Genomic DNA, 55,596 nt, shown 5'->3' with positions numbered 1-55,596 from the left:
ATTTGACGCCGCCGTGGCGGCGGGTGTCGTGGTGGTGCAGGCCAGTAGCGGTTATAGCGGCGGGGTGGTGCGGCGGCATGAACTGTGCCAGCGCGGGATTCTGGCAGCAGGCCACATGCGCCCCCGGCAGGCCCGCATCCTGCTCATATTGGCCCTGATGGCAGGGCTGGACAAGGACGCCATTCAGGCACTGTTCGACATGCCCTGATGCATATGCTCAGAACGTGCTGTTGAACGCCGCCTGTGGCGAGATGACCCGCCCGGTATCATGCCCCGCGAACATGGCCGTGACCCCTACGATGATACCGAAGCGCGGCGACCAGTTATATTCAATCGCGGGGGCGATCACCCAGTCCCCCGATGCTTCGCCCACCGTGTGCTGGTACCTGCCCTGCGCCGTGTAGCCCCGCACCACGGCGCCATTGGCCCAGTCACGCGCCAGGTCCATGGCCATGACCCATTTCTGGCTGATTCCGTATTCCAGCGAGAACCCGCTCTCTCCATACATGCCCGGATGCGCCAGCCCCCTGAACCCGGCGGAGGTGCCATAGCTGCTGGTATCGGCAATACGGGCCTGTGTCAGCGCGCGGCGGAACGTACCCCACATGCGCAGGCGCAGGGCATGGTGGCCGGGCAGGGTGTAGGTGGACTGCTCCGTCAGCGCCACGCGAAAGGTATAGGTGCCGGTGCCTACGCCATCCTCATCGCGGCCCAGCCTGCTGTAATCCCCGGTGGGGAACGCCACGCCCGCAAACAGGCTCAGCGCCGGAATGAAGTGTTCGGGATCAGCGTTGAGGTAGCGCCACATCAGGTCCACGGGCAGGTCGCCCATTTTCAGGCCACTGGTCGTGCCATGCCCCCTGCGCCAGCCATACGAGATGGTGGGTGTAACCTGCAGGCTGATCGAATCCGTGATGGAATATTTGTACAGCGTCAGGTTCGCCACGCTGTGCGCCCTGTTCCCAAGTGGCGCGCTCCGGCCCGCATGGTCCAGATAGCCCACGGGCTGGCTGTAGAAAAAATAGGGTTCCCACGCAAAAACCCCTTTCCGCGTCAACGCGCCAGAGGGGGAGACAAGGGAGCCGGTGTACCACTGTTCGAAATTCTCGTGCGTTCCCTGCGAACCGCCCGCCTTGCCATTACCCGTATTTGCCGCCCGACCGGATGCCATGCACCCGAACAGCACAAGGGCTGACGCGATAAGGAAGGGGAAAGTCCCCCGCACCATCATGCGGGGTAAGTGCCCGGTGGGGCGGGCGCCGGTTTTCCGTGGGGTCAACGGTATGCGTAATGATGCGCGACCCCGGCATGTGGACATGGGGGCGCGCCATAAGGCAGGCATGGCGAAGGGTTATTTCCTGTTGGGCAGGTAGGGTGCGTGACGGGGCAGGATAGCCGTGATGGAAGGGATCAGGGCATCACGGTCCCGCTCCCGGGGTATGCGGCCGTGTCATGGCGCGGAAGGTGGGGCGGGTTCAGCCTGCGGCGGCGCCGTGGGCCGGGTACGGGCCATGTATTTCCAGCCAAGCATAAGCAGCACCGCGACCAGTGGCGTGCTGACCAGCGTGGCCGTGCCGTTGGGGTAATCCAGCCCCATCAGTATGACCACGCACCCCAGGAAACCCAGCGTCAGCCAGGAGGTGAAGGGCGCGCCGGGCATTTCAAACCCGGCGGAGGCGATGCGCCCCGCGCGCACGGCCTGCCGTAGCCTGATCTGGCTGAGCAGGATGAAGGCCCATGTGCTGATAATGCCCAGCGCCGCCATGTTCAGAACGATCTCGAACACCTGCGATGGCACGACATAATTCAGCATGACCCCGACAAGATAGACCACGCCGGTCAGCACGATGCCATTGGCGGGCACCGAACTGGAATTGAGCCGCGCCAGCCCCTGCGGCGCAGCCCCACCCAGCGCCATGGCGCGCAGGACGCGGCCGGTGGAGTACAGCCCCGAATTGAGGCTGGACAGCGCCGCAGTCAGCACCACGATATTCATGATCGTATCGACCCCCGGCACGCCAAGGGCCTGGAAGAACGTGACGAACGGGCTGGTGCCTGCCCGATAGGCCGTCCATGGCAGCAGGCAGACCAGCAGCACGACCGACAGCACGTAAAACAGTCCGATCCGCCAGATGACGCTATTGACGCTGCGGGGCAGCACCGTGCGCACATCGGCACATTCCCCTGCCGCGGTCCCGATCAGTTCTATGCCCGAATAGGCAAAGACCACCCCCTGCACCAGCAGCAGGCAGGGTAACAGCCCGTGGGGGAAAATCCCGCCATTTTCAGCAATCAGGTGCAGCCCCGTCTGGTGTCCCGCCACCGGCATGCGCACGCCCAGTATGACGCTGCCCACGATCAGGAACAGGCACAGCGCCACGATCTTGATGAGGGAGAACCAGAACTCGATCTCCCCGAACCATTTCACCCCCACCAGGTTCAGCGTGGTGACGATGCACATGGCCATGAGGGCGAACACCCATTGCGGCACACCGGCAAACGTGCCCCAGAAATGCATGTACAGCGCCACGGCGGTAATATCGACAATGCCGGTCATGGCCCAGTTCAGGAACGACAGCCACCCAGCCACGAACGCCGCCTTTTCCCCCAGGAACTCACGCGCATAGGACACGAAGCTGCCACAGGTGGGGCGGTACATCACCAGCTCGCCCAGTGCGCGCATGATCAGGAACGAAAAGGCGCCGCACACCAGGTAAACCAGCGCAAGCGATGGCCCCGCCATCTGCAGGCGTGAGCCCGCGCCAAGGAAAAGCCCGGTCCCGATCGCGCCGCCAATGGCGATCATCTGGATCTGGCGGCTGCCCAGCCCCTTGTGGTACCCCTCGTCCTGTTCAGGCAGGAGGTGGGTGCTGTCCTCGGCCACGGGGTCGGGTATGCTCATGCTGGGGTCTCCGTCATGATGGTCACGGACAGGGGCGGGCATGCGGCATGCCGCCGTGGGTGCGGGCGGATATGGGCATTGTCGCGATCGGGGCGGGTGCTGTACAGAGGTCGGGCACCTGTGAGTATGGATGCTGGCGGATATGGCCGGGCGGTGAAAGGATCGGCATCGTACGGTCCCGGATATCAGGCGCGGAAGGGACGGTAGGAAAAATCATGCAGCATCAGGTATCCGTTTTGCCGTGAAGAGTGTCAGACAGCATGGTGGCTGGCAAGCAGATCAGCCTTAAATAGGGCATTCTGCCTGAATATTGGTCGGAAATATCGAGAACCCGCAGTCATTGCCGCCTGTGTAATCATATAAAAGAGCAGCGTCCATATGCCTGACAGACCGTTTTCAAAACCTCGCCTGTGCTGGCCGGTCCTGATGCTGGCCGCCACCGTGCCGACCATCGTTCCCGCCCATGCCGATAACGAACGGTTCGATACCAGCGAACTGGCGCAGGACGCCCCGCAATATTTTGTCCTGCAACCCGCAGATGACCGGACAGCCGCCGGAACGGGTGAGCTGCGCCTGTCGGAAAACGGGATTGACCTGACCAATGGTGAACAGCTTGAGGTCATGCTGGAGCAGGGGGACGGGGACCATCTCGTCTATCGGGTGGATTACGGGCAGAACCCGGTCATGCCCTCCGGCCAGCGCCTGTGCCCGCCGCCCCTCAATCCCCTGTATCTGGATTTCAGCACCCAGCCGGACCAGCCCGACAGTTATCACATGACCCTGTACTGTGGCTCACGTTCCGTGCCGTTCCGCGCCATTTCCCCCACTCGCAGCGCCGCCATATTCCATTACCGCCGCGTTGCCGATGCACTATGGGCGCATAGTGCAACGGAAGGCGGGTACCTGCACGGCGCGATGGCCAGCTACTGTGCCTCGGCGCATGACCCGGCCCGCGTGGCCGCCTGCACCACGCAGGAGGAAGCAGCCTACGCCACCATCATGGCGCGCAGGGTCTCCCCCCCGCTGCTCCGCCAGTGCGCGGCGTATGTAACGGCGCGGCATGACCATGCCGGTTATGTCAGCTTTGCCCACCTGCTTGCCTGCACCCGCCTGCGCGACAGCCATGCGGTGTTCGATTACTGCAGCCAGCGCATTACCGGCCAGAAACAGCCGCAGGAGACGCATTTTTTTGATTCCAGCCCCGCGCAGGCGCAGGGCGTGGCGCTGTGTTTCAACGCACTGGCGGAACAGCAGGCGCGCGACTAACGCCCTACTGGGCGTGTCAGGCCACGTCCGGCACCTCTATGCCGGAGGTGAACCTGAACACATCCTCATGGTGCAGCAGGAAAATATGATGCTTGCGGCCCAGCAGCAGGGCGTCCTGCGTATAGGGGGCGTTGGAAATGATGATGCCGATATTGGCCCGGCTTTCGGTCTTTTCCTTTATGCCTAGCCTGATCACGTCATCGGTCACGGGTTTGCGGTCAATCCAGCAATGGGCCAGCATTTTCAGCCCGTTCCGCCTGCAGTGGATGATCGACCCCAGCCCCGTGGCCAGTGGCGGGTGCGTTTCCCAACCGGCGCTGCCAATCAGTTGTGAGCAGAAAGCCGCGTATTCCGCCTGGTTCATGTCCGGGTGGTAGAGCTCGGGCGGCGTGGTGGCCGCGGCGGGCCCATGGTCGGTGCGCGCGGCCAGCGTGGCGATATGGGCCTGAACATTTTTCTGTATGGCGGGCCACAGCAGGGCCAGCCCGTGCTGGTCCAGCGCGGGCATGAGGGTGGTGCGCACGAAATGCGCCATCTGCATGTCCCACGTGCCGCGGGCCGTCATGCTTTCCGCCCGGGCGTGCCAGCGCGCCAGCATCGGGCGGTGCCGCTCCACCTGCTCCATGCATATCCTTATGGCCCTGCGGCGGCGGAGCAGGAGGCGGCAGGCCCGTACGATCACCACCAGCACCCACGTGCCCGTGCCCACCAGCATCGCGGTCAGGATCAGCGACCCCAGCTTCTGGAACCCCCATGTCTTGAAGAAGATGTCGGTCGAGAGCAGCGTATCCACCGGCTGCACGATAACTGGCGGCGGGCCGGGCCGTTTTTCTTCAGCCTGCGTGGCGGTGTCGGGCGTGGGCGCGGCATCGGCGGGGGTGGGCGCATGTTCCGTGGCGTGCCCGGCGGCGGGTGGCGTCGTGGCGGGTTGTGTTGCGGGCAGGGGGGCGATGTCGCCGGTCATGAAATAGAGCGGCGGCAGCCCCGGTTCGGGGGGCACGCGCCGCATCAGGGGCAGGCCGTTGCGGTTGGCGATCCGTTCCCAGCGGGTATCAGGCGTGACCGCATGGCAGTTGCCCTGGCTGGCCAGCGCGGCGCGGGATGCGGGTGTCTGCGTGGCCGTGGTGGCGGGATCGGACAGGGCGCGCAGGATCACGTCATCCCCGCAGGCCAGCGTGGGATGGGTTGCGCCAAACAGTCCGGCGGCGTTCGCGCTGGCTGGCAGGCACATGAGCAGACAGGCGGCGGCCCATACGCGCATGGTGATCTTTATCCTTCCGGTCTGGAAGTTGGCTGGTGCAGAGCCGGGGTTTTAAAAAACCGAGATGGATGAGGTGCTGCCGCCGATATGCAGAATGCGTCACTTTTTGTAAACACGCTTTATCCGGTCCTGTATGCTCCGTTCCGGTGTGGTGCAACTGGCGGTGCGGCGCAAGGCGGCATGTTCCTGCCGGGTAGCTGCCCCCTTATCCATCTTATGGTGATGTTCATGAACTTCGCGGATGTTCATGGGGTCACGTTGGAAGGCAGGTGCGGATGACTGAGCGTTTTGCAATCGTGCTGGCACGCCATCCCGCCGTTATGGGTGCGGAGGGCCTGTGTTACGGCCACAGTGACGTGCCGCTGGCCGCTGGCTGGGAGCGCATGGCCGACGGGCTGCGCACCGTCATGCAGGGCGTGGGGTGCCGGGTCCTGTTTTCATCTCCCGCGCGGCGTTGCCTGATGGTGGCTGAACGCGTGGCGCGGTTCATGGATCTGGAACTGAAGGTGGATTCACGTCTGCGTGAAATCAGCTTCGGGGAGTGGGAGGGCCGCCCCTGGGCGCATATCCCCCGCGCGGCACTTGATGAATGGGCCGCCGATGTCAGCGGCTTCGCACCACCCGGTGGGGAAAGCGGGCTTGACCTGCGTGCGCGGGTGGGACGGTTCTGGGCGGATATGCAGCAATGCGCCCAGCCCTGCGGCATCATAACCCATGGCGGGCCGCTGCGTCTCATGCAGGGCATGGCCCGTGGCATGCCCGGCAGCCTGCTTGCGCCCTCTCCCCCCATGGGCTCGGTCCGGGTTCTGGAGCAGGGGGAGGATACGTTCAGCACAGGGCGGTCAGAACCGCAGATTCCGTCACGACTGCCGTTGCACCAAGAACATCTCCGGTCTGGCCACCGATCTGCCATCGCGCCAACGCGCACATGACGCTGGTGGCCACGATCGCCACCGCACCGGCCACAAGCATGCGCGGGCCGGGCAGCAGCAGCGCCATCACACTACCGGCCAGGCACAGGCAGGCCATCAGCGCGCGACGGGGCAGGTGGGGCATGGTGCTGGCCAGCCCATCGGCACGTGCGGGCGGCAGGCGCCATAACAGCCCGACCATGCTGGCGCGGGCCAGCGCGCCGGCTGCGGGCAGGACCACCATGGCGGTCATGCCCGGCATGGCCGCCAATGCCGTGATCCGTACCAGCAGGGCCACCACCAGCGCCATTACCCCGTAGCTGCCCACCCGGCTGTCACGCATGATCTCGAGCTTGCGCGCGCGCTCCGTGCCCCCGCCGCATCCATCGGCCATGTCGGCCAGCCCGTCTTCATGCAGGCCGCCACACAGCAGCAGTAGCATGCCCACGCTCCACCCGGCTGCGGGCAGGGGGCGGATGCCCAGCCACAGCAGTCCGGCGTACAGCCCCGCGGCGGCAGTACCCAGCCCCGCGCCCACCAGCGGCCAGCACCAGATGCTGCGCGCCATGGAATAGGGCAGCCCGTTCCGCGCCAGCCAGCCCGTGGGCAGCCGGGTCAGCAGGCCGATGCCACAGACCAGATCGGCGCGCAGGCGGGCCGCCGCGCTCATTCGCCGCCGCCTACCCCGGCCTGGGCGAAGGTCGCCATGCCGCACAGGCAGCCAATGGCCGCACGCACCAGCGGAATGGCCAGCCCCGCGCCCGAGCCTTCGCCCAGCCGCAGGTCCAGATCAAGCAGGGGCCGCATGCCCAGTTCCCGGGCCAGATCCGCATGTCCCCCTTCAGCCGAGCAGTGGGCCAGCCACGTATGGGCCAGCCCCTGCGGGTTCAGCAGGTACAGCGGCGCTACCGCTGCCGTACAGATATAACCATCCACCAGCACCGGAATGCCCAGATGGCGCGCGGCAATGGTGGCCCCCATCATGGCCGCGAGTTCATGGCCGCCCACATGGCGGGCAATGGCCAGCGGGTCGGTCAGGGCAGCTGCGTGCCGCGCCAGGGCGCGGTCAATGACCTGTGCCTTGTGGCGCACGCCATCCTCATCCAGTCCGGTGCCGCGTCCCGCCCATCTGTCGCCGCCACCACCAAACAGGGCCGCGGCCATGGCGGCGGCGGGGGTTGTGTTGCCAATGCCCATCTCGCCCAGGCACAGCAGGTCGGTGCCGGGCCGCACGGCCTGCATGCCTGTTGTTACGGCGTGGAGGAAGCTGGCTTCATCCATGGCCGGGGCCTGTGTGAAATCAGCGGTGGGGCGAAGGTCCATCACCTCGACAACCCGCAGGCGTGCGCTGGCCACGCGGGCGATCTGGTTGATGGCGGCCCCGCCATTGCGAAAATTCATGACCATCTGGCGCGTGACATCGCTCGGCCATGGTGTCACACCCTGCGCGGTCACGCCGTGATTGCCCGCGAAGACGATGATATCCACCCGCTCGGCGCGGGGGCGATCCGTGCGTTGCCACCGGCCTGCCCACCGGGCCAGGGATTCAAGCTGGCCAAGGCTGCCGGGGGGCTTGGTCAACTGGCTGTCATGGCGGGCAATGGCGGCATCGGCCACCATGTCAGGCGGGGGCAGGTCACGGCACAGCGCGTGCAGGGCGCGCATGTCGCATGGAAGGGAAAGACGGGATGGCATACACGGTGTTGTGTGGTCTTATGCGCCACGATGCAAGATGGTGACCGATAAAATGGAAGCGCCCCGCGCGCATGACGCGCAGACCGGCCTTGGCGCATGCACGCTTGTTCTGGGCGGCGCGCGATCAGGCAAGAGCCGCTTTGCCGAGGGGCTGTTCAACCGCTGGCCCGCCCCGTGGTGCTATATCGCCACATGCCAGCCGCATGATGCCGAAATGGCGGGGCGGGTGGCGGCCCACCAGACCCGGCGTGGCGAGGGCTGGCGCACGCTCGAGGCCCCGCTGGACGTGGCCGGGGCGCTGGACGCTGCCGGGCCTGCTCCCGTGCTGGTGGACTGCCTGACCCTGTGGCTGACCAACCTCATGCTGGGTGAGCACGACATCGCGCAGGCGACACATGGCCTGCTTGCCGCGCTGGCGCGCAGGATGGGGCCTACGGTTCTGGTCTCCAACGAGGTGGGACAGGGCATTGTGCCTGACAATGCGCTGGCGCGCCGCTTCCGTGATGAGGCCGGCCTGCTGCATCAGGCTGTTGCGCGTGAGGCCGCGCGTGTTGTTTTTGTGGTGGCTGGCCTGCCAATGGAGCTGAAATGACCCTTACCCCCGAAGAAATCCGCCACCGTGAAAAAATGGCGAAGCGCAAGGAAGTGCAGGACCGTGAGGTCAGTGGCAAATCCATAGAAAAAGGGCTGCTGGCCGTGCATACCGGCGCGGGCAAGGGGAAATCCACCGCAGCCTTTGGCATGGCTTTGCGCACGCTGGCCCATGGCGGCCGCGTGGTGGTGATCCAGTTCATCAAGGGCGCATGGAATACGGGGGAGCGCAAGGCGCTGGAGCGTTTTGGCGACCAGGTGGAATGGCATGCCCTGGGCGAGGGCTTTACATGGAACACGCAGGACCGCGCGCGTGACATCGCCAACTGCCGCACCGCATGGGAGCAGGCGCGCCGCGCCCTTGCGCGGACGGACGTGGCGATGGTGATACTGGACGAACTCAATATCGCCCTGCGTTATGACTACCTGCCCATTGCGGAGGTACTGGCCGACATCGCCGCCCGCCCGCCCATGCAGCACGTGGTGGTGACCGGCCGCAACGCCCGCCCCGCCATGATCGAAGCCGCCGATCTGGTAACCGAAATGACGCAGGTGGCCCATCACTTCCGCAAGGGCGTGAAGGCGCAGGCCGGGATCGAGTTCTGATGGTGGCGAAAGCCCTCATGTTTCAGGGCACCGGCTCCAGCGTGGGCAAGTCCGTGCTGGTGGCGGGGCTTGCCCGTGCATTGACGCGCCGGGGCCTGGGAGTGCGCCCGTTCAAGCCGCAGAACATGTCCAACAATGCTGCCGTGACCGCTGATGGTGGTGAGATCGGGCGCGCGCAGGCCCTGCAGGCGCGGGCCTGCGGGGTGCCGCTGTCGGTGGCCATGAACCCGGTCCTGCTCAAACCACAGGGCATGACGGGATCGCAACTGGTGGTGCGCGGCCAGATGCGCGGGCAGGTGCGTGCGCGTGATTTCCAGAGCTTCAAGCGCGGGCTGATGCCGGAGGTACTGGCCAGCTTCCATGAACTGGCGGCGCAGGCCGATATCGTGCTGGTGGAGGGGGCGGGTTCCGCCTCCGAAATCAATCTGCGCGCGGATGACATTGCCAATATGGGCTTTGCGCAGGCGGCGGATATTGATGTGGTGCTGGTGGGCGATATTGATCGGGGTGGGGTGATCGCGAGCCTCGTGGGCACGGCGAATGTGGTGGCGGCGCAGGATGCCCGGCGCATAAAGGGCTTTATCGTCAACCGCATGCGTGGGGACCCGGAGTTGTTCGCCACCGGCATGACCGAAATCGCCCGCATGACCGGCTGGCGCGCCGTTGGCCTGTTGCCCTTTCTCGACCGCGTGCGTGACCTGCCTGCGGAGGATGCGGCCGACCTTGCCCCCGGCGCGACGGGGAAGGGGGCGGGTCAGGCAAAGCTGCGCATTGCCGTGCCCTGTCTGCCCATGATCGCCAATTTTGATGATCTGGACCCGCTGGCGGCTGAGCCTGATGTATCCCTGACCATGGTGCCGCGCGGGCGTGTGCTGCCGGACTGTGATCTGGTTATCCTGCCCGGCGCCAAGGCCACGATTGCCGATCTGGCGGCGCTGCGGCGCGAGGGGTGGGATATCGACATTCACGCCCATGTGCGCCGTGGCGGGCATGTGATGGGCATATGCGGTGGTTACCAGATGCTGGGCCGCGGCATTGCCGATCCCGCCGGGATCGAGGGGCCGCCCGGCAGGGTGGACGGGCTGGGCCTGCTGGATGTGACAACCGTGCTGGAAGGCAGCAAGCGGCTTGAGGAGGTCAGCGGTCACCTGCTGCCGGAACGCGCCCGTGTGCGCGGTTATGAAATGCATATTGGCCGCACCACCGGCCCCGACCATATCAACCGCCCGCTGATTGACCTGGGTGACAGGTATGATGGCGCGGTCAGTCCATCGGGCCGGGTATGGGGCAGTTATGTCCATGGCCTGCTGGCCGATGGCGCGGCCCGCACGACATTGCTGGCGCGGCTGGGCGCACGTTCCTGCGGGCATGACCATGACAGGACAGTCGATGCCGCGCTGGATGCGCTGGCCGACCATATGGAAGCCCATCTTGATATTGACGGCCTGCTGGAAATGGCGCGCCCGGTGCGGGCGGCATAGGCCCCTGGAGGCTGTTTGAAAGCAACTGGTTGATAAAAAATAAAAGTTTCGGGGCGCTGTCTTTTTTCAAAAGGGCGGCGTTTCCTGAAGCTTTTTGAAAAAAGCTTCACCAAAAACTTCCTTATGATTACAGGACGTTTCGTGGATTGGCTGTTTCAAACAGTTCCTTAAGGCAATGCCAGCCTGTTCCGCATCCGGCAGCCGGATCGGGGCGGCATGGTCGCGAAAAAGGGAAGGATTCAGGCGTTCAGCCGCGCAAGGGGGGCAAATGTTTTCCTTTCCGCCGCTGCACACTGCGCGTGAGCAGCCCCAGCCCGGCAAGGCCCGCCAGGGTCTGGATCAGGCAGGCACGGCGGTATAGCGCCAGCGCACGGTACAGGTCCTGCGGGCGTAGCGTGGCGTTGCCATCCCCGACCCATGGTTCATCGACACTTACGCCATTATAGGCGCGCGGCCCGGACAGGCGTATGCCCAGCGCGCCCGCCATCGCGGCTTCTGGCCAGCCTGCATTGGGGGAACGGTGGGTCGTGGCGTCCCGCCGCAGGATGCGCAGCGCCCCGCCTGCATCCATGCCGCGCATGGTGGCTGCCGCCAGAATGATCCATAGCGCCGAAAGGCGGGAGGCAGGCAGGTTGACCAGATCATCCAGCCGGGCGGCGGCGTAGCCAAAGGCTTCATGCCGGGGGGTGCGGTGGCCGATCATGCTGTCAGCCGTGTTGGTGGCCTTGTAGAACACCGCGCCCGGCAGGCCCCCCGCCGCCATCCAGAACAGGGGAGCGACGATGCCATCGGAAAAATTTTCCGCCAGTGTCTCGGTCGCCGCACGCAGCACGCCCGCCTCATCAAGCTGTTCGGGATCACGGCCCACAATGTGGGAAACAGCCTGACGTGCGGCGGGCAGGCTGTCCTCCGCCGCCCGTGCAACCGCCAGCACATGGTCATGGAGGGATCGCTGTGCGACCAGCGTGCCCGCCATCAGCGCCGTGACCGGAAGCGCCAGCCAGCGGGGTAGCACGCGCCTCAATACCCGTTCCGCCAGCAGGGCCGAGAGTGTCGGCACTGTCACGATCAGTCCCGCCGCGATAAAGCCATTGGCCCTGCGGCGCGCAGGCGGCAGGGCAGGGCGGTTGAGGCCCATATCAAGCCTGTCGATCAGGTGGCCGATCCACATGACCGGATGCCCGATCCGGCTGACCAGCGCCTGTGGATAGCCGATCAGCGCATCGGTGACGGATGCGATGCAGGCAGTGGCGACGTTGCGGCATGTAAAAAGGGAAAGATGCATGCGTGCGTGGATATTGCGGGGAATGTGCCGGGTCAAGGAGAGGGGAATGAATATCGGATGGGAAATCTGCTACATGTTTATTGTATAATTCCATGTATTAATAAAACGTCCGTAATATAATATCCTGTATTTCTGGTGTTCCCTGTTTTTGAGGACGCCCATCCGGCCAATGCCTGGCGCATCATGCCAGATGGACCCGTACAGGAGTGTTTGCGAAAGCCTGATGACAAAAACATCGTGTAAATTATCAGGAAATTTTCCGGGGAGGCTTTTGCCCAAAAAGCGTCAGGAAACACCGCCTTTCTGAAAGTGGAATAACCTTTCCGTTAGATGTGCGCTGGATTATGCCGCGCGTCCCCACACATCATATTTTCTTGCTATTAATAAAATTATCGGAAGAATCGACCACACATCAATCCGTTGCCTACGGATAAACGGAAACGGTTCAGCACATAGACGCAGGTATGGCGGGAAGGCATTTTTTGGGTATTGGCAGTTTACGGCTCATGCCATCACGGCGGCGTTTCATGCAGGGGCTTGCGGGGGTGGCGGCATGTGGCACGGTTCCCGCTTTCGGCGCATCGGCCGCTACACGGCCTCCCTATGCGCCACGTTTTTTCAATGCCCCGCAATGGGATTTCCTGATCGCGGCCTGTGCCCGCCTGATCCCGGCTGATATCCATGGCCCCGGCGCGCTGGCGCTGGACGTACCCCGTTTTATCGACATGCAGATGCAGACCCCCTACGGCCACGGGGCAGGCTGGTACCTCGCCGGTCCCTTCATGCAGGGGGCGGACAATCTTGGTTACCAGTTACCCTATACCCCGCGCGACCTGTACCAGCGCGGGATAACCGGCATGAACGCCCACGCCACCACCCGCCATGGCAGGCCCTTCGCCGCCCTTGCGCCTGCGGTGCAGGATGACCTGCTGCGGGCGGCCGAGCAGGGTAGCCTTGTGTTTGATGAAGTTCCCTCGGCGGTGTTTTTTGAACAGTTGCTGGCCAATGTGATGGAGGGCGCTTTCAGTGACCCCATACATGGCGGCAATACCGGCCTTGGCGGCTGGACAATGCTGGGCTTTCCCGGCGCGCGGGCGGATTTCATGGACTGGGTGGACCGCTATGGCGCCCATTACCCGCTGGGCAGTGTCTCGATTTCAGGGGAACGGGCATGAGTGGTGATGCACGCAGGCTCAGCCCGGTTGACGTGGTGATTGTGGGCGGCGGCTGGGCCGGGTCCATCATGGCCAAGGAAATGACGGAGGCCGGGCGTTCGGTTGTCATGCTGGAGCGCGGGCCGGACCGTAGCACGGCGGCAGACGGGGCCTATCCCGCCTCGATTGATGAGCTGGAGGGCAATTTCCGCTACCGGCTGTTTCAGGACCTGTCCAAGAACACGGTCACGATCCGCAATAACAGCCAGCAGACGGCGCTGCCTTACCGGCGCATGGCGGCCTTCCTGCCCGGTGAGGGGGTGGGCGGCGCGGGTCTGCACTGGTCGGGCGTGCATTTCCGCATCGCGCCTGATGACCTGCGCCTGCGTTCGCGCGTGATCGAGAAATATGGCCGCGCCTTCATTCCCGAAGGGATGAACCTGCAGGATTACGGCGTGACCTACGAGGAACTCGAACCCTTTTTCGACAAGGCGGAAAAGGTGTTCGGCACCTCGGGTGAGGCCTACAGGGTCAACGGTCAGGTCGTGGGGCGGGGGAATGTCTTTGCCCCCTCGCGCTCGGACCATTTTCCGCTGCCCGCGCTGAAGGATGTCTATACCGCCCACATCTTCCGCAAGGCGGCGGAGGAGGCGGGTTTCCACCCCTATTCCCTGCCCGCGGCCAATGCCTCGCAGCAGTATGTCAATCCGTATGGCGTGCAGATGGGGCCGTGCAACTTCTGCGGTTATTGCAGCGGCTATGCCTGTTACATGTATTCCAAGGCCTCGCCCAACGTGAACATCCTGCCGGTGCTGCGGCGTCACCCGCTGTTCGAACTGCGCAGCAGCAGCCATGTGCTGAAGGTGGAACTTGATGCCGATGGCAGGCGCGCGACCGGCGTGACCTATCTCGATGCCGATGGTCAGGAATGCATGCAGCCGGCGGAAATCGTCATCCTTGCCGCATTCCAGTTCCATAACGTGCGGCTCATGCTGCTGTCCGGCATCGGCAGGCCGTACGATCCCGCCCGGAACGAAGGGGTGGTGGGGCGTAATTTCGTTTATCAGAACGTGACGACCAGCACGGTCTGGCTCGATCGCGGCGTTGAGACCAACCAGTTTATCGGCGCGGGCGGCGGCGGCGTGGCGTTTGATGATTTCAATAGCGAGAACTTCGACCACGGGCCGCTGGGTTTTGTGGGGGGCTCGCCGGTATGGGTCAACCAGGCGGGGGTCAAGCCGATAGGTGCCGCGCATGTTGGCGGCCCGCCCGGCACCCCGCGCTGGGGCAGCGCGTGGAAGGCGGGGACGATCGACACCTACCGCCATTCCCTGCGCATTGATGCCCATGGGGCGAACATGGCCTATCGGGATGTGTATCTCGATCTCGACCCGACATGGAAAGATACCTGCGGCCAGCCCCTGCTGCGCATGACATTCGACTGGAAAGACAACGATATCCGCATGAACCGCTATGTCGTGGACCGGATCGGGGATGTGGCGAAGGCCATGGATGCGCGTCAGGTCCACCTTGTCCGGCGGGAGTTCGGCAGCCCGTTCGATACGCGGCAGTACCAGACAACCCATCTGGGTGGCGGCGCAGTCATGGGCGAGGACCCCGGCACCAGCGCGCTCAACCGCTACCTTCAGTCATGGGATGTGCATAATGTGTTCGTGATCGGGGCGAACGCCTTTCCGCAGGGGACGGGCTATAACCCCACGGGCATGGTCGCGGCGCTGGCGTACTGGGCGGCGCACCATATCCGCGTCACCTACCTTGCCCATCCCGGCCCGCTGGCGGGATGAGGGGGATGCGGCTGAAGGCATGGGGGCGGCTGCTCGGGGCGATGCTGCTGGCGCTGGCGGCGGCAGGTCGTGCGCATGCGGCGGATGATCTGGTCACGCGTGGGGAATATGTGGCCCATGCGGCGGATTGCGGGGCCTGCCACACCAGGGCCGGTGGTGAGCCCTTTGCCGGGGGGCTGGCGTTTCACCTGCCCATGGGCACGCTGTACGCACCCAATATCACGCCCGATACCCAGACCGGCATAGGCCGGTATTCGGAGGCCGAGTTCATACGCGCCCTGCGCCAGGGCATCCGGCGCGATGGAGCGACGCTGTATCCCGCCATGCCCTATCCGTCCTACGCGCGGATGACGGATGACGACCTGCATGCGCTGTACGCCTATTTCATGCATGGGGTGAAGCCGGTTTCCCACCCTGTGGTCCAGACGGGCCTGACATGGCCGTTTTCCATGCGCTGGCCGCTGGTGCTGTGGCGCAGGCTGTTTGCACCCGATCCGGGCGAAGTCCAGCACCAGATGCGCGAACGCCAGTTTCCCGATGCGCTGGTGGCCCGTGGCAGCTATCTGGTCGAGGGGCCGGGGCATTGCGGCGCCTGCCATACCCCGCGCGCCATAACCATGCAGGAAAAGGCCCTGACGGCGCTGGACGGCACGGTTTACCTGTCCGGTGGCGCGCCGGTTGATGGCTGGCGGCCCGTCAGCCTGCGCGGGGACAACCGCACCGGGTTGGGGCGGTGGAACGAGCAGGACATCGTGCGCTTCCTCGCCACCGGGCGCATGCCGCTGGGGGCGGCTTTTGGCGGGATGACCGACGCCATCGGCCACGGCACCCAGCACCTGACCCCCACGGACCAGCTTGCGATTGCACGGTTCCTGAAAACCCTCTCGCCCCAGACCCCGGCGGCGGATGGGTGGAAATACGACCCCGCCGCGACCCTTGCCCTGCGCGCGGGTGATGTGTCCGCGCGTGGTGCGGCGCTGTATGTGGATAGCTGTGCCGCCTGCCACCGGACCGACGGGCGCGGCTACCCCACCACTTTCCCGCCGCTGGCGGGCAACCCCGTGGTCATGGACCCCACGCCGGATTCGCTCATCCGTATCGTGCTGGCGGGCCATGTTCTGCGTGCGACGCGGCAGACACCTTCCGCCTTTGTCATGCCCGGATTCGCCGCGCGCATGGATGATGCGGCCGTGGCGGATACCGTCACCTTCATCCGCGCGGCATGGGGCAACAATGCGCCAGCCGTAACGGCGGAAGATGTGGGCAGGATACGGCGCACGCTCGCGGCGGAGCACCCGCCGCTCTCGCTGCCCCTGAACTGATTGTGAAGCTGCCCGCCCCCGTGCCCTGATTGCCCATGCCACAATGACGGGCATGAATGAACGCAAGGCCGCAGAAGGGAGAAGGGGATGACAATGTCCATAAACAGGCGTGGCCTGCTGCTGGCCGCACCGGCGGTGGCAGTGGCAGGCCGCGCCCGTGCGGCGGAACCCGCGCAGGGGGCAAGCAACCGTGACCATGGCGTGGCGTCTTCCGGCCCGTTCGAGATCGTGGCCCGGTTCAACGGCCCCGGGCCATCGGGCATCGCGGTGACGCAGGGGCGTATTTTCGTGGGTTTTCCCCGCCATGCGGTCAACCACAAGGGCGCGACCCTTGCGGAACTGAAGGGTGGCCGCCTGCGCGCCTATCCCGATGCCGCGCAGAGCCTGCCATCGGACCGGCCCCCCGCCACGCGCCTCATGTCGGTGCATGGCATGACGACCGATACGCGGGGGCGGTTATGGATGATTGATGACGGCAAGCTCGCAGGCCAGCCCCTGGCCCCCGGGGCTGCCAAGATCATCGGCATCGACCCCGCGACCGATCGCGTATTTGCCCGCATCATCCTGCATGCGCCCGTCCTGCTGCCCGACAGCCACATGAACGACCTGCGCGTGGACCTGACCCATGGGGCGGAGGGCACGGTTTATGTAACCGATTCCTCCTTTGGTTCCTCACCCGCCCTTGTGGTGGTGGATGTGGCGACAGGCCGCCAGCGCCGCGTGCTGGCCAGCCATCCCTCCATTCAGGCCGAGCATGGATTCATGGCGGTGGTGGAGGGCAGGCCGCTGGTGTTCGATCCCCCAACGCACCCGCCCGCCTTCGTATCCGGCGGGGTGGATGGCATTACCCTCTCGCCCGATAGCGCCACGCTGTATTACAGCCCGCTGACCAGCAGGCGGTTATACGCCATCCCCACGGCACTCCTTTCCACCTTTTCCGCAACTGACGCCCAGCTTGCGCAGGGTATCCGTGACATGGGGGAAAAGGGCGTGGCCGATGGCCTCGCCACCGATGCGAAGGGCCGCATCTACACCACCAATTTCGAGCATGACGCCATTTTCCGCCGCAATACCGATGGCACGTTCGACACCATGGTCCATGACCCGCGCGTTCTCTCGCCCGATGGCATCTTTGTTGATGGTGACATGGTTTACTGCACGCTGGGGCAATGGAACCGCCTTGCTGGGTTCAATGGAGGCCATGACCTGCGGGTGCCGCCCTATTACCTGATCCGCTTTCCGGTGGACCCGCCCGCTGCCGTTGATGCGATGAAGGCCATGCCGGGCTAGTTGCCCCTTTCCCCGGCGGCGGAATTGCGGCAACAATTCCTCCATGAATATCATGTCGCGTATGATCCTGCCCCTGATGCGCCGTCTGGACCCCGAGGACGCCCATCGTATCGCCCTTGATGCCCTCCTGCTCGGTCTGGGTGGTGTCGCCCGCCCGGGTGCTGATGACCCGGCCCTGTCCGTACGGGCCATGGGGCTGCGTTTTCCCAATCCCATCGGCATGGCGGCCGGGTTTGACAAGAACGCGCAGGTGGTCCGCCCGCTGGCGCGCTCGGGCTTCGGGCTGGTCGAGGCCGGCACCGTCACCCCCCGCCCACAGCCCGGCAACCCGCAGCCGCGCCTGTTCCGGCTGACCGAAGACCGCGCCATCATCAACCGCATGGGGTTCAACAACCAGGGCATCGACCGCTTTGCCGTGCGCCTTGCGCGGCTGCACCGTGTGTCCTCGCCCCGGCGCGTGCCGGGCGCGCATGTGCCGGTCGGGGCCAATCTTGGCATCAACAAGACCGGTGCCGACCCCGAGCGCGATTACCCGATGCTGGTCGGTCGGGTGAAGCATTATGTCGATTATATCGTCATCAACCTGTCTTCCCCCAACACGCCGGGCCTGCGCGACCTGCTGGAAGCCTCGCGGCTGAAGGGGATTCTGGACGCGATCAACACCGCCCACCCCGAGCGGCCGCCGCTGCTGGTCAAGCTCTCGCCCGATATCGCGCCCGATGACGTGCCCAGCGTGGTCGAAGCCGCGATTGCGGGGGGCGTGCAGGGGCTGATCGTGTCCAACACCACCATTTCCCGCCCCGCCGGGCTGCGCAGCCCATATGCAACGGAAAAGGGCGGCCTGTCCGGTCGCCCGCTGCGCACGCTGGCACAGGAGATGCTGGCACGGGTGGCCCGCGTGGTTGACGGGCGCGTGGCGCTGGTGGCCTGCGGTGGGATCGAGACCGGCGCGGATATCCTTGACCGCGTGCGGGCAGGGGCGGATCTGGTGCAGATCTATACATCCTATGTCTATGAGGGACCGGGCATTATCGCCCGCCTCAAGGCAGAGACCCTGCGCGCCATGCGGGCAGGTGGGTTCGAGACGCTGGCTGATGCGAAAGGCACGGCGCTCAAATGAAATGGCATGACGGGCTGGCCGACCTTGCAGATGACTACGATGGCTTCATCCTGGACCTGTGGGGGGTCGTGCATAACGGTGTTGCCCCCTATCCCGGTGTGCTGGACTGCCTGAAGCGGCTGCGCGGCAGGGGGCAGCGTGTCGTGCTGCTGTCCAACGCACCCCGGCGCACGGCCACTGTGGAGCCGGGCCTGCACCGCATGGGCGTAAGTGCTGACCTGTATGACGCCATCATGACCAGCGGCGAATGTACGCACCGCATGCTGGCGGCGCGCACCGACAGGTGGTTCGCGGGCCTTGGCCGCCGGATGGTACATCTGGGGCCGGACAAGGATGTGGATGTCTATGCGGGGCTGGACCTGGATGTGGTCACGGACCCCGCACAGGCCGATTTCGTGCTCAATACCGGCCCGGATGCCGATCTGGGGGAGGAGGACATGACCCCCTACCTGCCCCTGCTGGAGAAATGCGTGGCCCACAAGCTGCCCATGATCTGCGCGAATCCCGACCAGCAGGTCATTCGCGGCCGGCAGCGCCTGATCTGTGCGGGGGCAATGGCAAGCTGGTACGAGGAACGTAACGGCACTGTGCGCTGGATCGGCAAGCCTTACCCGGAGGTCTATGATCTGGCACTGTCACTTCTGGCCGTGCCGCGTGATCGGGTGCTGGCGCTGGGTGATGCGCTGGCAACCGACATGCGTGGCGCCGCAACGGCGGGGATTGACGGCTGCTGGGTGCTGGGGGGCATCCATCAGGAAATGCTGGGTGGTAGCTGGGAGCAGGGCCGCAATCCTGACTATGACCTCGCGGTGGCGGAAGCCACCACGGCGGGACTGGCCCCGGTGGCCTGTATTCCCTCGCTGCGCTGGTAACTGGCCGAAAGTGCCGTAGGCCTGCCGTTCAGGCGTGGCCCGCGGCGGCGCTGAACCATGCCGGGTCGATCCGCACGCTGGCCAGCGCCTGCCGCCACTTGGCGTCATGATCGGGGCCGAACACGATGCTTTCGGTAGCGGGCGCGGTAATCCACGCATTGTGGTGCAGCATTTCATCCTCAAGCTGGCCCGCGTCCCAGCTTGCATGCCCCATGGCCAGCAGCGCATGGGCCGGGCCGTTGCCATCGGCTATGTCTCGCAGCACGTCCAGGCTGGCGGTCAGCGTGGTGGTGCGGTCCACCGGCAGGCTGCCATCGCCGCTCCAGTCCGATGTGTGCAGCACGAAACCGCGCCCGTTATCCATCGGCCCGCCCGCGCACAGGTTGATCCGGCGGCGTGGCGGCACGGGGGCAATGCCAAGCTGCTCCAGCACATCATCCAGAACGGGTTGTGACAGGCGGCGGTTGACGACAAGGCCCATGGCCCCGTCTTCTGGTGTGTGGGCGCATAGATAGACGACACTGCGCGCGAACGCCGGGTCGGTCAGGGCGGGGGTTGCCACCAGCAGGTGGCCGGTCAGGCTGCAGCCTGGAGTTGTCGTGAAGGGAGCCATGCACCACCATAGAACCTGATTTGTCCTGATTTGCAACTGTTTCAGGTACTACATGGGTTGGCGATTGCCCCTATCAGGGTATGCGGTCGGTATGCAAGGCTGGCCCCTGACCCCATCCACGCAGGAAGGAGAATTTCCATGACGCAGATCGCAATGGTAACCGGCGCCACGGCCGGATTCGGTCAGGCGATTGCCGAACGCCTCGTGCATGATGGCTACCGCGTGATCGCAACCGGCCGCAGGCAGGAACGCCTTGACGCCCTGGCCGCGCGCTTTGGTCCCGCCCTGCTGCCCTTCCGGCTGGATATGGATGACGCGGCGGCGATCGCGGCCGTGCCCACCACCTTGCCCGAAGCGTGGCGCGATGTGGACATACTGATCAACAATGCCGGACTGGCACTGGGAATGGAGAAAGCGCAGGAGGCGGACATCGCCAACTGGCAGACCATGATTTCCACCAACGTGACCGGCATGGCCGAACTGACGCGCGTGCTGCTGCCCGGCATGGTAGCGCGTGAGCGCGGGCATATCGTTTCGCTGGGCAGCACGGCGGGAATCTACCCCTATACGGGCGGTAACGTGTACGGCGCGACCAAGGCGTTTGTCAGGCAGTTCATGCGCAACCTGCGCTGTGACCTGCTGGGCCATAACGTGCGTGTGACCAACCTTGAGCCCGGCCTGTGCGGCGGCAGTGAGTTCAGCAATGTCCGCCTGCGCGATGACGCAAAGGCCGCGGCGGTCTATGAAGGCACGAAACCGCTGCTGCCCGCCGATATAGCCGAGACGGTGGCATGGGTTCTTTCCCTGCCGCGTCACGTCAACATTAACGAAATTGAAATGATGCCGACCTGTCAGGCAGCGGGCGGGCTTGCGGTTGCACGCGGCATGAAGGACTGAAGATGGTCAGCAAGGATATCAGCCGGAAACTGGCGCGCAGTTTCCGGGTCACGAACGGGCAGGGGTTCTCCCTTGCCGCCTGTCCCACCCGCGCAGCGGAAGCCTGCGGTCTGGACAAGAAAACCGGCAAGCAACTGCTCAGGACACGCATCAACGACCTGTCGCGCCTGCAATCCCTGCTGTACGCCGAGGGTACATGGTCCCTACTGGTGGTGCTGCAGGCGCTGGATGCGGGCGGCAAGGACGGCGTGATCAAGCATGTCATGTCGGGCATCAACCCGCAGGGGGTCAGTGTCACGTCATTCAAGCAGCCCGGCCCGGTTGAACTGGCGCATGGCTACCTGTGGCGTGAACATCTTGCCGCCCCCATGGCGGGCCGGATCGGCATCTTCAACCGCAGCCATTATGAGGAAGTGCTGGTTACGCGCGTGCACCCCGAACTGCTGGACCATGAATGCCTGCCGCCACGGCTGCGCAAGCAGTCCTCGTTCTGGGAAGACCGTTATCAGGACATCAGCCATTTCGAGCGGTACATGGCGCGGCAGGGAACGGTCGTGCTCAAATTCTTCCTGCATATTTCCAAGGAGGAACAGCGCAAGCGTTTCCTGCGCCGTATCGACCATCATTCCAAGAACTGGAAATTTTCCGCAGCCGACATCCGTGAACGCCACTACTGGGATGACTACCAGCATGCGTATGAGGATGCGATCCGCCACACGGCCCACCCCGACGCCCCGTGGTTTGTGGTACCGGCGGACCAGAAATGGTTTGAACGGTTGGTGGTGATCGAAGCGATTATCGACGCACTGGAAAAGATGGACCTGAAGGTGCCGACACTTGACCCGGCCATGAAGGCGGAGATGGAAAAGGCCCGTCAGGAACTTCTGGCCGAAGCCCCGCCGCCCGCGCATGGCGTGGCCCACGGCCCGCTTCATTGACGGCCGGGGCCACACCCCGCAAAAGACTGTGATCTTATACGGGGAGGGAGCAGTCCGATGGCGGCAGGGTGGTTACGACAGTACGGTGTGATGGGGCTGATGGCGGCTCTCGCCACACAGGCGATGGTGCCATCCGCTGCTTATGCCCGGAGTCGGGACCATGCGCGCACGGAGGCACAATATGCCCAGCCCGAGGCCGGGCCGGTGCCGTTGCAGTGCGATGATCGCAAATTCCTGGCCGATGTGGAAATGGCGGAAAGCGCCTCCGGCCCCCATGCCGACCGGGTCGAGCATGTGTGTGGCCGTGTAATCGCGGTGTCACGCGCACGGCGCACCCGTAGCGGCTGGCATGGATATTTCTATGTTGATGTCGGCAGTGGCGTGTCCATCCGCATCGTGTCCGATCTGGACCGCATGTCGGCCCCCGCATGGCCATGGGTGGCCAAGGGGGATCAGGCCGATGTGCTGGGGCGGTATTATTATGACAGCCCGCGCAGCCAGGGCATTGACTGGACACACCACGGCACGGGTCGTAACTGGCCGGTGGAAGGCTATGTCGTGATCAACGGTAGCCGCTACCAGTAAAATTCGGATAACGCCGCCTTTTTTCAGAAAGGCGGCGTCCGGAAACCATCATCTGGCTGTTTTCAGAAAACCTGCCCCGGTCCTTATCCGCGCGGCCCCAGCAAAATGATAGCGGCCCCAAGTAGGCAGATCGCAGCACCGGTCATGTCCCACCGGTCGGGCGGCAGGCCCTCCACCAGCCATGACCAGATCAGGCTGGCCGCGATATAGACGCCACCGTAAATGGCATAGGCCCGGCCCGCGTTATCCGCCGGGCTGAAGGTCAGCATCCATGCGAACAGGGCCAGGCAAATCCCGCCCGGTATCAGCACAAGCGCGGAACGCCCCAGGCGCATCCATGCCCAGAAGCAGAAACACCCGCCGATCTCAGCAAAGGCGGCAGGAATGTAGATGGCGGCGGTAAGCATCATTGCTTCATGCCATGGGGCAGGAGAGCCCACAAGAAAACAGGGGCCATTTCTGGCCCCTGTCCTTCAGGTCCGTGTTGAAAACTGCTGTTAGTCGGCAGCTTCCGCTTCGCGGGTGCTGTCCCCTTCATCCCCTTCGGCGGAAGCGTTTTCCGCGGTGGAGATGTATTCAAAGTCAAGCTTGCCATCCTTGAGCGAAATCTTGGCGACCCCACCCTTGGTCAGCTTGCCAAACAGCAGTTCTTCCGCCAGCGGCTTCTTGATGTATTCCTGAATGACCCGGCCCAGCGGCCGGGCGCCATACAGGCGGTCATAGCCGCGTTCCGCCAGCCATTCACGCGCGGCAGACGAGATCTCGATCATCACGTTCCGGTCCGCCAGCTGGGCTTCAAGCTGGAAGATGAACTTCTCCACCACCCGGTCCACCACTTCGGGCGACAGGTTGGCGAACGGAATGATCGCATCAAGCCGGTTACGGAACTCCGGCGTGAAGATGCGCTTGATTGCATCCTCGTCATCCCCGTCGCGCGACGTGCGGCCAAACCCGATCGCTTCCTTGCTCAGGTCGGCAGCGCCCGCGTTTGTCGTCATGATCAGCACAACATTGCGGAAATCGACCGTCTTGCCGTTGTGGTCGGTCAGCCGCCCGTGGTCCATGACCTGCAGCAGCACGTTGTACAGGTCCTGGTGTGCCTTCTCGATTTCATCAAGCAGCAGGACCGCATGCGGGTGCTGGTCGATGGCGTCCGTCAGCAGGCCACCCTGGTCGAACCCGACATAACCCGGCGGCGCGCCGATCAGGCGGGAAATCGAATGACGCTCCATGTATTCCGACATGTCGAAGCGGATCAGTTCGATGCCCAGCGTGCTGGCAAGCTGCTTGGCCACTTCCGTCTTGCCGACACCCGTGGGGCCGGAGAACAGGTAGTTGCCAATCGGCTTTTCGGGGTCGCGCAGCCCGGCGCGGGACAGCTTGATCGCGGCCGTCAGGGTCTCGATCGCCTTGTCCTGCCCATAGACCATGCCCTTGAGGTCACGTTCGAGCGAACGCAGGGTTTCCTTGTCATCGGTGGAAACGCTCTTGGGCGGAATACGGGCGATCTTCGCTACGATGTCCTCCACATCCTTCAGGGTCACGGTCTTGCGGCGGCGGTTTTCCGGCACCAGCATGCGTGATGCCCCGACCTCGTCAATCACGTCGATGGCCTTGTCGGGCAGCTTGCGGTCATGGATGTACTTGGCGGACAGTTCCACCGCACCCCGGATCGCGTCATCGGTGTAGCGCACCTTGTGGTGCTTTTCGTAATTGATCTTGAGCCCGCGCAGGATCTTGACCGCATCATCGACCGAGGGTTCCGCCACATCGATTTTCTGGAACCGGCGTACCAGCGCACGGTCCTTTTCAAAGTGCTGGCGGTATTCCTTGTAGGTGGTCGAACCCATGCAGCGCAGCGTGCCCGCCGCCAGTGCGGGCTTGAGCAGGTTGGAGGCATCCATCGCCCCGCCCGATGTCGCGCCCGCGCCGATGACGGTGTGGATCTCGTCAATGAACAGGATGCTGCCGGGGTTGTTGTCGAGTTCGGTCACGACCGCCTTCAGCCGTTCCTCGAAATCACCACGGTAGCGCGTGCCCGCCAGCAGCGCGCCCATGTCCAGCGAATAGATGGTGGCGTTGAGCAGGACCTCGGGCACGTCCCCTTCGACAATGCGCTTGGCCAGTCCCTCGGCAATGGCGGTCTTGCCCACGCCCGGGTCACCCACATAGAGCGGGTTGTTCTTGGTGCGGCGGCACAGGATCTGGATGGTGCGCTCGATTTCGGAGTCGCGCCCGATCAGGGGATCGACCTTGCCGTCCAGCGCCTTTTCATTGAGGTTGGTGCAGTAGGTGGACAGCGCATCCTGGCTCTTCTGCCCGGCCTTGCCGCGTTCCTCGCCTTCCGTGCCCTCGGGCGCGCTGCCAGCCACGGGGCGGCGCGTGGAGCGGTCCGGAGCCTTGGCAATGCCGTGGGAGATGAAGTTGACCGCATCCAGCCGCGTCATGTCCTGCAGCTGCAGGAAATAGACGGCATGGCTCTCGCGCTCGGCAAACAGGGCGACCAGTACATTCGCGCCCGTCACCTCGTCACGCCCGGTTGACTGGACATGGATGGCGGCGCGCTGGATCACGCGCTGGAAGGCGGCGGTCGGCTTGGGGTCAACCGTACGGTCGGCGGCGAGTCCCGCCAGGTCCTTGTCAAGGAAGTCGGTGAGGTCAGTGCGCACCTTGTTCAGGTCCACCCCGCATGCGCGGAACACCGTTACGGCATCCGGGTCATCAATCAGCGCGAGGAGGAGGTGCTCAAGTGTTGCATATTCATGCCGACGATCGCCGGCCAACGTCAGCGCACGGTGAAGCGTCTGTTCAAGATTACGTGACAACATGCCGAGACGCTCCTTTTCCAAGAGGGGCCATCGTGGCCCCGGAGATCATAACCGGTAGGTCAGGACAATCCTTGCCCTGTTGCGGTGGAAATGCCAGCACAAAATGCCATGGAACGCGATCGCATCGTGGTGAGGGCTGGGGTACGAATCTGTCCGTGGGGTTTCAGTCCTTTTCGATCGTGCACTGCAGCGGGTGCTGGTTCTGGCGGGCCAGGTCCATCACCTGTGTTACTTTGGTTTCCGCCACCTCATACGTAAAGACCCCGCAGACCCCGACGCCGCGTTTGTGAACATGCAGCATGATGTCGGTCGCCTCCTCGCGGTTCTTCTGGAAAAACCGCTCCAGCACATGCACCACGAATTCCATGGGCGTGTAGTCGTCGTTCAGCATCAGCACCTTGTACATCGCCGGCTTGCGGGTCTGTGGGCGGGTGCGGATGACCACATCAATCATGCCGTCATCATTGTTACCAGGAGGTGAATCCTGCCCGCCGTTATGGCGTGGCGGCGTGTTGCCGCCATGTCCGTGCGGACGGAAGCGTTCCATGCCGGGGTGCGGCACGGTCTGGGGCAGGGAGGGGCGAACGATAGCAGACATGACAGTTACCATATTGGAACTCTGCCGCTGGTTGAAAGGGGCGTGTGCGCGGATGACGGGATTTTTTGCATCCGTCCGCCCCCATAATGCCACTGGCGTTAACGCGGGCGGAATTCAAATACGCTCTGGACGGATATAAAACCTTTCTTTTAGTATGGTTGCAGCCACGCAACCCATGACTGGATGGAGGGGTGCCGGATAACCACCGGGCACCCGGAAACCGTATGATGAATATTGCACGCGCAGGTTTCGCCATTCCATGAGCCACGCCCCAGCCACCAGCCTTTCGCGCATGAAGGTAGCAGCCGCCGTCGGGCTGGTCATCGGGTGTGGCGGCATGCAGGCCGCACACGCCCAGTACGTCGGGCAGGTCAGCACGATCGTGGTCGATGCCGGCAGCGGGGCGGTGCTCTCGCAGCAGGACGCGGACCTGCGGCGCTACCCCGCCAGCCTTACCAAACTTATGACGCTTTACCTGACATTCAAGGCCGTGCGGACGGGGCAGGTCTCGCTGGATCAGGTCATGCCGGTGTCAGCCCACGCGGCGGCCATGGAACCCTCCAAGCTTGGCCTGCGGCCGGGTTCGCACCTGACGGTGGAGCAGGCCGTCCTCGCGCTTGTCACCAAATCCGCCAATGACGCCGCCTGCGCGCTGGGTGAATTCCTCGGCGGCGGGGACGAGACCCGCTTTGCCGCGATGATGACGCGTGAGGCCGGTCGGCTGGGCATGTACGACACCGTGTTCCGCAATGCCTCCGGCCTGCCGAATCCGGAGCAGATGACTTCGGCGCGCGACCTTGCCACGCTGGCGCGGCACCTGATCGTGGATTACGGCGAATACTACCATTACTTCGCGGTGCCCGGATTCTATTTCCATGGCCGGACCGTGCCCAATCATGACCCGATGCTGGGCGCCTATCCCGGCGCCGATGGCCTCAAGACCGGTTATACCGATGAGGCGGGGCACAACCTGGTCACATCGGCAGTGCGGGACAATGTCCGGCTGATCGGCGTGGTCATGGGGGCAACTTCCAACAGCCGCCGCAACAAGACCATGGCGTCCCTGCTCGACACAAGCTTCCAGGCCGAAGGTGTGGCCCCGGTGCCCGCCACCCGCCCCGCAATGCGCCCGCTGCTGCTGGCCCGTGCCACGGGGGCTTCTACCTCCGCGCATCATGGCCTGCGCCTTGCTTCCGCCCGCGTGCATGGTGGTGCGGATCAGGTTGCGGCCCTGCCTGCCATTCCTGCCGCCTATACCCGGCTCAGGCACGGGCATGGTACGGTCGTGCACGCCCGTCCGGTGCCGGTGCGCGCGCATGTGCATCTGGTGGGTATGGGGCGTGTGGCGCATGGCGCACACAGCCATGCGAAGGCCCGAAGCTGACAGCAGCCATCCCGCGCTGTATAGGAACCCCATTATCCATCCGGCGTGGCTGACAGGCGGCACAGGCAGGTGCCTGCCGTCCCTTGCATGACCGCGGGCGGGTGGTCATGTGTCGAGTACAGGAAAGGATGACGGCATGGAAGGCGATATGCACGGCGGCGGGGTGCAGCTTCACGCCCCGGAAGATTTTGCCGGTATGCGTGCGGCCGGGCAGCTTGCCGCCCGCACGCTGGACATGATCACGCCACACGTGCGTGAAGGGGTGACCACGGGTGAACTCGACAGGCTGATCCATGACTACATGGTGGCCAATGGCGCGGTTCCCGCAACGCTGGGGTACCGGGGCTATCCGGCTTCAAGCTGTATCTCGATCAACCATGTGGTCTGCCATGGCATTCCGGGTGATCGGGCGCTGAAGGATGGTGACATCCTCAATATCGACGTAACCGTCATCCTTGATGGCTGGTACGGCGATACCAGCCGCATGTACACGGTCGGCAATGTCTCCATCAAGGCGCAGAAGCTGATCGAGGCGACGTACAAGGCCCTCATGCTGTCCATCGAGGCCGTGCGGCCGGGTGTCACGCTGGGTGATATCGGGCACGTGATCCAGACCTATGCCGAAGCGCGCCGTTTTTCGGTGGTGCGGGATTTCTGTGGCCATGGAATCGGCCGCACCTTCCACGCGCCGCCCAACGTGCTGCATTACGGTCGCCCCGGTGAGGGGCTGGTGCTGCGTCCAGGCATGTTCTTCACCATCGAGCCCATGCTCAATATCGGGCGGCCCGATGTGAAGATCCTTGATGATGGCTGGACAGCGGTTACGCGCGACCGTTCGCTCTCCGCCCAGTTCGAGCACATGCTGGGTGTTACGGAAGACGGGTGCGAGGTCTTCACCCTTTCGCCCGCGGGCTACACCTGCCCGCCTTATCCGCCGGTGGCATAAGACCAGCAGGAACGGGAGCCTCCATGCCTTTTGCCTGTGCGCTGCGTTGCCGCGTGGCCTTTCTTGCGCTTCTGGGCCTGAGCCTGCCGGTGGGCGCGCAGGCCCAGACCACCACGACCGACCCGCTCGCGTTCGAGACGACCCGCACGGGTCAGGCCGTGGCGCTGGCCCCGGTTCCGGGGCGCAACGGCATGGTGGTCAGCGCGCAGGATATCGCCTCCCGCGTGGGGGCGGATATGCTGGCGCGGGGTGGCAATGCGGTGGATGCGGCGGCAGCCGTCGCCTATGCGCTGGCGGTGGTCTATCCGGCCGCAGGCAATATCGGCGGCGGTGGCTTCATGACGCTGCGCACGCCGGACGGGCATGTGAGTTTTGTGGATTTCCGTGAACATGCGCCGGGCGCGGCCACGCCCACCATGTACCAGGATGCGGCGGGCAATGTCGAGGCCGGGGCCTCCGTCACCGGGTGGCGGGCCGTGGCCGTTCCCGGCACCGTGGCGGGGATAGAGCAGGTGCATGACCGCTATGGCAGCCTGCCGCGTGCGACGGTCATGGCACCGGCCATCGCACTGGCGCGCGACGGTTTTGTCCTGAAGCAGAGTGACGTTGACCTGCTCCATACTTCTACCGAAACCTTTGCGAAGGACCCCTACGCACGCAGGATTTTCCTGCACCCTGACGGCTCGCCCCTCATGGCGGGGGAGCGGCTGGTGCAGGCTGATCTGGCCCGCACGCTGGAGCGGATTTCCCGCCATGGCGCCCGCGCTTTCTATAGCGGCCCCATTGCGCGTGAAATCGTCAGGACCAGCGCCAGGCGGGGTGGCATCCTGACCCGGCGGGACCTTGGCGCCTACCATACGCGCGTCATGACGCCGCTGGCATGTGACTATCGCGGCTATCATATTGATACCGCCCCGCCACCCAGCGGGGGCGGCATCGCGCTGTGTGAGATGCTGAATATCCTGTCCGGCTACGACATGCATGCCCTTGGCCTGCATACGGCCCCCGGCGTGCAGCGCATGCTCGAGGCCATGCGCCATGCCTATGCCGACCGGCAGGCGCTGGGTGACCCGGATTTTGTCAGCAACCCGGTGCAGCACCTGAACGATCCCGCCTATGCGCGTGAGATCCGGCGCTACCTGCCCCTTGATCGTGCACTCCCCTCCGCCAGCCTGCGCGCTGGTGCGCCCGGCCCGGAAAAGGAGGAGACGACCCATTATTCCATCGCGGACAGAAACGGCATGGCCGTGGCCGTGACCTATACGCTCAATGGCTGGTTCGGGGCGGGCGTGGTGGCGGGGCGCACCGGCATCGTGATGAATGACGAGATGGACGATTTCTCCACCCGTCCCGGCGCGCCCAACATGTTCGGCATCGTCGGCAGCACGGCCAACGCGATCGCGCCGGGCAAGACGCCCCTTTCCTCCATGGCGCCCACCATCGTCTCACGCGCGGGGCAGCCGGTCATGGTGCTGGGTAGCCCGGGCGGGTCGCGTATCCCCACCATCATCCTGTCCGTGCTGACGGGCGTGGTCGATTACGGGCTGGACGTGCAGCAGGCCGTTGACCTGCCCCGCATCCATGAACAGTGGCAGCCCGATGTGGTGGAGGTGGAACGCGGCGCGCTCTCGCCCGCCGTCACGCGCAGGCTCACGCGTGAGGGATACACCATAAAGGAACACGCCCCCTGGGGGCTGGCTGAAAGCATCCTGGCCGGTGGCCCGCGTATCGGGCAGGCCAGCACCATGCGCTATTATGGCGGGGCGGACATGCGCCACCAGTCCGGCGCGGCGGTGGGGCAGTAGGCAGGGCTGGAGCGGACCGCGCTTTTCAGGCCGTATCCGGTGGCGGATGCGATTTTTTGTCCGGCCCCCTTGTGCATGGGGCGGGGGTATGTGTTAGAACCCGCTCGGGAGATCGGTTGTAGACGGATACCTTGCTAACCTGGTCAGGTCCGGAAGGAAGCAGCCATAGTGAGTTTCGTCCGGGTTATGGCCGGTCTTCCACCTGACAGTTTCCGTGTCGCTGTCGCGCATGGCGCGATGGCCACTTCTCCAGCCCGGATGCATCAATGACCGTCCCGTCGGATCAGGATCGTTCCGAGGAGGCCGGGCTGCCTGCGCCGCCCGCAGATGGCCCCGGCCTGTTTGGTGACGCACCGCAGCCATCCGTGGCCGCCGCCACCGCCACGCCCTACCGTGTGCTGGCCCGCAAATACCGCCCCACCACATTCAATGACCTGATCGGCCAGGAAACCACCGTCCGTATCCTGCGCAACGCCTTTGCGCTGGGCCGGGTCGCGCATGCCTTCATGCTGACTGGCGTGCGCGGGGTGGGCAAGACCACCACGGCGCGCATCATCGCGCGCGCGCTCAACTGCACCGGCCCTGATGGCAATGGCGGCCCCACGGCCGATCCGTGCGGGGTGTGCCCCAACTGCGTGGCCATACTGGCCGACCGGCACCCCGATGTGCTGGAAATGGACGCCGCCTCCCGCACCGGCGTGGACGATGTGCGCGAAATCATCGAGGCGACGCGCTTCCGCCCGATGCAGGGGCGCATGAAGGTCTTCATCATTGATGAGGTCCACATGCTCTCGCGCAATGCGTTCAACGCGCTGCTCAAGACGCTGGAAGAGCCGCCCGCTCAGGTCACCTTCATTTTCGCCACCACCGAACTGCGCAAGGTGCCGGTGACGGTCCTGTCACGGTGCCAGACATTCGCCCTGCGCCGGGTGCCGCAGGCCATGCTGGCCGCGCATTTCGACCGGATCGCGCAGGCCGAGCATGTCCGCTTCAGCCCCGATGCGCTGTCGCTTATCGCACGCGCGGCGGACGGCTCGGTGCGTGATGGGCTGTCGTTGCTGGATCAGGCCATAGCGCAGGGCACGCTGGATGGGGAAGGCGGCACCGATGACGCTCCCATCGGCATGGATCTGGTGGCCGACATGCTGGGGCTGGCCGATCGCGGGCTGGTATTCGACCTGCTGGACGCCGTGCTGGAGGGCAAGCCTGACCGCGCGCTGGCCATCACCACCGATGTGTACGAGCGCGGTGGCGATCTGGGCGTGTTGCTGGGTGATGTGCTTGAACTGGTGCATACCGTCTCACGCATCAAGGCGATTCCGGCCCTGCGTGACAACCCCGAACTGCCGGAAGCCGAGCGCCAGCGTGGCGCGGCACTGGCCGAGCGCGTGCCCGTGCCGGTGCTGGGGCGGACATGGCAGATGCTGCTCAAGGGGCTGGCGGAAGTCGAACAGGCGCCCGACCGCAGGCAGGCGGCGGAAATGATCCTGATCCGCCTGTGCTACGTGGCGGATCTGCCGCCGCCGGGCGATCTGGTGCGCAAGGTCATGGGCCATGACGCACCGGCCACGCCCCTGCCTGCATCCGTTCCGGGTGGGACAGGCGTGCAGGGCAACGGGGTATCTGCATCCGCCATGCCCTCTGGCGGTGGCGGGGATGGTGGGCAGTCCATCCGCATGGTGGCCAATGGCGGCGTGCGGGTGGCGGATGTGCCGCGGGCCGAACCGCAGGTTGCGCCCGAACCGGAACCAGAACCCCAGCCGCCCGCGCCGCCGCGCACATGGCGCGAAACCGTGGCGTTTGTATCCGGTCGTGACGCCATGCTGCACGGGCACCTGCGCCATGCCACGCATCTGGTTGCCTTCGCGCCGCCCCTGATCGAGATTCGCGTGGAACGCAACAGCCTGCCCGGCCTGGCCCGGCGGCTGGAAAGCGTGCTGCGTGATGGCACGGGTGACCCCGCATGGCAGGTCCGCCTGTCGGAAGCGGAAGGAGAACCGACGCTGGCCGAGCAGGGGGCGGAGATCATCCAGCTCCACCGTGCCGCCGCCGCCGCGCACCCGCTGGTGCAGGCGGTGATGCAGGTCTTTCCCACCGCCCGGCTGGGGGAGGTTACGGACCATGCGCTTGATGATTACGGCCTGCCGCCTGAAGAAATGGCAGGCCAGACATTGGCCCCGGATCTCGAATTCGCGCCCCTCGATGCCGATCTGGTTGATGAGGATGATCTGGATACCGACGATTTTGCCTGAGGAGAAACACGGAACATGAAAAATCTTGCCGGCCTGATGAAGCAGGCCACCCAGATGCAGGCCCGCATGGAAGAAATGCAGGCCAAGCTTGAAGCCATGACGATCGAAGGCAGCGCGGGCGCGGGCATGGTCACCATCACCATGAACGGCAAGGGCGACATGAAGGCGATCAGGATTGACCCCAAGCTGGCCGATCCGGCGGAAATGGAAATGCTGCAGGACCTGATCCTTGCCGCCAGCGCCGATGCGCGCAAGAAGCTGGACACCACCGCCAGCGAGGAAATGAAAAAGGTCACCGGCGGCTTGAGCCTGCCCGGCGGGATGAAATTCCCGTTCTGATCCTGTGCACTGGGGGGCTGAATGAGCGGCAGGGGTGAAATTGACCGGCTGGTGACCCTGCTGGCCCGCCTGCCGGGGCTGGGGCCACGTTCGGCCCGCCGTGCGGCGCTGGCCCTGCTGCGCCAGCCCCATGCGCGCATGCTGCCGCTGGCCGAGGCGATGGAACAGGCGGCGCGTGCCGTCCGCACCTGCTCGGCCTGCGGTAATCTGGACACGACCGATCCCTGCGCCATCTGTGCCGATCCAGCCCGTGACCACGGGCTGGTCTGCGTGGTGGAAAACGTGGGCGACCTGTGGGCGCTGGAGCGCGCGGGCGTGCATCGCGGGGTCTATCAGGTGCTGGGCGGGACATTGTCTGCCCTGTCCGGCATCGGGCCGGATGACCTGAACGTGCAGTCCCTGTTCGACCGCATTGCGGCGGGGGGCGTGCGTGAGGTGATCCTTGCGCTGGGCACCACGGTGGAGGGTGCAACCACCATGCACTGGCTGCACGAGCGGCTGGCGCGTTTTGACGTGCAGGTCAGCCGCGTGGGGCAGGGCGTGCCCGTGGGCGGTGCGCTGGATGTGCTGGATGACGGCACCCTTGCCGCCGCCATCATGGCCCGCAGGCCCGCATGATGGCGGCCATGGCATGGCCTGTGCCCGCCGGGATGCCGCGCGTGGCGCTGGTTACAGGCGGGGCCGCGCGTCTGGGCCGCGCCATTGCGCTGGAACTGGCCCGGGCGGGCTTTGACATCGCCCTCCATTACAATAATTCCGCCCCTGCCGCCGGGGACACGGCGGCGGAAATCCGTGGGCTTGGCCGCAGGGCGGAGCTGTTTCAGGCCGACCTGTCGCATGAACAGGCAACCTGCGCGCTCATGCCATCGGTGACCGAAACTATGGGGCCGGTGGGTGTGCTGGTGAACAATGCCAGCCTGTTCCGGCGTGATGAATGGGACAGCGCCACGCGGGCGGGGTGGGATGCCCACATGGAACCCAATACCCGCGCGCCCTTTGTACTGATGCAGGATTTTGCCCGCCAGCTTCCGCCACAGGCGGCAGGCATGGTGCTGAACATGCTGGATGAGCGGGTATGGTCACTGACCCCGCATTTTGTCAGCTATACCGTGTCCAAGGCCGCGCTATGGACCCTGACCCAGACCATGGCGCTGGCATTGGCCCCGCGTAATATCCGGGTGAACGCGATCGGCCCCGGCCCGGTCCTGCCCACACCCAGGCAAACGGCGGAGCAGTTCGCGCGGCAATGCGCGTCCGTGCCGCTCGGCCATGTTGCCACGCCTGATGAAATCGCGCGCGCCGCGCTGTCGCTAGTCTGCCTGCCTTCGGTAACCGGGCAGATGCTCGCCCTTGATGGCGGCCAGCATATGCAGTGGAGCCCCGCAGGCGCGCCAGCCTGACCCCCAACCACCGGAACCGCCATGTTCATGCTCCCGCCCTGGAACGACCCCGTGCCGCTACGCTGCCTGTTCGTGCGCAACATGGTGCTGGATGCCCGCATTGGCGTCTTTGCGCATGAGCAGGGGGTGACGCAGCGCATCCGTGTCAATGTCGCGTTTGGCGTGCCGGATGACCTGACGCAGGAGGTGGGGGCGGATGAGCTTGCGCGCACGGTCTCGTACGAACGTGTCGTGCTGCTGGTCCGTGAACTGGTGGCACAGGGCCATGTCGGGCTGGTGGAAACGCTGGCCGAGCGAATCGCCGCCGCCGTACTGGCGGAGCGGCGGATTCGCGTGACCCGCGTCAGGGTCGAGAAACTCGATATCTTTGACGATGCCGAATCGGTCGGCGTCGAGATCGAACGCCGCAATCCCGCGGCCTGATGCAGGTGGCCCGGCACGAAGCCGGGCCGGGCGCATCAGTTGTCGTGATCGTCCTTGTCGGTCTTCACGTCGATGTCGGCGCTGCTGATGTCATCATCATCGTCGTCATCATCATCGAGGCCCGCGTCATCGGCCAGGACGTCATCGGCGGCATCGTCCTCATCGGTGTCCAGATCGACATCGACATCGTTGTCCAGCGCATCGCCAGTCGTCTTGGGCTTGGATTCGGGGGCAGCTTCCACCGGGCGGCGCACGCGGGGCGCCTCAACGGGCTGTTCCGTACCGCATTTGGGGCAGACAGCCGGATTCCGGTTGAGATCGTAGAAACGGGCGCTGCAGGAGACACAGACACGCTTGGTGCCGAGGTTGGGCTGAGCCATCTTGAACCTGTCGATCCTGTTATAATGATGAATGAAGCCACAATAGCGGGACGTGGCAAAAGGCGCAGCCCCATGCCAGTTTGCGCGTATAATGTCAAACACCGGGTTCGCGCCGGTGCCATAATCATGCCGATCCGAGATTGACTTTGCCACCCGGAATACGGAATTGGATGCGTTATGAAAACCGATCATGTCCAATCTTCCGTCCGTGCGCTGACGGTCCATGCCCCGCGCGCGCCCCTGTCCGGTTCGATCCACGTGCCTGGTGACAAGTCGATCAGCCATCGCTCGCTGATGTTTGCGGCCCTTGCACGCGGGACCACGCAGATCACCGGCCTGCTGGAAGGCGAGGACGTGCTGCGCACGGCCGACGCCATGCGTGCGCTGGGCGCGACCATCACCCGCAATGGCGCAGGGAACTGGACCGTGGTGGGCTGTGGGCTGGATGGCCTGAGCGAACCGGCGGATGTGCTGGACATGGGCAATTCCGGCACGGCGGCGCGCCTGCTGTCGGGCATTCTGGCCAGCCATGGCTTCACGTCCGTCATGACGGGCGACGCCAGCCTGCGCGGCCGCCCGATGAAGCGCGTGATGGACCCGCTGGCGGCAACCGGGGCCACGTTCCTGTCGCGTCAGGGCGGGCGCCTGCCGCTGGCCATCGCGGGGAACGCCAACCCGCCACCGCTGTCGTACCGGCTGCCGGTGGCCTCGGCACAGGTCAAGTCGGCGGTGCTGCTGGCAGGGCTGAACGCCGTGGGCGAGACACGGGTGGAAGAGCCGGTTGCGACTCGTGACCATACGGAAAACATGCTGCGCCATTTCGGTGCCAGCGTGCATGTGGAACCGCTTGGCGCGGGTGGCCGGGTCATCACGCTGCAGGGCCGTCCCGATCTGCTGGCGTGTGACATCGTGGTGCCGGGCGATCCGTCTTCGGCCGCGTTCATTCTGGTCGCGGCCCTACTGGTTCCCGGCTCGAAGGTGAGCGTGCGTGGCGTGGGCCTCAACCCGCTGCGTACCGGGCTGTTCACCTCGCTACGTGAGATGGGGGCCGATCTGGTCATCACGAACGAATGCGTGGAAGGCGGCGAACCGGTAGGCGACATCACCGCTACCGCCTGCGCGCTGCATGGCGTGGATGTTCCGGCCACGCGCGCGCCCTCCATGATTGATGAATATCCCGTCCTTGCGGTTGCGGCGGCGCATGCCACGGGGCAGTCGCGCTTCCGTGGGTTGGAAGAACTGCGGGTGAAGGAAAGCGACCGCCTGTCTGCCACCGTGGCCCTGCTGGAAGCCAATGGCGTGCGTGTCGAGGTGGTGGGTGATGACATGATCGTGCACGGCACCGGCGGGGCGATTCCCGGTGGCGGTCTGGTCCAGACCCGCATGGACCACCGGCTGGCCATGAGCGCGATCGTGATGGGCCTTGCAGCACGCAAGCCGGTTTCGGTGGATGATACCGCGTTCATTGACACCAGCTTCCCCGGTTTCATCACGCTCATGAACAGCATCGGCGCAGGGCTTGCGGCATGACGCGGCGGCTGGTCATCGCGGTTGACGGCCCTGCCGCGGCAGGCAAGGGCACGCTGGCCAAGCGGCTGGCGGCGGCGCTGGACCTGCCATATCTGGATACCGGGCTGCTCTATCGCGCGACCGGGCGGCGGATGATCGACGCGGGACTCGACCCCGAACACGCCCCGGCGGAGACATTCGCCGCGACCGTCGGGCTGGAGGACCTGCGCCGCACGGACCTGCGCGTGCCCGAAGTGGACCGCGCGGCCAGCCTTGTCGCCGCCCAGCCTGCCGTGCGGCGCGCGCTGGTTGACCTGCAGCGCCGCTTTGCCGGGGTGCATGGCGCGGTGCTGGACGGGCGTGACATCGGCACGGTCATCTTCCCCGATGCCTCGGTCAAGCTGTTCATCACCGCATCCCCCCGCACCCGGGCCGAACGGCGGTGGGAGCAGCTTGCCACCGATCCCGGCGTTCCTGACCGTGAAGAGCAGATCAGCCGCGTGGAGCGTGAGATCGTCGCGCGCGATGCGGCGGACTCCAGCCGCAGCGTCGCCCCCCTGCGCGTAGCGCCGGATGCCGTGCGGATCGAGACCGACAGCCTCAGCGCCGATGAGGTGCTGGCCGAAGCCCTGCGTATCGTTGCCCGTATGACGCGCTAGCGCGCTTTTGTGCGGGAACTATCCCCCACGGTCATGGTTTTTATTGACACACGCCACCCCTAGGGTGTCTGTGCACAACGGTATATGCCCCGGCATCTAGCATGCCCGTGGGGCATGGCACCAATAACCGGCCCGTCTGGCGAGCCACGACCGTGTCGTGGCGTTTACGCGGGGCAAGCCGTTCCCATGGTCCTGCATGTGCGGGGTGAACGGGGGCGCAGGATTGTCCACATTTTCACCACGGGTGGAATGTGGTTACAGGATTTACGAGTAGCCCATGGCTTCAGCCACAACACAGCCCGTCGCCGATTACAAGGGTGGCGAGGACTTTGCCTCCCTTCTTGAGGAAACTCTCGGTCGGGATTCCGCATTTGACGGTTCCGTCGTCACCGGTCGCGTTGTCCGCCTGACGGATGAATACGCGATCGTCGATGTCGGCCTGAAAAGCGAAGGGCGCGTCGCCCTGAAGGAATTCGGCCCGCCGGGCGTCGCACCCGATGTCAAGCCGGGTGACGTTATCGAACTGTTCGTCGAACGGTACGAAGACCGTGACGGTTCCATCGTCCTGTCGCGCGAGAAGGCGCGTCGCGAGGAAGCCTGGTCGAACCTTGAAAAGGCGTTCGAAGGCAACCAGCGCGTCAACGGCACGATCTATGGCCGCGTCAAGGGTGGCTTCACCGTTGATCTGGGCGGCGCGATGGCCTTCCTGCCCGGCAGCCAGGTCGATATCCGCCCCGTGCGTGACGTGACCCCGCTGATGGGTGTGCCGCAGCCGTTCCAGATCCTGAAGATGGACCGTGCGCGTGGCAACATTGTCGTTTCGCGTCGCGCCGTGCTGGAAGAGACCCGTGCGGAACAGCGCAGCGAGCTGATCCAGGGCCTGAAGGAAGGCATGATCCTCGACGGCGTGGTCAAGAACATCACCGATTACGGTGCGTTCGTGGACCTGGGCGGCGTCGATGGCCTGCTGCATGTGACCGACATCGCATGGAAGCGCATCAACCACCCCTCCGAAGCGCTCCAGATCGGCCAGCCGGTCCGCGTGCAGGTCATCCGCTTCAACCCCGATACGCAGCGCATCTCGCTGGGCATGAAGCAGCTTGAGGCTGACCCGTGGGAGAACGTGGCGATCAAGTACCCGCCGGGTGCCCGCTATTCCGGCCGCGTCACGAACATCACCGACTACGGTGCGTTCGTGGAACTGGAGCCGGGCGTCGAGGGTCTGGTGCACGTTTCCGAAATGTCCTGGACGAAGAAGAACGTCCATCCGGGCAAGATCGTCGCCACTTCGCAGGAAGTCGATGTGATGGTCCTGGATGTGGACAGCGCGAAGCGCCGCATCTCGCTGGGCCTGAAGCAGGTGCAGCGCAACCCGTGGGAGCAGTTCGCCGAGGAACACAAGGTTGGTTCCGTGGTGGAAGGCGAGATCCGCAACATCACCGAGTTCGGCCTGTTCATCGGCCTGTCCGCGGACATCGACGGCATGGTCCACATGTCCGACCTGTCCTGGGACGAGCCGGGCGAAGTCGCCATGAGCCACTACGAGAAGGGCCAGGTCGTGAAGGCCAAGGTTCTGGATGTGGACGTGGAGAAGGAGCGCATCTCGCTCGGTATCAAGCAGCTTCAGGAAGACCCTGCTGCTGACACCCTGAGCAAGGTGCAGAAGGGCGCGGTTGTGACCTGCATCGTCACCGCTGTTCAGTCGAACGGCATCGAGGTGAAGGTTGACGACGTCCTGACCGGCTTCATCCGCCGTGCGGAACTGGCTCGTGACAAGGCCGACCAGCGTCCGGAGCGTTTCGCCATTGGTGAGCGCGTCGATGCGAAGATCGTCTCGGTTGATCGCGCCGCGCGCAAGCTGGCCCTGACCATCCGTGGCCGTGAGGTCGAGGAAGACAAGCAGGCGATCTCCGACTACGGCTCGTCCGATAGCGGTGCGTCGCTGGGTGACATCCTGGGTGCCGCGATCCGTCGCCGTAACGCCGAGGGCTGATCCAGCCGGAACTCCAGCCTGCGCAGGCGGGCTGGAAGTCCTGTTAAAAAGGGGGCAATGCAGAAATGCATTGCCCCCTTTTTTTATGGCTGAAGGGGCAGGATAAGTACTGTCCCCTATTTCTGTAGGAACCATCAGAGTGGCATATGACACCTGTCGTCTGCCAGACACAGGCCCGAGGTAAGGCAACTAGACCCTAAATGGCTCTCCCATCAAGGATGGTTAACCTAAGAGAATGCCACCTTCCGTGAAAGAAAGTGGTTAATAAAAACCAGGAATATATGGTTGTTGAGTTATCTATTTAGTGATTAACTTCTCAAGTGTTCATTATTAACCGACAACATGGCAGAGAGAACAGGTAGAAATCCTGTCTTTATGTTCAAAGTGACCGTCATCATCACTGTCTTTGTGCAATCTGGCTGGTGTATTACATTCATGGCATGAATACACATATCCTTTAATGCCTGTTCTGTTTCTATATTCTATTGCATCTGATGCACTGATTAATTTTCCGTTAAGGATGGCTGTCTTCATTTTAGATCCTGTAAAATTTTTATAGATTGAATTTTAAAGCGAATACAAAAAAGAGCATAGACAACTTTTTATTGTCTTGAATCCATGCTCTGAATGACGTTCCGTGGGAACGGATATATGAACTTACTGAGCATGTAGCGATCGTCCATACGCAGCACTCCGTGAGCCAGATGAAAATATGTTGCGATCCGCTTCATCTGGATCTCAGATAGAAAAAACACGTTACTCACAGGCACATTTTCCGCGAGTGCCTGTGAATCACGAATTATCGCCAATCCAATAGATTAATAGATCCTGATTCTAGGGTGTTTCCGGCGGTCCCTTGATAATCTGCGCCAGATCGGCGGGGCGTATCCATTTGCGCATGGCGTCACGTATCGTCGTGGCGTCCATGGTGTAATAGGCCTGTGCCGCGATGTCGTTCTGGTTCAGCGGCAGGTCCAGGTCACTGAAATGCAGGTAGCCCGCCGCTATCGTATCCAGACTGGCGGACTGCAGGGCAAGGCTGCGCAGCATGCCCGCGCGCGCCATGGCCAGTTCATCCTCACTGACCGGCTGGGCCTGCATCGCCATGATGTCATGCACCGCAGCGGTTCGCGCGGCGGCAACCTTGTCGGGATCGGCCCCGAAGGAGATGCTGTAGGCGCTGCGGTGGCGCTTCCATGTCAGGTGGCTGCGCACGGTATAGACATAGCCGGTGCGCACCCGCAGGTCGCGATAGAGCCGGGATGAAAAGCCGGAACCTAGGATTTCGTTACCCATGTTGAGTGCGAAATGGTCGGGATCGGCGACCGTCAGGCCAAGGCTTTCCGGCAGGGATACGGTGGCCTGCATGCTGGACGGGTCGGGCACATGCGTTACCCGCGCGCGGCTGTCAGGGCGCGGAGGCAGGTCCACCACCGGGGTCGGGCCGGTGGCGCGCCACGCACCGAATGCGTGGCTGATCGCATTATAGGCAGCATCGGGCGTGATATCGCCGGTAATGACGATCGTGGTCAGGTCAGGCCTGTAAGCCGCCGCCCAGAAGGCCCGACAGTCCGCCAGTGTCAGTTTCATGATCCGGGCGGGATCGGGCTGGCGTAGCGAGGGATCACCCGCGGGCGAGACGGCGGCCTGCACGGCGCGGCTGAACAGGTAATCGGGTGAATGCAGCAGACCCGACAGGGAAGCCGCCGTATTGGCCCGCACAACCTTGAACGCGGCTTCGGGCAGGGCAGGATGCAGTTCGTTTTCCGCCAGCAGGTCCAGCCCGCGGGCAAAATCGGGTGTCAGCACGCTCAAGCTGAAATCCGCCCCGGCGCTTTCGGTGGCTGCGATGTCATCAAACGCCTTCTGCAGCCCGATCCGGTCATGGGACGTGCTGCCGTAGCGGAACAGTTCATCGGTAATATCGGCAATGCCTTCCTTGCCCGGCGGCTCCTGCATGTCCTCATTCTGGCGGATCGTACCATACAGGTTGATGGTATGACTGACCGAGGCAGGGCGCACGATCAGCCGCAGGCCGTTGGGCAGCGTAAAGGAGGCAGGCTTGCCCGCTGGTTGCGGCGGGTGCAGCGCAAGCAGGCTGTCATTGGCCCATTGTGGCAGCGTAACCGGATGGTCCGGCGTGCTGGCAAAGGATTCCGAGCCGCCAAATCCCTTCTCCGTAACCGGGTGGCCGCCATCGCGTGGCGTCAGTATGGCGGTTATGGACTGCTGGGGGTCAAGCACCTGCCGGGCCAGGCGGTTGACATCCTCCGGTGTGACGGCGGCAAAGGCAGCGGCTTCATCATCGGGGGATTGCAGGCCCATGATGGCCTGCGCTTCCGACCAGCTTTCCGCCAGGCCGGAAATGCTGTTGGCGGCAAAGCCAAGCTGGGCCAGTTCCTTGCGCTTCGCGGCCTCGACCAGATCGGCAGGTACGCCGTTTTCACGCAACGTGCGCAGGATTTCCTTCATGCGCGCCTGTAACGGGGCAGGGGAGCCGCCCTTGGGGAAGGCTGCAAGCGCGATGCCGATGCCTGCATCCGCCTTGGTCACGAAATCAAAGCTGGCAAGCAGGGCGCGCCCCTGCGGCACCAGTTCATACAGCGCGCCACGCTGGCTGGACAGCACATCGGCTAGTATGCGCGCGGCCGCGTAATCGCTGCCGTTCTGGCCGGGCATGCGGCTGGCGATGGCAACCAGCCCGACCGGGTAATCGGTGGGGAAACGCAGCGTCTGCGCATGGACGGGGCCGGGGTGGATTTCGGGCCGGGGCGGCAGCCTGCGTGATGGGATGGAACCAAATGCATTGCGGACCATTTCCAGCGTTTCGGTCGGGTCCACTGCGCCGGTAATGACCAGAATCGCGTTATTGGGCGCATACCAGTCCCGGTAGAACCGGCGCAGCAGGGCCGTATCGGTCCGGTCGAACGACGCACGGGTGCCCAGCGCATCATGCTCATAGGGCGTACCGGCAAACAGGATGGATTGCAGCCGGGCCAGATAGACATACCCGGGGCTGGACATGTCGCGTGAGACTTCCTGCTCTATCGCGCCGCGTTCATGCGCCCAGTCTTCTGCCGCCAGCGTCAGGCCCTTCATGCGCAGGGCCTCGATGTGGAGCAGCACGTCAAGATTTTCCGCCGGGGCGGTATAGAAGAACTGCGTCACGTTCTCCGTGGTGTCGGCATTGTAGCTGCCGCCCAGCCTGGCCCCGATGGCGGCCATCTGGTCACGGTCCAGCCCCTGGCTGCCACGGAACATCATATGCTCCAGCGCATGCGCCGTGCCGGGAAAGCCGGCGGGTGCGGCGGCCGAACCCGCAAGGTAGTTGATCTCCGTGCTGACTACCGGGGCCAGCCGGTCGGGCACGATCACGACCCGCAACCCGTTGGGAAGGGTGGCCTGCAACGGCATCTCGCGCTGGAGCGGCGGCGCGGGGCGCGTGGCTGGCTGCGGAGGCTCCGCAGCCAGGCAACTGCCACATAAAAGAAGGGAGAGGCATAATGTCTTGGAAAACAGGCGTGCTATCATTCCCCGAGACTACGCCGCTTTGCCTGTGGCGGCCAGTTCGGGCCTGTCGGGCCATTGCAAGGTTTTTTGCATGAAGGATGGAAACATGGTTCCTGCTCCACTGGAAACGACCCGCATGCGTGAACGGGTGCGCGCGGTCATGGACCGGGCGGTGGATACGTCGCGGCTGGTTGGCGCCGTGGTGCTGGTGGCGGTGGATGGGGACGTTGTGGTGGCGGAAGCCGCCGGGCTGGCCGACCGCGAATCCCGCCAGCCCATGCGGGTCGATACGGTGTTCCGTCTGGCATCCCTGACCAAGCCGGTGGTCACTGCCGTCGCCCTTGCACTGGCTGAGGAAGGTGTTGTGGACCTGCACGCACCGGTCACCCGCTACCTGCCGGAATTCCGGCCCGGCCTGCCCGATGGCGGGGCGTGTGACATCACGCTGCACCAGTTGCTGACCCATAGCAGCGGGCTGACATACGGCTTTTCCCTGCAGCGTGATGACAACCCCTATACCCGCGCCGGGGTCTCGGACGGGATTGCGGAGCCGGGGCTGACGCTTGCGGATAACCTGGCCCGTCTGGCCACGACCCGCCTGATCTTTCCGCCGGGGCAGGGGTGGAGCTATTCGCTGGGTCTGGATGTGATGGGGGGCGTTATTGAAAAGGTGACCGGCCTGTCCCTGCCCGATGCCGTGCAGCAGCATGTCGGCACGCCGCTGGGATGGCGGGAAAGCGGCTTTGAGGTCAGGAACCCGGAAAACCTTGCCGCCTGTTATGCCGATGCCCGGCCCGTGCCGTTGCGCATGGGGGCGGAATATGTGCTGCCCCGGCTGCTGCCCGATGGCGGCACGGGGGAAATCCGCTTTGCGCCCGACCGGGTTTTCAACCCGTCCTCCTACCCTTCGGGCGGGGCAGGCATGGTGGGCACGGCACGGGAGTTCCTGACGTTCATTGAGGCCGTGCGCAATGGAGGCGAGGGGATTCTCTCACCCGCGTCGGCCATGCTGTTCGGGCGCAACGCCATTGGCGATGTGGACATGGGACCGCAGGCGCGCGGGCGCCGCTTCGGTTACGGTGGCGCGGTAATCATGGACCCCGATGCTGCCGGTACGCCGCTATGCGCGGGCAGTTTCACGTGGGGGGGTGTGTACGGGCACCAATGGGCGGTGGACCGTGCGCGGGGGCTGAGTATCGTTATGCTGAGCAATACCGCGCTGGCCGGAATGGCCGGTGCCTACCCCGATGCGGTTGTCGCCGCAGTCTGCGCCGGGTAAGGCATGGCCATGCGCTACGATGGATATGAAGAGGCTGGAAACTGTCATGTCATTTGGTGATCGCGTCAACCAGTTCGATGCCTGGCTGCTGGACCGGGTTTTCCAGCCATTTGCCGATGCACTGCCCGAGCGCCTGCCCGCCATGGAGGTGGGCATGAGTTTTCAGATCGGTTCGATCGTACTTTCGGCGGCATCCATTTCCGCCCTGCTGGTGCTGGAGGGCATGACGCTGGGTAACGTGGTCACCAACCTGCTCGGCTGGTTTTTCGAGGTGGTGTTCTATATCGGCATCCACCGCCTGCGCGGGATGGTGCGGCGTGGCTACCAGAATCCGTTGCGGGTAATGCTGGCGGGCATGCGGCCCATTTCCATCCCGTTTGCGGTCTATGCCTTCTATCAGGCGCTTACGGCGGACCGGGTATATGAACTGGCGCTGTGGTTCAATTCCCTGTCGCAGCTTGTCTTTGTTGCCGGGATCTACCTGATTTCATGCAACATGCCGCCGCCCGGCCACCGCGCCCGGCAGACTGCCTTCGGGCGCGGGCCGCTGCCGAACGAACTGGGCTGAACGCCCGTGCCGCGGGATCAGAAATCCACGCAGCGTCCCTTGACCGTCCAGTCCCCGTAGCGGGTCGGTTCCGGTCCCTTGGGGCCGCCGACCTCATCAGGTTCGGCGGGCTGTTTCAGCAATGCGGCTTCCCGGGCCGCGGCGTCATCCTGCGGTGTGGTGTCGGCCGCAGGTGTGGGGGTGGGAGTCTTGTCCGTGCTCATGCCCCCAGTTTCCGCCCGTACCGCAGGCCCAGGCAAGCCCAAAAGCCGCGGGGACGGCCCGATAGCAGGTTATTGATGTTCGGACTGCGCGATCCGCTGCTGCACGGTCATCCGCCATGGCGCATCGGCGGGGGCGGCGTCCAGTGCACGGCGGTAGAGGTCCGCTGTCTCGGGTGAGATGTGGCCGCCTTCGGCCATCATCTGCGCTTCCGCCGCACGGGCGGCCACTTCTGGGTCAAAACGCTGTTCGATCGCGCTGCGCCACGCCTGCGCGGCGGCGGCGTAATGGTCGCGGCCCGCTTCCGCCTGACCCAGCAGCACATACCCCTGGAACAGGCTGGGATCACCCGGCGGGATCAGCTTTAACTGTTCGCGCAGGCGCTCGATAATCGCGTCGTTGCGGTGGTCTTCCTGCTTGATGGCCGCAAGGCGCGGGGCCAGCGGCTGCGCGGGCAGGGAGGGATGGCCCACGCACATGTACAGCGCAACGGCGGCAACGGGCAGACCCACCAGGGCGGCAAGGATGGCCCCGGTGGAGGTGGTCCTGCGCGCTGTGGGGGCAGGCAGGCTGTCCACGCCCAGCAGGCGGCGCTGGATTTCCAGCCGCGCGCTATCGTGTTCGGACGCGGCGATCATGCCTTCATTCAGGTCGCGTTCAAGCTCCGCCAACTGCGCCTGATGCAGCGCTAGCGCGGTTTCACGTTCATCACGCAGCAGGGTCGTGCGCCGCAGGCAGAACAGGGCGGGCAGCAATGCAATCGCGCCAAGCAGGCAGATACCAATCCAGATCATGTCACTCTCGGCGTGTTCGGGTCAGGTCGGACAGGCGGCGGCGTTCTTCGTCCGTCAGGGGCGGGGCCACGGCGCGGGGCCTGCGCAGGTGCCACCACGCCACCCCTATGCCCATGCACAGCGCCAGTACCGGCATGATCCACAACAGCAGCGTGCCTGCCGTAAGCGGCGGGCGCAGGCGGATGAAGTTGCCGTAGCGGCTGACCATCCAGTCCATGATCTGGTGGTCGCTTTCCCCCTTTGCCACGTGTTCGCGCACGACGTGGCGCAGGTCACGGGCCAGGTCGGCGCTGCTGTCCTCGATGGATTCGTTCTGGCACACAAGGCAGCGCAACTGGGCGCCAATCGCCTCGGCGCGCTGTTCCTGCGCCGGGTCGGGCAGCATCTCGGCAGGGTCATCCACCGCCATCGCCACCATGGGGGCGAACAGCAGGCAGAACAGGGCCGCCATCATGCCGGTGCGGAAGGAAAGTGCCTTCATGACTTCAGGCTGCCCGCCAGCGGCAGGATCGTGTCGGCAATCATGGCCTCGGTAATGGGGGAGGCCGTATGCCAGCGGATCACGCCCCCCGGCCCGATCAGGAAGGTTTCGGGCACGCCCGACACCCCCCAGTCAATCGCGGTCAGCCCGTCACGGTCAGCCGCGATGCGGGCGTAGGGATTGCCCGCGCGCTGCACGAAGCCCAGCGCATGTTCGGGCTTGTCCTTGTACGCAATGCCCCAGATGGGCAGGCGGTCCTTCAGCCCGTTCAGTACCGGCATCTCCGCCACGCAGGGAATGCACCATGATGCGAAATAGTTGACCAGCACCGGTGCTTTCAGCCCACGCAGGTCCTGCGCGGAAAAGCCGGTTCCGGGGGCCTGGTCGGGCAGCGAGAAATCTGGCACCGGGCGGTTCAGGACCGGGGCATGGATGTCATGCGGGTCGAACGAGCCGTGCGACATGCCCGAAAGCATGCGCCAGAACCCGACGCCCGCACCGGCGGCGACAACCAGCGGCGCGGCCATGAGGAGGCGCCGCCGCGTGGGGGAGGAAGGGGATTCGCTGCTCATCGTGCCACCGCCATGTCAGACGCCTTGGCCCGGCGTGGTGCGCCCACGCGCACCCGCCGGTCGGAAAGGGAAAGCGCGCCACCAAACGCCATGATCAGCCCGCCCAGCCACATCCACGGCGCCAGCGGGTTGTAATGCAGCCGCAGCACGTAGGTCGGATCGGCGTCGGTGCCATGCTTGTCGCCCAGCACGCCATAGATGTCGGCCATGAGGTTGGTATGAATCGCCACTTCCGTCGTGGTCTGGTGCTGGCTGGCGAATGTGCGTTTGGAGGGGTGGAGGGTCGTGACCAGCCGGCCATTGTGGCGGACCTCGATGGTGGCGACCAGGGCGGTGTAATTCGGCCCCTCGGCGGGATGGACCTCGGTCAGGGTCCAGCTATCGCCCGCCAGCATCTCGCTCTGGCCCACATGCACCTCGACAATGCGGTGCGCGGCCTGTGACATCCCGGCAATGCCCAGCACGGTAATGCCCACACCGGCATGGGCGATCGCCGCACCAAACACCGCGCGCGGCAGGCCACGGGCGCGCTGCCAGCTCTGCGCAAGCGGCTGGCGGAACAGGCGCAGGCGCTCGATAATGTCGGCCATGCTGCTCATGATGACCCAGACCGCCGCGGCGGTTGCCAGCACAGGCAGGATCTCACGCATGCGGAAGGTCGCGAGCACCAGCGCCAGCAGGGATATGCACGCAGCCCACCACAGGCGGCGCAGCACCGGCCACATCTGCGCACGCTTCCACGGCACCATGGGGCCAAACCCCATGAACACCATGAGCGGGATGGCCAGCGGAATGGTCGTGGCGTCAAAGAACGGCTTGCCGACCGAGATGGTCTTGCCAAACAGAAGCGACATGAAGGGCGGGTACATCGTGCCCGTCAGCACCACAGCGCAGATGGAACACAGCAGGATGTTGTTCAGCACCAGCAGCCCCTCACGCGACAGGGGGGCGAACAGCCCTCCGGTAGTGAGCTGGGGCGCGCGGAGGGCGAACAGAAGCAGCGACCCGCCAATCACCAGCGCCAGCAGCCCCAGTATGAACACGCCGCGCGCGGGATCGTTGGCAAAGGCATGCACGGAATTGAGGATGCCCGAACGCACCAGGAAGGTGCCCGAAAGCGAAAACGAAAACGTGCCGATGGCCAGCAGCACGGTCCAGATCTTCAGCGCCTCGCGCTTTTCCACCACGATGGCGGAATGCACCAGTGCTGTGCCCGTCAGCCACGGGATGAGGGAGGCGTTTTCCACCGGGTCCCAGAACCAGTAACCACCCCAGCCCAGCACATAGTACGACCACCACGACCCCATGGCGATGCCACAGGTTAGGAAGCACCATGCCGCGACCGCCCAGGGGCGTACCCAGCGGCCCCATGCGGCATCCACCCGCCCCTCGATCAGGGCGGCGATGGCGAAGGCGAACGGCACGGCAAAACCGACATAGCCGGTGTAGAGCACGGGCGGGTGGAACGCGAGGCCGGGGTCCTGCAGCAGCGGGTTCATGCCCTGCCCATCCAGCGGCGCGGGCCAGACACGGGCGAACGGGTTGGATGTGGTCAGGCAAAACAGTTCAAACCCCGCCGCCACGCCACCCAGCACGGCAATGACCCGCGCCTGCAGCGCGGAAGGCAGGTTGCGCCCGAACAGCGCCACGGCCCCACCGCATACGGACAGGATCAGCGCCCACAGCAGTACCGAGCCTTCATGGTTACCCCATACGCCGGTGATCTTGTACAGCAGGGGCTTGCTGACCGCGCTGTTGGCGGCCACGTTCTGCACCGAAAAATCGTTGGTGATGGCGGCATGGATCAGGCAGGCGAACGCCGTGGCCAGGGCCAGCATCTGCCCCACCGCCAGCGCCGGGGCCAGCGCCATCAGCCTGCTGTCACGCCGGCTTGCGCCGACCAGCGGCAGGATGGCCTGTCCGGCGGCCAGGCAGCATGCCAGGGCCAGCGCAAAATTTCCTAGTTCCGGGTTCATTGCGGATGTCAGTTTCCGTCAGGTGTCTGGGTGGCCGTTTTCTTCGCGGCGTCCGAGGCGGTCATGGTGTTCCAGCTTGCGGCGTCCGGCGCCTTGCCGAAGCGGGGGTCCCACTTGCCGCTGCGGCGCAGTTCCTCCGCCACTTCCTTGGGCATGTAGGTCTCGTCATGCTTGGCGAGAACCTCGCTTGCGCGGAACGTGCCATCGCGGTTGACGGTGCCCACGGCGACCACGCTCTGCCCCTCACGGAACAGGTCGGGCAGGATGCCCTCATAACGCACGGTTACGGCGGCCTGCCCGTCGGTCACGTCAAAAATGGCGACAGGAGAGTCCTTGACCGTTTCACGCCGCACGCTGCCCGCCACCACCATGCCGCCAAGGCGGATGGTGCGGTCAGCCGGCGGGGGTTTGGCCTGCACCTGCGAGGGCGCCATGAAGAACACGATGTTCGATGAAAAGGCGCTGAGGGTCAGGGCGGCGGCGGACCCCAGCCCGATCATGCACGCAACCACCAGCCACAGGCGTCGGCTCTTGCGGGTCATGATGGCTGGCGTGTCCGGCCGGGCTGCTCGATGGCGGCCAGCCGCCTGCGCGCCTGCCGCAGCCGCAGCGTGGCGTTGATGGACAGGACCATGGCGACGCCAATGGTCAGGCCGTAAGCGGCCACGATATAGGGCAGATGTGTCATCAGGGGGTACTGTTATGCTGGGGGGCGGACTGGCGGCCCCGGTTGGCGGCCAGGATCGTGCGCATGCGGCTTTCCATCACGGCGGCGCGCAGGCGGGCCAGGACAATGGCGCCAAAGCCCAGCGTGAAGCCCAGCGTGGTCAGCCCGAGCGGCCACAGCATGGAGGTGGACATGGTCGGCGCACCGGTAACGGTGATGCTGTCGGGCTGGTGCAGGGTGTTCCACCACTGCACGCTGAATTTGATGATGGGCAGGTCAATGGCACCGGCCAGCCCCAGTATGGCGGCGGCCCGGTAGCCGCGCTGGGGTTCGTCAAACGCGCGGATCAGCGCGATATGCCCCAGGTACAGGAAGAACAGCACCAGCACCGATGTCAGCCGCGCATCCCACACCCACCACGTGCCCCACATCGGCTTGCCCCATAGCGAGCCGGTGGCGAGGCATACGGCGGTGATGGCAGCGCCCACCGGCCCGATCTCGACCGCAGCAAGGTCCGCCAGCGGGTGCCGCCAGACCAGCGAGAGCACGGAACAGATGGCGATGCCCATGTAGCCCGATGATGCCAGCCATGCGGTTGGCACATGCACGTACATTATGCGCACGCTGTCGCCCTGCTGCCAGTCGGCGGGGGAGAAGAACAGCCCCCACGTAATCCCGATAATGGACAGCACCAGTGCAGGCCATGTCAGCCATGGCTGGAGCCGCGCGCCCATGCGCAGGAAACGCCCCGGATTGGCATAGCGGTGGAAAAGGTTGCCGGTTCGTGCGGTCAGGCTTTGCGTTACGTTCAAGGTTGATCCATCCGTGCGGGGGGGCATCGGTCCCTGCGATGAAAACGGTCGAGAAAAATCAGGCCATGACCCGCAATCGGGTGGGGGCTGGCGTTTTGCTGCTCTACACTATCGCGTTAAAAAAGACACGGCCAGTCCTGTCCCATCATGGTACGGTCCCGCCCAAGGAGGAGAAAACATGCTGTTTGCCATTGTCTGTACGGATAAACCCGGCTGCCTTGAAACCCGCAAGGCCACGCGTGAACGCCATCTGGCCTATCTGGAGCGCTGGAAGCAGCACCTGGTGCATGGCGGCCCGCTGCTGGACGCGGAAAACCGCCCCTGCGGCAGCCTGCTGGTGGTTGACGTGGCCGATCGCGCCGCGGCCGAAGGCTTTGCCGCGGAAGACCCGTACGCCAAGGTGGAACTGTTCGAGAGCGTGGTGATCCGTCCGTTCCGTTCAGTTTTTCGTGATTGCATGCGGGTGGAGTGAAAAGACGCCCATGGCCTACTGGCTGATCAAGTCCGAGCCGGATGCCTTTTCATGGTCCGAGCAGGTTGCAAACGATGTGGAACCCTGGACCGGCGTGCGCAACCACCAGGCGAAAAAGAACCTTGCCGCGATGGAAGTGGGCGACCGCGCCTTCTTCTATCACTCCAATGTCGGGCGCGAGATCGTGGGCGTGGTGGAGGTCGTGCGCGCGGCCTATCCCGACCCCACGGCGGATGATGGCCGGTGGGTGTGCGTGGATGTGCGCGCCATCGGCCCCATGCCGCGCCCCGTCACGCTCGCGGCCATCAAGGCCGATCCCGCGCTGGAGGATCTGGCGCTGGTCCGTCAGTCACGGCTTTCCGTCGTGCCGGTTTCGGATGCGCACTGGCGGCACCTGTGCCGCATGGGTGGCTGGAACAGCTGATGGTGGCTGGCGTTTCATGCCAGAAGGTATGGTGATGCGCATTGCAAGAACGCCATCATGGTGCTGAAACGGTGGGAACTGCCGCATGGGCGTGGTGACCGGCCCCCCTGTGCGCCCTGCCATGGCGGGGTGCGCGCGGGCCGGTCCGGACTGTTACGGAAGATCAGGCGAAGGGCATTGTAATGAGTGCAGGTTCCTCAAACGAACTGGCACCGCTGACGCTGGACAGCGCGTGTATTACCGAACTCCAGCAGGCGCTGGAACGGGTCGAGACGGGGCGCGGCGTGCTGGTGCGGCTTGCCGACCTCATGGGTGGTGCTGTGGGGCAGGCGGCCATGCTGGGCATGCGCACGCTGGGGCTGGCCCCCGGTCTGCAGGCGCGCCTGCAATCCACGGCGGAGACGGCCATCTCACGCGCGTTCAACATCGCGGTCATCGGCATGGACCGCCCGCATGATGCCTCGGCCGTGCCGGGTGGGTCTACGTGGCGTGACCCGGCCGTCAAGGCGGCGGTGACCGTATCGGGCGCGGTGGGGGGCTTTACCGGCCTGCCGGGGCTGGTGGCCGATGTGAGCTTCACGACGCTGACCATCATGCGCGAGATCGCGCGCATTGCCCGTGAACAGGGCGAGGACCTTTCACGCGAAGACGCACGCGCCGCCTGCCTGGAAGTTTTCGCCCTGCGTGCCTTCCCGTTCGGTGGCCGGGCCACCGGGCCGGGAGAAGATAGCGAGCTTGGCTATTTCTCGGCCCGCGCCATGCTACGTGGCCGCCCGGTCATCATGCTGGTCAGCGAGGTCGCGACCCATTACGGGCTGGGCCTGTCACGCAAATTCGCGTTGCAGATGATGCCGGTGGCCGGGGCGCTGTGTGGGGCTTCGCTTAATGCCGCGTTCCTGTCGCATTACCGGGCCGTGGCGCAGGCGCATTTCACCATCCGGCGGCTTGAGCGTGAATACGGGCCGGAAGTCCGCCGCACCGCGGCCGACCTGAAGGCACACGCCGCAGCCCAGGCCAGCGAGGCCTGACAGGACCCGGGCAGGGATCAGCCATCCCTGCCAGCCGGTTCCTGTTCCTTTTCCCGCGCGCCCGGCACGGCGCGTGCGGGCCTGAGGGCGACGAGGAATTCAAGCAGCACCGCGCCAAGCGCGAACGTGACGTAAAAGCCCGTCAGCGTGCGCCATGCGCCATCCATCTGCGGGGCCACACCCTGCAGGACAAGGGTGGCCAGCGCGAACAGCGTGAAGACGACCGGCGCTCCCATGGCGTTCCTCCTTTCCGGCCCGCTCAGGCGGCAACGGGGGTCAGGGCTGCGCGACCTGCCAGCACTGCTTCCACATTATCGACCGCCAGCATGCCCATGTCGGTCCGGGTCTCGACGGTGGCGCTGCCCACATGGGGGGTCAGGAACACGTTGGGCAGTTCCAGAAAGCGCGGGTCGGGATTGGGTTCATTGCGGAAGACATCCAGCCCCGCCGCGCCAACCTGCCCGCTGCGCAGGGCGTCGATCAGCGCATCCTCATCCACCAGCGCGCCACGTGCCGCGTTGACGAAAATGGCCCCGCGCGGCAGGCGGCCCAGCAGGTCCGCGTTGATCATGCCGTCCGTCTCCGGGCTGGCGGGCAGGTGCAGGCTCAGGATATCGCAGTGCGGGAGCATGTCGGTCAGGGTGCTGAAATAGGTGGCACCGGCTTCCTGGTCGGCAGGCAGGCGGCGGCGGTTGGAATACATCACCTTCATGTCGAACCCGCGCGCGCGCCGCGCTACGGCCCGGCCGATGCGCCCCATGCCCACAATGCCCAGGCGCTTGCCGCTTATGCGCGTGCCCAGCATCTCGTCCATGGCCAGCCCGCGCCCCCACCCTGCGCGCATGAGGGTGGTGTATTCCCCCGCGCGTCGCGCGGCGGCCAGCATGAGCAGCATCGCCATGTCAGCATTGCATTCGGTCAGCACATCAGGCGTGTTGGTGACGATGATGCCGCGGGCATGCAGCGCCGGAATGTCCAGGTGGTCGGTGCCGACGCTTACGGTGGCGACAACCTTCACGCAGTCGGGCAACTGGGCCACGTCATCACCGCGCAGGGGCAGGCCGGTGGCGGTCATGATGGCCTGCGGCTGGAACGCGCGCGCCATGTCCAGCAGTTCGCGCGTGGTCAGCCTGTGGTCTGGTACGGGTGCTATGCTAAAGCTCTGTTCGATGCGTTGCATGACAGGGCCGGTCTGGCGCTGGACCAGCAGCAGGCGGGGACGGGTGGGGGACATGGAAGGTGATCTCTCCTGCCGTAAGACGGGGCCATGGCACGGCGGCCATGGCTTGAAAAGCATGTGAAAGGGTTATCCGAAGAACATGACGGGTCAAGAGACGGTTCACCTTACGCCGGAACTCATGCTGGCCGCCTACAGGGGCGGCCTGTTCCCCATGGCGCCCGATGCGCAGTCCGAGGAACTGGAATGGTTCTGCCCGGAAATGCGCGGCATCCTGCCGCTGGACGGGTTCCATGTCTCCCGCCGCCTCATGCGCACCGTGCTTTCCCCGCGCTTCAGCGTGGTGACGGACCGGGATTTTCCCGCCGTGATGGATGGCTGCGCCGAACCCGCGCCGGGGCGGGAGGACACATGGATCAGCCCACGCATACGTGATCTGTTCTGCCAGCTTCATGACATGGGCCACGCCCACAGCGTTGAAACATGGTACGAGGGCAGGCTGGTGGGCGGGCTGTACGGGGTTGCGATCGGGCAGGCCTTTTTTGGCGAGAGCATGTTCAGCCGCATGCGCGATGCGTCCAAGGTAGCGCTGGTGCATCTGGTGGCCCGGCTGCGCCTGGGGGGCTTTACCTTGCTCGATACGCAGTTCGGCACTGAGCATCTTGCCAGTTTTGGGGGAACCGAAATTCCGGTAGGCCAGTACCTCCGCCTGCTTCGCCACGCGGTTGAGGGGGAAGCCCGGTGGATTGGAAATGACAGCGCGACGGAACTGGAGGGCGCGATCCGCGCCCTGCGCGCGGTGGGCGGCACGGGCGGTTGACAGCCCTGCCAATGCAGGGTTCCGTACGGGCAGGTATGAGGAAGAACGTGATGAGACATGCAGCGGCCCGCCCCGAACGCAAGCGGATACGAAAGGGCAGGGGACCGTTGGGCATGATGGCGGCCATGGTGGCCATGACATCGGGCTGTGGTGCCGCCATGGCGCAGGATGCCCCCTCCATCCACCCACCACTTACCCCCACGCGCGATGTGCAGGTGGACTACAACGTCCAGCCCGATGGCGTGCCCGAACCCAAGACCGTGCGCACATGGTTCGCCTATAACGGCGGGCTTATGCGAATCGACAGCCCGCAGGGCATGGGCGAGACGATTCTCAACCGCATGAGCCGTCAGGTCACCATCATCATCAATACCCAGAAGGTGTACAGCCAGCTTGATGCCCGCTACGGCATCCGCAACCCGTTCCTGCTCGACCTGTCCATGACATTCGCGCGCAAGGGGACCGGCATGGTGGCGGGCGTGGCCTGCACGCAGTGGGATGTCACCACCGACCAGGGCAGCGCCACCGCCTGCGTGACCGAAGATGGCGTGGTGCTGCAGGAAATCGGCGTGGATGGTGACGGGCTGCGCGGGCGGCTGGAAGCGACGAAGGTCGTTTACGGTCCCATCCCCGACAGCATGTTCCAGCCCCCGGCCGATTACCGCAAGATTGATCCGCCCCCGCCCCCCGGCGCGCCCCGGACGCCTGCTTCAAAAAGCACGGACCACAATGCCGGATAAGACCGCAGCCGATCTGAAGGACTACACGAAGTGACACGATTTGCGTATGCCCCCGCCTGCGCCGCGCTGGCGGCCTGCCTGCTGGTGGGAACCGTGCGCCCCGCGCCCGCCGCCACCCCGGATGCACAGACACCCTACGTCACCCCGCAGGATGATGTGGACGTGACGTACACCATCTACCCGCCCCATGACACGCGGGAGGTCATGACCCAGCGCATGCGCTGGTCCAGCGGGCGGATGATGCAGCGCGTCGATCCCGGCAACGCCAGCACCTACATGATTACCGATTACCACGCGGGCACGCTTACGGTCGTCAATGCCGACCAGAAGGTGCGCACGGTCATTCCCGCGCCGGGCGCAGCCAATGTGCAGATGGGCCAGCGCGCGCAGGGCAACTGGCTGCGCACGGGTACCGCCACCGTGGCCGGAACGACATGCAACCTGTGGCAGACACAGGACACCGACCAGCGCCCCAGCGAGATCTGCTACACCGATGACGGCGTGATGCTGGAGGTGATCCGTGATGGCAGGGTCATGGTGGAAGCATCCTCCGTCACCCGCGCCCCGCAGGGCGAAGACGTGTTCGCCATCCCCTCGGGCCTGAAGGAACTGCGCGCGGCACACCCCTGATGGCCCGTGCCGCTTTGTGGCATGAAAAGGGCGGCACCTGCCCGTAAATCGCCATGCCCGTCCTGTTTAACCTGTCCGCACGGGGCCGGAAGTGGCCCCGGATCGAGACATGAGCAGGAACACGGTAATGAAGAATATCGGTCGGATCGCAGCGGGGATTGTTGTCCTGACCGGGCTGGCGGCGGTCGCGCCGCAGGCCCATGCCCATGGTCGTGGCGGCGGGGGTGACGCGCTGGTCGGCGGGCTGGTGGGTGGCCTTGTCGGCGGTGTGATCGGCGGGGCCATGGTGGACGGGTATGGCCCGCCTCCGCCCCCGCCGCCGGTCTATTATCGTC

General features: G+C 64.8%; 57 protein-coding genes and 1 other RNA gene (1 of these 58 only partly in view). 36 read left to right on the top strand and 22 right to left on the bottom strand.

Annotated features, from left to right (window positions below; genetic code table 11):
* Positions 1-208: the 3' portion of an asparaginase gene (locus tag DY926_RS04385; protein ID WP_116702256.1), read on the top strand. The gene continues 794 nt to the left of window position 1, outside the view; the window shows 208 of its 1,002 coding nt (coding positions 795-1,002); the start codon falls outside the window, past its left edge; it ends in the stop codon at positions 206-208.
* A 9-nt stretch (positions 209-217) separates the two neighbouring features.
* Here the strand turns inward: DY926_RS04385 and DY926_RS04380 are convergent, their stop codons facing one another.
* Both DY926_RS04380 and DY926_RS04375 read right to left on the bottom strand, forming a co-directional pair.
* Positions 218-1,171 (bottom strand): hypothetical protein, encoded by a 954-nt coding sequence (locus DY926_RS04380; RefSeq protein ID WP_241503059.1) that lies wholly within the window; start codon positions 1,169-1,171, stop codon positions 218-220.
* Positions 1,172-1,450: 279 nt separating this feature from the next.
* Complete coding sequence (locus DY926_RS04375) at positions 1,451-2,902, bottom strand: amino acid permease (protein ID WP_116702255.1); 1,452 nt, start codon at positions 2,900-2,902, stop codon at positions 1,451-1,453.
* Between the two features lie 378 nt (positions 2,903-3,280).
* Here DY926_RS04375 and DY926_RS04370 point away from each other — a divergent pair, with 378 nt between their 5' ends.
* On the top strand, positions 3,281-4,168 hold the full coding sequence (locus tag DY926_RS04370; protein ID WP_186336078.1) for a hypothetical protein: 888 nt from the start codon (positions 3,281-3,283) through the stop codon (positions 4,166-4,168).
* Between the two features lie 16 nt (positions 4,169-4,184).
* Here DY926_RS04370 and DY926_RS04365 read toward each other — a convergent pair whose 3' ends face one another.
* Positions 4,185-5,429, bottom strand: coding sequence for a restriction endonuclease (locus DY926_RS04365; RefSeq protein ID WP_116702253.1), 1,245 nt, complete (start codon positions 5,427-5,429; stop codon positions 4,185-4,187).
* A gap of 275 nt (positions 5,430-5,704) precedes the next feature.
* Between DY926_RS04365 and DY926_RS04360 the strand changes: the two genes are divergently transcribed.
* Positions 5,705-6,361: a histidine phosphatase family protein gene (locus tag DY926_RS04360; protein ID WP_116702252.1), complete on the top strand. Its 657-nt coding sequence runs from the start codon at positions 5,705-5,707 to the stop codon at positions 6,359-6,361.
* Here DY926_RS04360 and cobS read toward each other — a convergent pair.
* Positions 6,258-7,010, bottom strand: a complete 753-nt coding sequence (cobS, locus tag DY926_RS04355; RefSeq protein ID WP_116702251.1) for an adenosylcobinamide-GDP ribazoletransferase — start codon at positions 7,008-7,010, stop codon at positions 6,258-6,260. The genes DY926_RS04360 and cobS overlap by 104 nt on opposite strands.
* Positions 7,007-8,035, bottom strand: coding sequence for a nicotinate-nucleotide--dimethylbenzimidazole phosphoribosyltransferase (cobT, locus tag DY926_RS04350; RefSeq protein WP_116702250.1), 1,029 nt, complete (start codon positions 8,033-8,035; stop codon positions 7,007-7,009). Before cobT ends, cobS begins: the two co-directional genes overlap by 4 nt.
* 52 nt (positions 8,036-8,087) lie before the next feature.
* Between cobT and cobU the strand changes: the two genes are divergently transcribed.
* The 3 genes from cobU to DY926_RS04335 are packed head-to-tail and all read left to right on the top strand — an operon-like array spanning position 8,088 to position 10,713.
* Positions 8,088-8,627: a bifunctional adenosylcobinamide kinase/adenosylcobinamide-phosphate guanylyltransferase gene (gene cobU / locus DY926_RS04345; RefSeq protein WP_241503055.1), complete on the top strand. Its 540-nt coding sequence runs from the start codon at positions 8,088-8,090 to the stop codon at positions 8,625-8,627.
* Positions 8,624-9,232 (top strand): cob(I)yrinic acid a,c-diamide adenosyltransferase, encoded by a 609-nt coding sequence (gene cobO / locus DY926_RS04340; RefSeq protein WP_116702249.1) that lies wholly within the window; start codon positions 8,624-8,626, stop codon positions 9,230-9,232. The genes cobU and cobO overlap by 4 nt, the downstream gene beginning before the upstream one ends.
* A complete protein-coding gene (locus DY926_RS04335) occupies positions 9,232-10,713 on the top strand; it encodes a cobyric acid synthase (protein ID WP_116702248.1) in 1,482 nt (493 codons plus the stop codon). Before cobO ends, DY926_RS04335 begins: the two co-directional genes overlap by 1 nt.
* A gap of 247 nt (positions 10,714-10,960) precedes the next feature.
* On the opposite strand, the gene cbiB is transcribed toward DY926_RS04335, so the two are convergent.
* The gene (gene cbiB, locus DY926_RS04330; protein WP_186336076.1) at positions 10,961-11,998 is read right to left on the bottom strand and encodes an adenosylcobinamide-phosphate synthase CbiB; all 1,038 of its coding nucleotides are present in this window, start codon (positions 11,996-11,998) and stop codon (positions 10,961-10,963) included.
* Positions 11,999-12,504: 506 nt separating this feature from the next.
* Here cbiB and DY926_RS04325 point away from each other — a divergent pair.
* The 6 genes from DY926_RS04325 to DY926_RS04300 all read left to right on the top strand — a co-directional run bounded on the left by DY926_RS04325 (position 12,505) and on the right by DY926_RS04300 (position 19,561).
* On the top strand, positions 12,505-13,173 hold the full coding sequence (locus DY926_RS04325) for a gluconate 2-dehydrogenase subunit 3 family protein (protein WP_241503054.1): 669 nt from the start codon (positions 12,505-12,507) through the stop codon (positions 13,171-13,173).
* Entirely contained in the window at positions 13,170-14,957 is a 1,788-nt protein-coding gene (locus tag DY926_RS04320; RefSeq protein ID WP_116702246.1) for a GMC family oxidoreductase, read from the top strand. The genes DY926_RS04325 and DY926_RS04320 overlap by 4 nt, the downstream gene beginning before the upstream one ends.
* Positions 14,958-14,998: 41 nt before the next feature.
* On the top strand, positions 14,999-16,279 hold the full coding sequence (locus DY926_RS04315; RefSeq protein WP_241503058.1) for a cytochrome c: 1,281 nt from the start codon (positions 14,999-15,001) through the stop codon (positions 16,277-16,279).
* 87 nt (positions 16,280-16,366) lie between these two features.
* Entirely contained in the window at positions 16,367-17,569 is a 1,203-nt protein-coding gene (locus tag DY926_RS04310; protein WP_116702244.1) for an L-dopachrome tautomerase-related protein, read from the top strand.
* A gap of 43 nt (positions 17,570-17,612) precedes the next feature.
* On the top strand, positions 17,613-18,689 hold the full coding sequence (locus DY926_RS04305) for a quinone-dependent dihydroorotate dehydrogenase (protein ID WP_116702243.1): 1,077 nt from the start codon (positions 17,613-17,615) through the stop codon (positions 18,687-18,689).
* Positions 18,686-19,561 carry a TIGR01459 family HAD-type hydrolase gene (locus DY926_RS04300; protein WP_116702242.1) on the top strand — a complete coding sequence of 292 codons (876 nt, stop codon included), beginning with the start codon at positions 18,686-18,688 and terminating at the stop codon, positions 19,559-19,561. Before DY926_RS04305 ends, DY926_RS04300 begins: the two co-directional genes overlap by 4 nt.
* 28 nt (positions 19,562-19,589) lie before the next feature.
* On the opposite strand, the gene DY926_RS04295 is transcribed toward DY926_RS04300, so the two are convergent.
* Complete coding sequence (locus tag DY926_RS04295) at positions 19,590-20,174, bottom strand: YqgE/AlgH family protein (protein WP_116702241.1); 585 nt, start codon at positions 20,172-20,174, stop codon at positions 19,590-19,592.
* A gap of 138 nt (positions 20,175-20,312) precedes the next feature.
* Here DY926_RS04295 and DY926_RS04290 point away from each other — a divergent pair, with 138 nt between their 5' ends.
* The 3 genes from DY926_RS04290 (at position 20,313) to DY926_RS04280 (ending at position 22,594) form a co-directional block, all read left to right on the top strand.
* Positions 20,313-21,071: an SDR family NAD(P)-dependent oxidoreductase gene (locus tag DY926_RS04290; protein ID WP_116702240.1), complete on the top strand. Its 759-nt coding sequence runs from the start codon at positions 20,313-20,315 to the stop codon at positions 21,069-21,071.
* 2 nt (positions 21,072-21,073) lie between these two features.
* Positions 21,074-22,009 (top strand): polyphosphate kinase 2 family protein, encoded by a 936-nt coding sequence (locus DY926_RS04285; protein WP_186336075.1) that lies wholly within the window; start codon positions 21,074-21,076, stop codon positions 22,007-22,009.
* Positions 22,010-22,108: 99 nt separating this feature from the next.
* Positions 22,109-22,594 carry a hypothetical protein gene (locus DY926_RS04280; RefSeq protein WP_241503053.1) on the top strand — a complete coding sequence of 162 codons (486 nt, stop codon included), beginning with the start codon at positions 22,109-22,111 and terminating at the stop codon, positions 22,592-22,594.
* Positions 22,595-22,677: 83 nt separating this feature from the next.
* On the opposite strand, the gene DY926_RS04275 is transcribed toward DY926_RS04280, so the two are convergent.
* From DY926_RS04275 to clpS, 3 genes are all read right to left on the bottom strand, one after another.
* Positions 22,678-23,001 (bottom strand): YnfA family protein, encoded by a 324-nt coding sequence (locus DY926_RS04275; RefSeq protein WP_116702270.1) that lies wholly within the window; start codon positions 22,999-23,001, stop codon positions 22,678-22,680.
* Positions 23,002-23,091: 90 nt separating this feature from the next.
* Positions 23,092-25,422: an ATP-dependent Clp protease ATP-binding subunit ClpA gene (gene clpA, locus DY926_RS04270; protein WP_116702237.1), complete on the bottom strand. Its 2,331-nt coding sequence runs from the start codon at positions 25,420-25,422 to the stop codon at positions 23,092-23,094.
* 163 nt (positions 25,423-25,585) lie between these two features.
* On the bottom strand, positions 25,586-25,969 hold the full coding sequence (gene clpS / locus DY926_RS04265) for an ATP-dependent Clp protease adapter ClpS (protein WP_116702269.1): 384 nt from the start codon (positions 25,967-25,969) through the stop codon (positions 25,586-25,588).
* A gap of 310 nt (positions 25,970-26,279) precedes the next feature.
* On the opposite strand from clpS, the gene DY926_RS04260 reads away from it, so the two are divergent.
* The 9 genes from DY926_RS04260 (at position 26,280) to folB (ending at position 34,569) form a co-directional block, all read left to right on the top strand.
* Complete coding sequence (locus tag DY926_RS04260) at positions 26,280-27,404, top strand: D-alanyl-D-alanine carboxypeptidase family protein (RefSeq protein ID WP_116702236.1); 1,125 nt, start codon at positions 26,280-26,282, stop codon at positions 27,402-27,404.
* A gap of 136 nt (positions 27,405-27,540) precedes the next feature.
* Positions 27,541-28,350 carry a type I methionyl aminopeptidase gene (gene map / locus DY926_RS04255; RefSeq protein WP_116702235.1) on the top strand — a complete coding sequence of 270 codons (810 nt, stop codon included), beginning with the start codon at positions 27,541-27,543 and terminating at the stop codon, positions 28,348-28,350.
* A 23-nt stretch (positions 28,351-28,373) separates the two neighbouring features.
* Positions 28,374-30,155: a gamma-glutamyltransferase gene (gene ggt, locus DY926_RS04250; RefSeq protein WP_116702234.1), complete on the top strand. Its 1,782-nt coding sequence runs from the start codon at positions 28,374-28,376 to the stop codon at positions 30,153-30,155.
* Positions 30,156-30,262: 107 nt separating this feature from the next.
* Positions 30,263-30,357: signal recognition particle sRNA small type (gene ffs / locus DY926_RS04245), an RNA gene on the top strand.
* Positions 30,358-30,421: 64 nt separating this feature from the next.
* Entirely contained in the window at positions 30,422-32,407 is a 1,986-nt protein-coding gene (locus tag DY926_RS04240; RefSeq protein ID WP_116702233.1) for a DNA polymerase III subunit gamma/tau, read from the top strand.
* Positions 32,408-32,422: 15 nt separating this feature from the next.
* Positions 32,423-32,746, top strand: coding sequence for a YbaB/EbfC family nucleoid-associated protein (locus DY926_RS04235; protein WP_025814284.1), 324 nt, complete (start codon positions 32,423-32,425; stop codon positions 32,744-32,746).
* 21 nt (positions 32,747-32,767) lie between these two features.
* The gene (gene recR, locus DY926_RS04230) at positions 32,768-33,364 is read left to right on the top strand and encodes a recombination mediator RecR (RefSeq protein WP_116702232.1); all 597 of its coding nucleotides are present in this window, start codon (positions 32,768-32,770) and stop codon (positions 33,362-33,364) included.
* Positions 33,361-34,146 (top strand): SDR family oxidoreductase, encoded by a 786-nt coding sequence (locus DY926_RS04225; protein WP_116702231.1) that lies wholly within the window; start codon positions 33,361-33,363, stop codon positions 34,144-34,146. Before recR ends, DY926_RS04225 begins: the two co-directional genes overlap by 4 nt.
* A 21-nt stretch (positions 34,147-34,167) precedes the next feature.
* Positions 34,168-34,569: a dihydroneopterin aldolase gene (gene folB, locus DY926_RS04220; RefSeq protein ID WP_116702230.1), complete on the top strand. Its 402-nt coding sequence runs from the start codon at positions 34,168-34,170 to the stop codon at positions 34,567-34,569.
* Between the two features lie 35 nt (positions 34,570-34,604).
* On the opposite strand, the gene DY926_RS17505 is transcribed toward folB, so the two are convergent.
* Complete coding sequence (locus DY926_RS17505; RefSeq protein ID WP_186336080.1) at positions 34,605-34,949, bottom strand: TIGR02300 family protein; 345 nt, start codon at positions 34,947-34,949, stop codon at positions 34,605-34,607.
* Between the two features lie 177 nt (positions 34,950-35,126).
* On the opposite strand from DY926_RS17505, the gene aroA reads away from it, so the two are divergent.
* From aroA to rpsA, 3 genes are all read left to right on the top strand, one after another.
* On the top strand, positions 35,127-36,479 hold the full coding sequence (gene aroA, locus DY926_RS04210) for a 3-phosphoshikimate 1-carboxyvinyltransferase (RefSeq protein ID WP_116702228.1): 1,353 nt from the start codon (positions 35,127-35,129) through the stop codon (positions 36,477-36,479).
* On the top strand, positions 36,476-37,117 hold the full coding sequence (gene cmk / locus DY926_RS04205) for a (d)CMP kinase (RefSeq protein ID WP_116702227.1): 642 nt from the start codon (positions 36,476-36,478) through the stop codon (positions 37,115-37,117). The genes aroA and cmk overlap by 4 nt, the downstream gene beginning before the upstream one ends.
* Positions 37,118-37,394: 277 nt before the next feature.
* Positions 37,395-39,110: a 30S ribosomal protein S1 gene (gene rpsA, locus DY926_RS04200; RefSeq protein ID WP_116702226.1), complete on the top strand. Its 1,716-nt coding sequence runs from the start codon at positions 37,395-37,397 to the stop codon at positions 39,108-39,110.
* Between the two features lie 834 nt (positions 39,111-39,944).
* On the opposite strand, the gene DY926_RS04190 is transcribed toward rpsA, so the two are convergent.
* Complete coding sequence (locus DY926_RS04190) at positions 39,945-42,641, bottom strand: M16 family metallopeptidase (RefSeq protein WP_186336074.1); 2,697 nt, start codon at positions 42,639-42,641, stop codon at positions 39,945-39,947.
* A gap of 85 nt (positions 42,642-42,726) precedes the next feature.
* Here DY926_RS04190 and DY926_RS04185 point away from each other — a divergent pair, with 85 nt between their 5' ends.
* Together DY926_RS04185 and DY926_RS04180 are read left to right on the top strand one after the other, a co-directional pair.
* The gene (locus DY926_RS04185; protein ID WP_116702224.1) at positions 42,727-43,899 is read left to right on the top strand and encodes a serine hydrolase domain-containing protein; all 1,173 of its coding nucleotides are present in this window, start codon (positions 42,727-42,729) and stop codon (positions 43,897-43,899) included.
* A 46-nt stretch (positions 43,900-43,945) separates the two neighbouring features.
* Complete coding sequence (locus DY926_RS04180; RefSeq protein WP_116702267.1) at positions 43,946-44,467, top strand: hypothetical protein; 522 nt, start codon at positions 43,946-43,948, stop codon at positions 44,465-44,467.
* 17 nt (positions 44,468-44,484) lie between these two features.
* Here DY926_RS04180 and DY926_RS04175 read toward each other — a convergent pair whose 3' ends face one another.
* From DY926_RS04175 to DY926_RS04140, 8 genes are all read right to left on the bottom strand, one after another.
* Complete coding sequence (locus DY926_RS04175) at positions 44,485-44,670, bottom strand: DUF1674 domain-containing protein (protein WP_116702223.1); 186 nt, start codon at positions 44,668-44,670, stop codon at positions 44,485-44,487.
* Positions 44,671-44,739: 69 nt separating this feature from the next.
* Positions 44,740-45,462, bottom strand: coding sequence for a c-type cytochrome biogenesis protein CcmI (ccmI, locus tag DY926_RS04170; protein ID WP_116702222.1), 723 nt, complete (start codon positions 45,460-45,462; stop codon positions 44,740-44,742).
* Position 45,463: 1 nt separating this feature from the next.
* Entirely contained in the window at positions 45,464-45,943 is a 480-nt protein-coding gene (locus DY926_RS04165) for a cytochrome c-type biogenesis protein (protein ID WP_116702221.1), read from the bottom strand.
* On the bottom strand, positions 45,940-46,515 hold the full coding sequence (locus DY926_RS04160; RefSeq protein ID WP_116702220.1) for a DsbE family thiol:disulfide interchange protein: 576 nt from the start codon (positions 46,513-46,515) through the stop codon (positions 45,940-45,942). Before DY926_RS04160 ends, DY926_RS04165 begins: the two co-directional genes overlap by 4 nt.
* The gene (locus tag DY926_RS04155) at positions 46,512-48,491 is read right to left on the bottom strand and encodes a heme lyase CcmF/NrfE family subunit (RefSeq protein ID WP_116702219.1); all 1,980 of its coding nucleotides are present in this window, start codon (positions 48,489-48,491) and stop codon (positions 46,512-46,514) included. The genes DY926_RS04160 and DY926_RS04155 overlap by 4 nt, the downstream gene beginning before the upstream one ends.
* A gap of 8 nt (positions 48,492-48,499) precedes the next feature.
* Positions 48,500-49,033, bottom strand: a complete 534-nt coding sequence (gene ccmE, locus DY926_RS04150; protein WP_116702218.1) for a cytochrome c maturation protein CcmE — start codon at positions 49,031-49,033, stop codon at positions 48,500-48,502.
* Complete coding sequence (ccmD, locus tag DY926_RS04145) at positions 49,030-49,179, bottom strand: heme exporter protein CcmD (RefSeq protein WP_116702217.1); 150 nt, start codon at positions 49,177-49,179, stop codon at positions 49,030-49,032. The genes ccmE and ccmD overlap by 4 nt, the downstream gene beginning before the upstream one ends.
* On the bottom strand, positions 49,179-49,997 hold the full coding sequence (locus DY926_RS04140) for a heme ABC transporter permease (protein ID WP_408886030.1): 819 nt from the start codon (positions 49,995-49,997) through the stop codon (positions 49,179-49,181). The genes ccmD and DY926_RS04140 overlap by 1 nt, the downstream gene beginning before the upstream one ends.
* Before the next feature lie 151 nt (positions 49,998-50,148).
* Between DY926_RS04140 and DY926_RS04135 the strand changes: the two genes are divergently transcribed.
* The 3 genes from DY926_RS04135 (at position 50,149) to DY926_RS04125 (ending at position 51,894) form a co-directional block, all read left to right on the top strand.
* Positions 50,149-50,442 carry a YciI family protein gene (locus DY926_RS04135; protein ID WP_025813307.1) on the top strand — a complete coding sequence of 98 codons (294 nt, stop codon included), beginning with the start codon at positions 50,149-50,151 and terminating at the stop codon, positions 50,440-50,442.
* 10 nt (positions 50,443-50,452) lie between these two features.
* On the top strand, positions 50,453-50,866 hold the full coding sequence (locus DY926_RS04130; RefSeq protein WP_116702216.1) for an EVE domain-containing protein: 414 nt from the start codon (positions 50,453-50,455) through the stop codon (positions 50,864-50,866).
* A gap of 182 nt (positions 50,867-51,048) precedes the next feature.
* The gene (locus DY926_RS04125) at positions 51,049-51,894 is read left to right on the top strand and encodes an EcsC family protein (protein WP_116702215.1); all 846 of its coding nucleotides are present in this window, start codon (positions 51,049-51,051) and stop codon (positions 51,892-51,894) included.
* Positions 51,895-51,911: 17 nt separating this feature from the next.
* Here the strand turns inward: DY926_RS04125 and DY926_RS04120 are convergent, their stop codons facing one another.
* Positions 51,912-52,130, bottom strand: coding sequence for a hypothetical protein (locus DY926_RS04120; RefSeq protein WP_116702214.1), 219 nt, complete (start codon positions 52,128-52,130; stop codon positions 51,912-51,914).
* A gap of 23 nt (positions 52,131-52,153) precedes the next feature.
* A complete protein-coding gene (locus DY926_RS04115; RefSeq protein WP_116702213.1) occupies positions 52,154-53,128 on the bottom strand; it encodes a 2-hydroxyacid dehydrogenase in 975 nt (324 codons plus the stop codon).
* Positions 53,129-53,213: 85 nt separating this feature from the next.
* On the opposite strand from DY926_RS04115, the gene aat reads away from it, so the two are divergent.
* From aat to DY926_RS04095, 4 genes are all read left to right on the top strand, one after another.
* Positions 53,214-53,891, top strand: a complete 678-nt coding sequence (aat, locus tag DY926_RS04110) for a leucyl/phenylalanyl-tRNA--protein transferase (RefSeq protein ID WP_116702212.1) — start codon at positions 53,214-53,216, stop codon at positions 53,889-53,891.
* A gap of 50 nt (positions 53,892-53,941) precedes the next feature.
* Positions 53,942-54,631: a hypothetical protein gene (locus tag DY926_RS04105; protein ID WP_116702211.1), complete on the top strand. Its 690-nt coding sequence runs from the start codon at positions 53,942-53,944 to the stop codon at positions 54,629-54,631.
* Between the two features lie 30 nt (positions 54,632-54,661).
* Complete coding sequence (locus DY926_RS04100) at positions 54,662-55,261, top strand: hypothetical protein (RefSeq protein ID WP_116702210.1); 600 nt, start codon at positions 54,662-54,664, stop codon at positions 55,259-55,261.
* Between the two features lie 127 nt (positions 55,262-55,388).
* Positions 55,389-55,596, top strand: a 208-nt coding sequence (locus DY926_RS04095; RefSeq protein ID WP_116702209.1) for a hypothetical protein, incomplete at its 3' end; no start/stop codon positions are given.

Origin of the sequence: Komagataeibacter melaceti (assembly GCF_003403295.1) — a bacterium.
Lineage (GTDB): Bacteria > Pseudomonadota > Alphaproteobacteria > Acetobacterales > Acetobacteraceae > Komagataeibacter > Komagataeibacter melaceti.
The sequence above is the reverse complement of the archived record's forward strand: the minus strand, read 5'-3'. Positions and strand labels throughout refer to the sequence as shown.

Coding starts and splice junctions, on each gene's coding strand:
- DY926_RS04375 (WP_116702255.1), bottom strand. CDS start 2,902: ATGAGCATACCCGACCCCGTGGCCGAGGACAGCACCCACCTCCTGCCT.
- DY926_RS04285 (WP_186336075.1), top strand. CDS start 21,074: ATGGTCAGCAAGGATATCAGCCGGAAACTGGCGCGCAGTTTCCGGGTC.
- aat (WP_116702212.1), top strand. CDS start 53,214: ATGACGGGTCAAGAGACGGTTCACCTTACGCCGGAACTCATGCTGGCC.
- DY926_RS04225 (WP_116702231.1), top strand. CDS start 33,361: ATGATGGCGGCCATGGCATGGCCTGTGCCCGCCGGGATGCCGCGCGTG.
- DY926_RS04365 (WP_116702253.1), bottom strand. CDS start 5,429: ATGCGCGTATGGGCCGCCGCCTGTCTGCTCATGTGCCTGCCAGCCAGC.
- clpA (WP_116702237.1), bottom strand. CDS start 25,422: ATGTTGTCACGTAATCTTGAACAGACGCTTCACCGTGCGCTGACGTTG.
- DY926_RS04185 (WP_116702224.1), top strand. CDS start 42,727: ATGGTTCCTGCTCCACTGGAAACGACCCGCATGCGTGAACGGGTGCGC.
- DY926_RS04325 (WP_241503054.1), top strand. CDS start 12,505: ATGCCATCACGGCGGCGTTTCATGCAGGGGCTTGCGGGGGTGGCGGCA.
- DY926_RS04260 (WP_116702236.1), top strand. CDS start 26,280: ATGAGCCACGCCCCAGCCACCAGCCTTTCGCGCATGAAGGTAGCAGCC.
- DY926_RS04165 (WP_116702221.1), bottom strand. CDS start 45,943: ATGAAGGCACTTTCCTTCCGCACCGGCATGATGGCGGCCCTGTTCTGC.
- DY926_RS04160 (WP_116702220.1), bottom strand. CDS start 46,515: ATGAGCAGCGAATCCCCTTCCTCCCCCACGCGGCGGCGCCTCCTCATG.
- DY926_RS04320 (WP_116702246.1), top strand. CDS start 13,170: ATGAGTGGTGATGCACGCAGGCTCAGCCCGGTTGACGTGGTGATTGTG.
- DY926_RS04180 (WP_116702267.1), top strand. CDS start 43,946: ATGTCATTTGGTGATCGCGTCAACCAGTTCGATGCCTGGCTGCTGGAC.
- DY926_RS17505 (WP_186336080.1), bottom strand. CDS start 34,949: ATGGCTCAGCCCAACCTCGGCACCAAGCGTGTCTGTGTCTCCTGCAGC.
- ccmE (WP_116702218.1), bottom strand. CDS start 49,033: ATGACCCGCAAGAGCCGACGCCTGTGGCTGGTGGTTGCGTGCATGATC.
- DY926_RS04135 (WP_025813307.1), top strand. CDS start 50,149: ATGCTGTTTGCCATTGTCTGTACGGATAAACCCGGCTGCCTTGAAACC.
- rpsA (WP_116702226.1), top strand. CDS start 37,395: ATGGCTTCAGCCACAACACAGCCCGTCGCCGATTACAAGGGTGGCGAG.
- DY926_RS04115 (WP_116702213.1), bottom strand. CDS start 53,128: ATGTCCCCCACCCGTCCCCGCCTGCTGCTGGTCCAGCGCCAGACCGGC.
- cobS (WP_116702251.1), bottom strand. CDS start 7,010: ATGAGCGCGGCGGCCCGCCTGCGCGCCGATCTGGTCTGTGGCATCGGC.
- DY926_RS04315 (WP_241503058.1), top strand. CDS start 14,999: ATGCTGCTGGCGCTGGCGGCGGCAGGTCGTGCGCATGCGGCGGATGAT.
- DY926_RS04335 (WP_116702248.1), top strand. CDS start 9,232: ATGGTGGCGAAAGCCCTCATGTTTCAGGGCACCGGCTCCAGCGTGGGC.
- DY926_RS04370 (WP_186336078.1), top strand. CDS start 3,281: ATGCCTGACAGACCGTTTTCAAAACCTCGCCTGTGCTGGCCGGTCCTG.
- DY926_RS04175 (WP_116702223.1), bottom strand. CDS start 44,670: ATGAGCACGGACAAGACTCCCACCCCCACACCTGCGGCCGACACCACA.
- ccmI (WP_116702222.1), bottom strand. CDS start 45,462: ATGATCTGGATTGGTATCTGCCTGCTTGGCGCGATTGCATTGCTGCCC.
- DY926_RS04155 (WP_116702219.1), bottom strand. CDS start 48,491: ATGAACCCGGAACTAGGAAATTTTGCGCTGGCCCTGGCATGCTGCCTG.
- ggt (WP_116702234.1), top strand. CDS start 28,374: ATGCCTTTTGCCTGTGCGCTGCGTTGCCGCGTGGCCTTTCTTGCGCTT.
- DY926_RS04300 (WP_116702242.1), top strand. CDS start 18,686: ATGAAATGGCATGACGGGCTGGCCGACCTTGCAGATGACTACGATGGC.
- DY926_RS04310 (WP_116702244.1), top strand. CDS start 16,367: ATGACAATGTCCATAAACAGGCGTGGCCTGCTGCTGGCCGCACCGGCG.
- DY926_RS04125 (WP_116702215.1), top strand. CDS start 51,049: ATGAGTGCAGGTTCCTCAAACGAACTGGCACCGCTGACGCTGGACAGC.
- DY926_RS04120 (WP_116702214.1), bottom strand. CDS start 52,130: ATGGGAGCGCCGGTCGTCTTCACGCTGTTCGCGCTGGCCACCCTTGTC.
- DY926_RS04305 (WP_116702243.1), top strand. CDS start 17,613: ATGAATATCATGTCGCGTATGATCCTGCCCCTGATGCGCCGTCTGGAC.
- cobT (WP_116702250.1), bottom strand. CDS start 8,035: ATGCCATCCCGTCTTTCCCTTCCATGCGACATGCGCGCCCTGCACGCG.
- DY926_RS04295 (WP_116702241.1), bottom strand. CDS start 20,174: ATGGCTCCCTTCACGACAACTCCAGGCTGCAGCCTGACCGGCCACCTG.
- cbiB (WP_186336076.1), bottom strand. CDS start 11,998: ATGCATCTTTCCCTTTTTACATGCCGCAACGTCGCCACTGCCTGCATC.
- DY926_RS04280 (WP_241503053.1), top strand. CDS start 22,109: ATGGCGGCTCTCGCCACACAGGCGATGGTGCCATCCGCTGCTTATGCC.
- DY926_RS04130 (WP_116702216.1), top strand. CDS start 50,453: ATGGCCTACTGGCTGATCAAGTCCGAGCCGGATGCCTTTTCATGGTCC.
- DY926_RS04290 (WP_116702240.1), top strand. CDS start 20,313: ATGACGCAGATCGCAATGGTAACCGGCGCCACGGCCGGATTCGGTCAG.
- ccmD (WP_116702217.1), bottom strand. CDS start 49,179: ATGACACATCTGCCCTATATCGTGGCCGCTTACGGCCTGACCATTGGC.
- DY926_RS04190 (WP_186336074.1), bottom strand. CDS start 42,641: ATGATAGCACGCCTGTTTTCCAAGACATTATGCCTCTCCCTTCTTTTA.
- recR (WP_116702232.1), top strand. CDS start 32,768: ATGAGCGGCAGGGGTGAAATTGACCGGCTGGTGACCCTGCTGGCCCGC.
- cobU (WP_241503055.1), top strand. CDS start 8,088: ATGGAAGCGCCCCGCGCGCATGACGCGCAGACCGGCCTTGGCGCATGC.
- cmk (WP_116702227.1), top strand. CDS start 36,476: ATGACGCGGCGGCTGGTCATCGCGGTTGACGGCCCTGCCGCGGCAGGC.
- DY926_RS04235 (WP_025814284.1), top strand. CDS start 32,423: ATGAAAAATCTTGCCGGCCTGATGAAGCAGGCCACCCAGATGCAGGCC.
- aroA (WP_116702228.1), top strand. CDS start 35,127: ATGAAAACCGATCATGTCCAATCTTCCGTCCGTGCGCTGACGGTCCAT.
- cobO (WP_116702249.1), top strand. CDS start 8,624: ATGACCCTTACCCCCGAAGAAATCCGCCACCGTGAAAAAATGGCGAAG.
- map (WP_116702235.1), top strand. CDS start 27,541: ATGGAAGGCGATATGCACGGCGGCGGGGTGCAGCTTCACGCCCCGGAA.
- DY926_RS04275 (WP_116702270.1), bottom strand. CDS start 23,001: ATGCTTACCGCCGCCATCTACATTCCTGCCGCCTTTGCTGAGATCGGC.
- folB (WP_116702230.1), top strand. CDS start 34,168: ATGTTCATGCTCCCGCCCTGGAACGACCCCGTGCCGCTACGCTGCCTG.
- DY926_RS04105 (WP_116702211.1), top strand. CDS start 53,942: ATGAGACATGCAGCGGCCCGCCCCGAACGCAAGCGGATACGAAAGGGC.
- DY926_RS04360 (WP_116702252.1), top strand. CDS start 5,705: ATGACTGAGCGTTTTGCAATCGTGCTGGCACGCCATCCCGCCGTTATG.
- DY926_RS04240 (WP_116702233.1), top strand. CDS start 30,422: ATGACCGTCCCGTCGGATCAGGATCGTTCCGAGGAGGCCGGGCTGCCT.
- DY926_RS04380 (WP_241503059.1), bottom strand. CDS start 1,171: ATGGCATCCGGTCGGGCGGCAAATACGGGTAATGGCAAGGCGGGCGGT.
- DY926_RS04140 (WP_408886030.1), bottom strand. CDS start 49,997: ATGCCCCCCCGCACGGATGGATCAACCTTGAACGTAACGCAAAGCCTG.
- clpS (WP_116702269.1), bottom strand. CDS start 25,969: ATGGAACGCTTCCGTCCGCACGGACATGGCGGCAACACGCCGCCACGC.